General features: G+C 59.0%; 57 protein-coding genes and 1 tRNA gene (1 of these 58 only partly in view). 35 read left to right on the forward strand and 23 right to left on the reverse strand.

Going from position 1 to position 57,138, the window contains the following annotated elements:
* Positions 1-274: bifunctional 5,10-methylene-tetrahydrofolate dehydrogenase/5,10-methylene-tetrahydrofolate cyclohydrolase (locus NT137_01905; protein MCX6652092.1), on the reverse strand; the 274-nt coding region annotated here is incomplete at its 3' end.
* Positions 275-395: 121 nt separating this feature from the next.
* Between NT137_01905 and NT137_01910 the strand changes: the two genes are divergently transcribed.
* Positions 396-2,069: a formate--tetrahydrofolate ligase gene (locus NT137_01910; protein ID MCX6652093.1), complete on the forward strand. Its 1,674-nt coding sequence runs from the start codon at positions 396-398 to the stop codon at positions 2,067-2,069.
* Between the two features lie 5 nt (positions 2,070-2,074).
* On the opposite strand, the gene NT137_01915 is transcribed toward NT137_01910, so the two are convergent.
* Together NT137_01915 and NT137_01920 are read right to left on the reverse strand one after the other, a co-directional pair.
* On the reverse strand, positions 2,075-2,698 hold the full coding sequence (locus NT137_01915) for a DUF3786 domain-containing protein (GenBank protein ID MCX6652094.1): 624 nt from the start codon (positions 2,696-2,698) through the stop codon (positions 2,075-2,077).
* Positions 2,695-3,537 carry a polysaccharide deacetylase family protein gene (locus NT137_01920; GenBank protein MCX6652095.1) on the reverse strand — a complete coding sequence of 281 codons (843 nt, stop codon included), beginning with the start codon at positions 3,535-3,537 and terminating at the stop codon, positions 2,695-2,697. The genes NT137_01915 and NT137_01920 overlap by 4 nt, the downstream gene beginning before the upstream one ends.
* A 106-nt stretch (positions 3,538-3,643) precedes the next feature.
* Here NT137_01920 and NT137_01925 point away from each other — a divergent pair, with 106 nt between their 5' ends.
* The 9 genes from NT137_01925 to NT137_01965 all read left to right on the forward strand — a co-directional run bounded on the left by NT137_01925 (position 3,644) and on the right by NT137_01965 (position 10,944).
* The gene (locus NT137_01925; protein ID MCX6652096.1) at positions 3,644-4,717 is read left to right on the forward strand and encodes an FAD-dependent oxidoreductase; all 1,074 of its coding nucleotides are present in this window, start codon (positions 3,644-3,646) and stop codon (positions 4,715-4,717) included.
* A complete protein-coding gene (locus NT137_01930) occupies positions 4,714-6,291 on the forward strand; it encodes a 4Fe-4S binding protein (protein MCX6652097.1) in 1,578 nt (525 codons plus the stop codon). The genes NT137_01925 and NT137_01930 overlap by 4 nt, the downstream gene beginning before the upstream one ends.
* Positions 6,288-6,689, forward strand: a complete 402-nt coding sequence (locus NT137_01935; GenBank protein ID MCX6652098.1) for a hydrogenase iron-sulfur subunit — start codon at positions 6,288-6,290, stop codon at positions 6,687-6,689. Before NT137_01930 ends, NT137_01935 begins: the two co-directional genes overlap by 4 nt.
* The gene (locus NT137_01940; protein MCX6652099.1) at positions 6,686-7,381 is read left to right on the forward strand and encodes a methylenetetrahydrofolate reductase C-terminal domain-containing protein; all 696 of its coding nucleotides are present in this window, start codon (positions 6,686-6,688) and stop codon (positions 7,379-7,381) included. Before NT137_01935 ends, NT137_01940 begins: the two co-directional genes overlap by 4 nt.
* Positions 7,378-8,298, forward strand: a complete 921-nt coding sequence (locus tag NT137_01945) for a methylenetetrahydrofolate reductase (GenBank protein MCX6652100.1) — start codon at positions 7,378-7,380, stop codon at positions 8,296-8,298. The genes NT137_01940 and NT137_01945 overlap by 4 nt, the downstream gene beginning before the upstream one ends.
* Positions 8,299-8,463: 165 nt before the next feature.
* Positions 8,464-8,694: a sulfurtransferase TusA family protein gene (locus NT137_01950; GenBank protein MCX6652101.1), complete on the forward strand. Its 231-nt coding sequence runs from the start codon at positions 8,464-8,466 to the stop codon at positions 8,692-8,694.
* A gap of 4 nt (positions 8,695-8,698) precedes the next feature.
* Entirely contained in the window at positions 8,699-9,118 is a 420-nt protein-coding gene (locus NT137_01955; GenBank protein ID MCX6652102.1) for a DsrE/DsrF/DrsH-like family protein, read from the forward strand.
* A 10-nt stretch (positions 9,119-9,128) separates the two neighbouring features.
* A complete protein-coding gene (locus tag NT137_01960; GenBank protein MCX6652103.1) occupies positions 9,129-10,292 on the forward strand; it encodes a cysteine desulfurase family protein in 1,164 nt (387 codons plus the stop codon).
* Between the two features lie 13 nt (positions 10,293-10,305).
* Complete coding sequence (locus NT137_01965) at positions 10,306-10,944, forward strand: iron-sulfur cluster assembly scaffold protein (GenBank protein MCX6652104.1); 639 nt, start codon at positions 10,306-10,308, stop codon at positions 10,942-10,944.
* 15 nt (positions 10,945-10,959) lie between these two features.
* On the opposite strand, the gene NT137_01970 is transcribed toward NT137_01965, so the two are convergent.
* Together NT137_01970 and NT137_01975 are read right to left on the reverse strand one after the other, a co-directional pair.
* A complete protein-coding gene (locus NT137_01970; protein MCX6652105.1) occupies positions 10,960-12,147 on the reverse strand; it encodes an MFS transporter in 1,188 nt (395 codons plus the stop codon).
* A 162-nt stretch (positions 12,148-12,309) separates the two neighbouring features.
* On the reverse strand, positions 12,310-13,233 hold the full coding sequence (locus tag NT137_01975) for a dihydropteroate synthase (GenBank protein MCX6652106.1): 924 nt from the start codon (positions 13,231-13,233) through the stop codon (positions 12,310-12,312).
* 197 nt (positions 13,234-13,430) lie between these two features.
* Between NT137_01975 and purH the strand changes: the two genes are divergently transcribed.
* The 3 genes from purH to NT137_01990 all read left to right on the forward strand — a co-directional run bounded on the left by purH (position 13,431) and on the right by NT137_01990 (position 16,223).
* Positions 13,431-14,984: a bifunctional phosphoribosylaminoimidazolecarboxamide formyltransferase/IMP cyclohydrolase gene (gene purH / locus NT137_01980; protein MCX6652107.1), complete on the forward strand. Its 1,554-nt coding sequence runs from the start codon at positions 13,431-13,433 to the stop codon at positions 14,982-14,984.
* A gap of 65 nt (positions 14,985-15,049) precedes the next feature.
* Positions 15,050-15,499 carry a PH domain-containing protein gene (locus NT137_01985; protein MCX6652108.1) on the forward strand — a complete coding sequence of 150 codons (450 nt, stop codon included), beginning with the start codon at positions 15,050-15,052 and terminating at the stop codon, positions 15,497-15,499.
* Positions 15,500-15,650: 151 nt separating this feature from the next.
* On the forward strand, positions 15,651-16,223 hold the full coding sequence (locus tag NT137_01990) for a flavin reductase family protein (GenBank protein MCX6652109.1): 573 nt from the start codon (positions 15,651-15,653) through the stop codon (positions 16,221-16,223).
* Between the two features lie 15 nt (positions 16,224-16,238).
* Here NT137_01990 and NT137_01995 read toward each other — a convergent pair whose 3' ends face one another.
* Positions 16,239-17,180 carry a cation diffusion facilitator family transporter gene (locus tag NT137_01995; GenBank protein MCX6652110.1) on the reverse strand — a complete coding sequence of 314 codons (942 nt, stop codon included), beginning with the start codon at positions 17,178-17,180 and terminating at the stop codon, positions 16,239-16,241.
* A 113-nt stretch (positions 17,181-17,293) separates the two neighbouring features.
* Here NT137_01995 and NT137_02000 point away from each other — a divergent pair, with 113 nt between their 5' ends.
* The 4 genes from NT137_02000 to NT137_02015 all read left to right on the forward strand — a co-directional run bounded on the left by NT137_02000 (position 17,294) and on the right by NT137_02015 (position 21,426).
* On the forward strand, positions 17,294-19,159 hold the full coding sequence (locus NT137_02000) for an ASKHA domain-containing protein (protein ID MCX6652111.1): 1,866 nt from the start codon (positions 17,294-17,296) through the stop codon (positions 19,157-19,159).
* 89 nt (positions 19,160-19,248) lie between these two features.
* Positions 19,249-20,277, forward strand: a complete 1,029-nt coding sequence (locus NT137_02005) for a hypothetical protein (GenBank protein MCX6652112.1) — start codon at positions 19,249-19,251, stop codon at positions 20,275-20,277.
* Entirely contained in the window at positions 20,274-21,026 is a 753-nt protein-coding gene (locus NT137_02010; GenBank protein MCX6652113.1) for an AAA family ATPase, read from the forward strand. The genes NT137_02005 and NT137_02010 overlap by 4 nt, the downstream gene beginning before the upstream one ends.
* A 58-nt stretch (positions 21,027-21,084) precedes the next feature.
* Entirely contained in the window at positions 21,085-21,426 is a 342-nt protein-coding gene (locus tag NT137_02015) for a hypothetical protein (GenBank protein ID MCX6652114.1), read from the forward strand.
* A gap of 50 nt (positions 21,427-21,476) precedes the next feature.
* On the opposite strand, the gene acsC is transcribed toward NT137_02015, so the two are convergent.
* Genes acsC through acsB form a run of 3 tightly spaced genes read right to left on the reverse strand, consistent with a single transcriptional unit; the run spans position 21,477 to position 27,850 of the window.
* On the reverse strand, positions 21,477-22,802 hold the full coding sequence (gene acsC / locus NT137_02020) for an acetyl-CoA decarbonylase/synthase complex subunit gamma (GenBank protein MCX6652115.1): 1,326 nt from the start codon (positions 22,800-22,802) through the stop codon (positions 21,477-21,479).
* Positions 22,803-23,759 carry an acetyl-CoA decarbonylase/synthase complex subunit delta gene (locus tag NT137_02025; protein ID MCX6652116.1) on the reverse strand — a complete coding sequence of 319 codons (957 nt, stop codon included), beginning with the start codon at positions 23,757-23,759 and terminating at the stop codon, positions 22,803-22,805.
* Positions 23,760-23,773: 14 nt separating this feature from the next.
* Positions 23,774-27,850 carry an acetyl-CoA decarbonylase/synthase complex subunit alpha/beta gene (gene acsB / locus NT137_02030; protein ID MCX6652117.1) on the reverse strand — a complete coding sequence of 1,359 codons (4,077 nt, stop codon included), beginning with the start codon at positions 27,848-27,850 and terminating at the stop codon, positions 23,774-23,776.
* Positions 27,851-28,014: 164 nt separating this feature from the next.
* Here acsB and NT137_02035 point away from each other — a divergent pair, with 164 nt between their 5' ends.
* On the forward strand, positions 28,015-28,968 hold the full coding sequence (locus NT137_02035; protein MCX6652118.1) for a DUF1028 domain-containing protein: 954 nt from the start codon (positions 28,015-28,017) through the stop codon (positions 28,966-28,968).
* 69 nt (positions 28,969-29,037) lie between these two features.
* Here the strand turns inward: NT137_02035 and NT137_02040 are convergent, their stop codons facing one another.
* Genes NT137_02040 through NT137_02060 form a run of 5 tightly spaced genes read right to left on the reverse strand, consistent with a single transcriptional unit; the run spans position 29,038 to position 34,362 of the window.
* Positions 29,038-29,550 carry a hypothetical protein gene (locus NT137_02040; protein ID MCX6652119.1) on the reverse strand — a complete coding sequence of 171 codons (513 nt, stop codon included), beginning with the start codon at positions 29,548-29,550 and terminating at the stop codon, positions 29,038-29,040.
* Positions 29,538-31,025, reverse strand: coding sequence for a pyruvate/oxaloacetate carboxyltransferase (locus NT137_02045; GenBank protein ID MCX6652120.1), 1,488 nt, complete (start codon positions 31,023-31,025; stop codon positions 29,538-29,540). Before NT137_02045 ends, NT137_02040 begins: the two co-directional genes overlap by 13 nt.
* A 10-nt stretch (positions 31,026-31,035) precedes the next feature.
* Positions 31,036-32,604, reverse strand: coding sequence for an acyl-CoA carboxylase subunit beta (locus tag NT137_02050; protein ID MCX6652121.1), 1,569 nt, complete (start codon positions 32,602-32,604; stop codon positions 31,036-31,038).
* A gap of 55 nt (positions 32,605-32,659) precedes the next feature.
* Positions 32,660-33,418, reverse strand: coding sequence for a biotin--[acetyl-CoA-carboxylase] ligase (locus tag NT137_02055; protein ID MCX6652122.1), 759 nt, complete (start codon positions 33,416-33,418; stop codon positions 32,660-32,662).
* A gap of 11 nt (positions 33,419-33,429) precedes the next feature.
* Complete coding sequence (locus NT137_02060; protein ID MCX6652123.1) at positions 33,430-34,362, reverse strand: ACT domain-containing protein; 933 nt, start codon at positions 34,360-34,362, stop codon at positions 33,430-33,432.
* A gap of 186 nt (positions 34,363-34,548) precedes the next feature.
* On the opposite strand from NT137_02060, the gene NT137_02065 reads away from it, so the two are divergent.
* From NT137_02065 to NT137_02075, 3 genes are read left to right on the forward strand one after another with little or no spacing between them, the layout of a single operon-like run.
* On the forward strand, positions 34,549-35,115 hold the full coding sequence (locus NT137_02065; protein ID MCX6652124.1) for a PadR family transcriptional regulator: 567 nt from the start codon (positions 34,549-34,551) through the stop codon (positions 35,113-35,115).
* Positions 35,112-36,119: an ATP-binding cassette domain-containing protein gene (locus NT137_02070; GenBank protein MCX6652125.1), complete on the forward strand. Its 1,008-nt coding sequence runs from the start codon at positions 35,112-35,114 to the stop codon at positions 36,117-36,119. The genes NT137_02065 and NT137_02070 overlap by 4 nt, the downstream gene beginning before the upstream one ends.
* A gap of 1 nt (position 36,120) precedes the next feature.
* The gene (locus NT137_02075; protein ID MCX6652126.1) at positions 36,121-36,921 is read left to right on the forward strand and encodes an ABC transporter permease; all 801 of its coding nucleotides are present in this window, start codon (positions 36,121-36,123) and stop codon (positions 36,919-36,921) included.
* A gap of 91 nt (positions 36,922-37,012) precedes the next feature.
* On the opposite strand, the gene NT137_02080 is transcribed toward NT137_02075, so the two are convergent.
* The 3 genes from NT137_02080 to NT137_02090 form a co-directional block, all read right to left on the reverse strand.
* The gene (locus NT137_02080; protein MCX6652127.1) at positions 37,013-37,819 is read right to left on the reverse strand and encodes an AAA family ATPase; all 807 of its coding nucleotides are present in this window, start codon (positions 37,817-37,819) and stop codon (positions 37,013-37,015) included.
* Complete coding sequence (locus NT137_02085; GenBank protein ID MCX6652128.1) at positions 37,820-38,011, reverse strand: CooT family nickel-binding protein; 192 nt, start codon at positions 38,009-38,011, stop codon at positions 37,820-37,822.
* A 65-nt stretch (positions 38,012-38,076) separates the two neighbouring features.
* A complete protein-coding gene (locus NT137_02090; protein ID MCX6652129.1) occupies positions 38,077-38,517 on the reverse strand; it encodes a hypothetical protein in 441 nt (146 codons plus the stop codon).
* Between the two features lie 275 nt (positions 38,518-38,792).
* Here NT137_02090 and NT137_02095 point away from each other — a divergent pair, with 275 nt between their 5' ends.
* Positions 38,793-40,124, forward strand: coding sequence for a cyclic 2,3-diphosphoglycerate synthase (locus NT137_02095; protein MCX6652130.1), 1,332 nt, complete (start codon positions 38,793-38,795; stop codon positions 40,122-40,124).
* Between the two features lie 56 nt (positions 40,125-40,180).
* Positions 40,181-40,268: transfer RNA gene (locus tag NT137_02100), tRNA-Leu, on the forward strand.
* A 742-nt stretch (positions 40,269-41,010) separates the two neighbouring features.
* On the opposite strand, the gene NT137_02105 is transcribed toward NT137_02100, so the two are convergent.
* Positions 41,011-41,430, reverse strand: a complete 420-nt coding sequence (locus NT137_02105; GenBank protein MCX6652131.1) for a cupin domain-containing protein — start codon at positions 41,428-41,430, stop codon at positions 41,011-41,013.
* A 316-nt stretch (positions 41,431-41,746) separates the two neighbouring features.
* On the opposite strand from NT137_02105, the gene NT137_02110 reads away from it, so the two are divergent.
* Complete coding sequence (locus NT137_02110) at positions 41,747-42,727, forward strand: hypothetical protein (protein ID MCX6652132.1); 981 nt, start codon at positions 41,747-41,749, stop codon at positions 42,725-42,727.
* 211 nt (positions 42,728-42,938) lie between these two features.
* Here NT137_02110 and msrA read toward each other — a convergent pair whose 3' ends face one another.
* Positions 42,939-43,412, reverse strand: coding sequence for a peptide-methionine (S)-S-oxide reductase MsrA (msrA, locus tag NT137_02115; GenBank protein MCX6652133.1), 474 nt, complete (start codon positions 43,410-43,412; stop codon positions 42,939-42,941).
* Between the two features lie 342 nt (positions 43,413-43,754).
* Here msrA and NT137_02120 point away from each other — a divergent pair, with 342 nt between their 5' ends.
* Entirely contained in the window at positions 43,755-44,147 is a 393-nt protein-coding gene (locus NT137_02120) for a YkgJ family cysteine cluster protein (protein ID MCX6652134.1), read from the forward strand.
* Between the two features lie 37 nt (positions 44,148-44,184).
* On the opposite strand, the gene NT137_02125 is transcribed toward NT137_02120, so the two are convergent.
* Positions 44,185-45,600 carry a radical SAM protein gene (locus tag NT137_02125; GenBank protein ID MCX6652135.1) on the reverse strand — a complete coding sequence of 472 codons (1,416 nt, stop codon included), beginning with the start codon at positions 45,598-45,600 and terminating at the stop codon, positions 44,185-44,187.
* A 161-nt stretch (positions 45,601-45,761) separates the two neighbouring features.
* On the opposite strand from NT137_02125, the gene NT137_02130 reads away from it, so the two are divergent.
* From NT137_02130 to NT137_02165, 8 genes are all read left to right on the forward strand, one after another.
* Positions 45,762-45,944 carry a hypothetical protein gene (locus NT137_02130; protein MCX6652136.1) on the forward strand — a complete coding sequence of 61 codons (183 nt, stop codon included), beginning with the start codon at positions 45,762-45,764 and terminating at the stop codon, positions 45,942-45,944.
* Positions 45,945-45,958: 14 nt separating this feature from the next.
* Positions 45,959-47,128, forward strand: coding sequence for a rhodanese-like domain-containing protein (locus tag NT137_02135; GenBank protein MCX6652137.1), 1,170 nt, complete (start codon positions 45,959-45,961; stop codon positions 47,126-47,128).
* 182 nt (positions 47,129-47,310) lie between these two features.
* Positions 47,311-48,174 carry a zinc ABC transporter substrate-binding protein gene (locus NT137_02140; protein MCX6652138.1) on the forward strand — a complete coding sequence of 288 codons (864 nt, stop codon included), beginning with the start codon at positions 47,311-47,313 and terminating at the stop codon, positions 48,172-48,174.
* The gene (locus NT137_02145; GenBank protein MCX6652139.1) at positions 48,171-48,941 is read left to right on the forward strand and encodes an ABC transporter ATP-binding protein; all 771 of its coding nucleotides are present in this window, start codon (positions 48,171-48,173) and stop codon (positions 48,939-48,941) included. Before NT137_02140 ends, NT137_02145 begins: the two co-directional genes overlap by 4 nt.
* A gap of 1 nt (position 48,942) precedes the next feature.
* A complete protein-coding gene (locus NT137_02150) occupies positions 48,943-49,863 on the forward strand; it encodes a metal ABC transporter permease (GenBank protein MCX6652140.1) in 921 nt (306 codons plus the stop codon).
* Between the two features lie 255 nt (positions 49,864-50,118).
* Positions 50,119-51,237: a hypothetical protein gene (locus NT137_02155; GenBank protein MCX6652141.1), complete on the forward strand. Its 1,119-nt coding sequence runs from the start codon at positions 50,119-50,121 to the stop codon at positions 51,235-51,237.
* A gap of 10 nt (positions 51,238-51,247) precedes the next feature.
* Positions 51,248-51,709 carry a hypothetical protein gene (locus NT137_02160; GenBank protein MCX6652142.1) on the forward strand — a complete coding sequence of 154 codons (462 nt, stop codon included), beginning with the start codon at positions 51,248-51,250 and terminating at the stop codon, positions 51,707-51,709.
* A gap of 144 nt (positions 51,710-51,853) precedes the next feature.
* Positions 51,854-53,218 carry a radical SAM protein gene (locus NT137_02165; GenBank protein MCX6652143.1) on the forward strand — a complete coding sequence of 455 codons (1,365 nt, stop codon included), beginning with the start codon at positions 51,854-51,856 and terminating at the stop codon, positions 53,216-53,218.
* 15 nt (positions 53,219-53,233) lie between these two features.
* Here NT137_02165 and NT137_02170 read toward each other — a convergent pair whose 3' ends face one another.
* Both NT137_02170 and NT137_02175 read right to left on the reverse strand, forming a co-directional pair.
* Positions 53,234-53,539 (reverse strand): hypothetical protein, encoded by a 306-nt coding sequence (locus NT137_02170; protein MCX6652144.1) that lies wholly within the window; start codon positions 53,537-53,539, stop codon positions 53,234-53,236.
* A 73-nt stretch (positions 53,540-53,612) separates the two neighbouring features.
* Positions 53,613-54,386, reverse strand: coding sequence for a DUF169 domain-containing protein (locus NT137_02175; protein ID MCX6652145.1), 774 nt, complete (start codon positions 54,384-54,386; stop codon positions 53,613-53,615).
* Between the two features lie 127 nt (positions 54,387-54,513).
* Here NT137_02175 and NT137_02180 point away from each other — a divergent pair, with 127 nt between their 5' ends.
* Positions 54,514-55,965 (forward strand): AMP-binding protein, encoded by a 1,452-nt coding sequence (locus tag NT137_02180; GenBank protein MCX6652146.1) that lies wholly within the window; start codon positions 54,514-54,516, stop codon positions 55,963-55,965.
* A gap of 197 nt (positions 55,966-56,162) precedes the next feature.
* Positions 56,163-56,753 (forward strand): pyridoxal 5'-phosphate synthase glutaminase subunit PdxT, encoded by a 591-nt coding sequence (gene pdxT / locus NT137_02185; protein MCX6652147.1) that lies wholly within the window; start codon positions 56,163-56,165, stop codon positions 56,751-56,753.
* 35 nt (positions 56,754-56,788) lie between these two features.
* Here the strand turns inward: pdxT and NT137_02190 are convergent, their stop codons facing one another.
* Positions 56,789-57,138 carry the final stretch of a geranylgeranylglyceryl/heptaprenylglyceryl phosphate synthase gene (locus tag NT137_02190; protein ID MCX6652148.1) on the reverse strand. It continues 388 nt past the right edge of the window, so only the last 350 of its 738 coding nucleotides appear in the window; the start codon falls outside the window, past its right edge — the gene reads right to left on this strand; the stop codon is at positions 56,789-56,791.

Here is a 57,138-nt window from a genome sequence, read left to right on the forward strand (position 1 = left end):
GGTCGGCATGCAGATAGTCGATGTTCTTCAGCAGGTCCTCTTCGCTGACCGTTTCAGGCATGTTGACCGTGCGCGAATACATGCCTAGCTCCTCGCAGGCCTTGCCCTTCATGCGCACATAGACCTCGGAAGCGGGGTCGTTGCCCACCAGCACAACGGCCAGACCGGGGACCAGCCCCGTCGCCCTCAGGTTGGCGATCCTCGGCTTTAGCTCTTCCTTGATTCTGGAAGCGATGCCACTGCCATCGATGATCTGCGCTGCCACTGTCTCCACCGGATGAGAGAGGTGGATGAGCGCCTATGAATCTTGCCTTTGCGGCGCTCCATTGGCGCTGCAACCCGTTTTATATCAATTGCATCATAAGCGCCAACCGACGCAAAGAGGAGGAATGGCCATGAAGACGAACATCGAGATCGCCCAAGAAGCGAAATGCGCGCCGATTGAGAAGGTGGCGGAGAAGCTCTCCCTGACGAACGGTGACCTGCAGCTCTACGGCAAATACATGGCCAAGGTGCCTTTGGACGTGCTCAGGCGCTTCGAAGGACAAGAGGATGGCAAGCTCATCGTCATGACCGCCATCACGCCCACGCCCGCTGGAGAAGGGAAGACCGTCTCCACCATCGGTCTGGTGCAGGGCCTGGGCAGGCTCAAGCTCAGCGTCATGGGGTGCCTGCGTCAGCCCTCCCTCGGTCCGGTGTTCGGCGTGAAAGGCGGTGCCACCGGAGGCGGCAGGTCCCAGGTGTACCCCATGTGGGACATCGACCTTCATTTCACCGGGGACATCCACGCGGTGGCAGCGGCCCACAACCTTCTCTCCGCCATAATCGAGAATCACATCCAGAGGAAGAACGAGCTGAACATTGATCCGACCAGGATAATTTGGAAGAAGGCAATCGACATGAACTGCCGCGAGCTACGGCAGATCATCGTCGGGCTCGGGGGAAGAGGTGATGGAGGCGTCCCACATGAAAGCGGCTTCATCATCACCGCCGCCTCGGAGATATCGGCCATACTTGCTCTGGCAACGTCGATGGAAGATCTGAAGAAACGGCTGGCGAAGATCGTGGTCGCCAGGACCTACGACAAGAAGCCGGTCACCGCCGGTCAGCTGGGCTGCGTCGGGGCCATGGCATTGCTGTTGAAGGATGCCATGGAACCCAACCTGGTGCAGACGCTGGAAGGCGAGCCGATCTTCATCCACGGATTCCCTTTCGCGAACATCGCCCACGGCAACAATTCCATCCTAGCGACGAAATACGCTTTGAAGATGGTTGACTACGTGGTCACGGAGGCAGGATTCGCGACCGACTTGGGCATGGAGAAATGCTTCGACATCGTCTGCAGAGAGAGCGGCTTTCGTCCCGACTGTGTGGTAGTGGTAGCATCCATCAGAGCGTTGAAGATGCATGGCGGATGCCCGTTCGAGAAGTGCGACGTGAAGAACATCGACGCCTTGGGAAGAGGTCTCGTCAATCTAGACAAGCACGTCTCCAATGTGCGTAAGTTCGGCGTGCCCGTGGTCGTGGCGGTGAACCACTTCTCCACCGACACCGCGGAAGAGGTGGAGGCGGTCATGGCCCACTGCAAGGAGATCGGAGTGCGGGCGGCCGTCTCTTACGTCTTCGATCAGGGCGGGGATGGAGGGATCCTGCTTGCCAGGCAAGTGCTGGAAGCCATCGAAAATGATAACAATGACTTTCACTTCCTTTACGACGAGAAGCTGCCGGTGCGTGAGAAGATAGAGAGGATCGCCCGCGAGCTGTATGGGGCCAGAGCGGTCAAGTTCCATGCCGAGGCGGAGAAGGACATGAAGGAGATAGAGGCCATGGGCCTGGACAAGCTGCCGGTGTGCATAGCCAAGACCCAGCATTCGCTCTCCGATGATCCGAAGGTAAAAGGCGCGCCGACGGACTGGGTGTTGACCGTGCGCGATCTCAGCCCGTCCGCGGGAGCTGGTTTCATCGTGGTGGTCTGCGGCGACATCATGCTCATCCCTGGTCTGCCAGCAGAACCAAGCGCGTTCAACATGGACGTGAAGGACGACGGCACGATAATCGGCCTGAACTGAACGCTCTATTTCGAGGTCGATTGCAGCCGCTGCAGGACGTGCGAGCCGAGCACGGTCAGATCCTCCGTCGGAAGGATCGATGCTGCCAGCTCATCGAAGAGCATGCTTGCGTTGGCTGGAATCTCTTCATCTCCCTTCCAGACGATCGCGGTAACGGGCATCTTTGGAAAGACCAACAGTCTGATACCTGCGTCACCGAGCGGTACTCGTTCTCCGTGCAACACCTCTCCGGCCCGAAGCATTCTGCCTGGATCGCTCCCGTATTCCTCTGCCAGACGGTCGAGCACCCGTTTATTGAACGCCTCCAAATAGACTGGACCGCCGGGAGCTTGAGCGAAGGACATCGGTCGCCCGGTCAGCGGCCGTTCATCGCACCCCAACAGATAGTGGAGGGCCAGGACCTGCAGATGCGGTTGGACCTGTACTCCGTCCTCGAACATCGTCCTATCTGCTGGGCGCATCCTGAACGACGTGGATAGATGACGGAGATCCAGCTCATCCTCTTGGAGGTCGCAAAGGGACACTCTCGCGACATCTCCTAGGTCCAAATGGGACAAGGCGTCCCAGGCGAGATCGAGCGCATCGTCGTACTTTCCTCTTCCGTTCTTTGTCTCAGGCATCGGGTTCATGATCGATCCCTCACCATGATGTCCACGACCTCGTCAGCGGTGCGGAATTCGATGCCCAGTTCCGCTATGCCCTCAAGCAACTTACGCAGGTTCCGCAGATTCATCTCCACCTGCATCTCGTCCAGGAGGCCGTGGCCGTACGTCTCCACTATGTGCCAGCTGTGCGTGGCCAAGATCAAGCATCCCGCTTTCAGCGATTCGGCCATGGCGACATAGTCGGAAGGTGAGCGTTCCCCTTCATGCATGGGCCAGAGGTAGGAGACGATACGTTTTCGTTTGGCGTCCTTGCCTTCCGCCACCGGCAGTTCCCAAAGACCTTCATCCAATCTCCACGGGTCGATCCTGCCCTTTTCAATGCGCTTGACCTTGGAGGAATCGTAGCGGAATCCTTCCTTGGCCAGTATGGCGAGGGTTTCGCTGCTCGTGTGCAGGTAGGGAGCGCGGAACCCGGAAGGCCGGCGGCCAGAAATGTCCTCCACAATGGAAGCGCTCTCCCTCACGACCTCAGCGGTCTCCGGTCCCGTCAAGCAGATGCCTGTGGTCTCGCCAGTGAGATCCTCATGGCAGACGCCATGACAGGCGACCTCGTGCTTCGACAGCAACGATCGCACGTCCATGTGCTTGGCCAGAGCGCGCAGCGTATCCCCTTCGAGGAAGAATGTGGCATGGATCTCCAACTCGTCCAGGACGTTGACCAGTATTTCCAGCCCTCTTGCGGACGAGGTGTAGCGGGCCGCGGTCTCGCCTGTCTTGCCAGGAGAGGAAGCGGCGTCGTAGCGTCCCTCCTCGGCCACGTTCACATCTCTATCCACGTCCACGGTGAAGACCGCGTTGCGCACGTTCCTCCTATCCCCCTCCAAATATAATCCGCTTTCTGCGCTTCGATAGGACCAAGTCCGAAGCTGGCAACCTATAAGAATCCAGAAGGCGTGGCATCGCATGTAGATGAAAGAAACGATAAAACCAGTGAATGCCAGGTCACGGACTGTGGCCATCATCGGAGGGGGCGTCGCCGGGCTCTCGGCGGCGGTGCAGTTGGCGGAGAAGGGGATCAGGCCAGTCATATTGGAGAGCGAGCCCGAGCTTGGTGGCAAGGTCAAGGCATACGGCTGCAAGGGCGTGCGGGAGTGCGTTCATTGCGACGTGTGCCTCAGTGTCAACTTGATTAAGGAAGTGAAACGCCTGGGCGTGGAGCGGTTCAAGGGCGCCAAGGTCCTTTCTCTGAGCGGCAGGCCGGGCAGATACCGCCTGCGCCTCAGCGTCGGTGGGTCCTCTTCCACAAGAACGCTCAGCGTCGGGACGATCATAGTCGCAACGGGTGCCGAGCCGTTCGATCCCTCGGTCGAGAAGCGCCTCTCCCACGGGCGGATCAAGGACGTCATCTCGGCCGTGGAGGCGGAGCACCAGATCCGTGCCTCGGGCAAGCTGCTCGTCCCTTCCACCGGCATGGCGCCAAAGAGCGTGGCCTTCGTGCAGTGCGTCGGCTCCCGGGACCTGAGCAAAGGGTCGGGGGCATGTTCCAAGGCCTGCTGCAAGTACTCGTGGAAGATGGCGCAACTGCTGAAGCGCATAGACCCGGAGACATCGATACTCTACCTCTTCATGGACTGGCGTCCGGTGGATGCGCAGGACGACATCCGTTCTTGGGCGGCGGGGCAGAAGAACGTGAGGCTGATCCGCTCCCGGCCCTCCGAAGTTCTGCTCGGCGAAGATGGCAGGCCGGTAGTGAGATTCGCCACCGGCGACGATTCGATCATCGAGGAGGAGGCTGTGGACCTGGTCATCCTTTCCGTGGGAATGGTCCCTTCTGCAGGTTCGAAGGAGCTCAGCCATGCCCTGAGACTCGAGGAGGACGCCCAGGGCTTCATTCTCACCAGCGAGCTGGATAGGCATCAGACCTCAAGACCTGGTGTATACGCAGCCGGCAGCTGCACCGGGTCGAAGGACATCCGGGAGAGCGCCAAGGACGGAGAGAGGGCCGCTGGAGCGGCTGCGAGATCGCTGGAGGAGATGCAATGAGCGAGAAGCGTATCGGCGTCTTCATCTGCGAATCTGCGGGCGGAAGCGAGGGATCGCTGGACCTGCGCTCCCTGGGCAAGCACGTCTCATCCTTGCCAGAGGTCTCGTTCGTTCGCTTCATCGATCAGGTGTGCAAGGAGACTGGTCAGGCCCAGATGCTGCAGGCGTTGAATAAGGACGAGGTCGATCGTTTCGTCGTCGCCGCTTGTTCGCCTCTGAGCAAGGAGCGAATGCTGATGCGGTTGGCGGCCGAGGCCGGACTGAACCCTTTCATGTTCACCATCGCGAACGTCCGCGAGCAGAGCGCCTTCGTTCATTCGAAAGCAGGGGCCGACCTGAAAGCAAAGAGGTTGCTGAGGATGGCCGTGGAGAAGTGCCGCCTGCTCGCACCAGCGCCTTACGATGTCAGGATCCCTGATAGCAGGACGGTGCTCGTCGTCGGGGACGGCCTGAGGGCGGCCTTGGCGGCGGAGGATCTGCGAGCCCTCGACCTCGAGGTCATGATACTGGTGGAAGAAGGCATGCTGCGATTGCCTCGCTTTCTCGATCCCACGCTAGCCGAGGCGTTGAAGCGCAGCGAGGAGGGTTCTCCGATCATATCCGGGCACTTGGCATCACTGGATGGGGTTCCAGGAGCATTCGATGTGCTCACAGAAGGAAAGACCTCCGGAGCGGTCAGATGCGGTGCGGTGATCATAGCGTTCGATCCTTTGCCCGCGAAGCTCGAAGAAGGTATCATGGGCCCGATGCATTTCGAGGAGCTCATGGCCGGCGGAGCGCGGCTGCCTCTTTCCCTTGTGATCGTGGTCGACGATTGGAAATCGGAGTTCCACTCACCTCAGGCCATGGAATGGGCCATGCGAACGGCGGTAGCGGTGCGAACAAGGTCGCCCGAGTCCTCGGTGCGCATCCTTTGTAGGGACATCTCCTCGAGGGGCGAGCTGGAATCGGAACAGCTTCGAGCGCAACGCCATGGAACAATCTTCATGAGAACGGAACGAGCGCCCACTGTCACCCCCGGAGAAAGAGCGATCGTCAGAACGGTCGACCCCATCGTCGGAGAGCTGGCCCTGGATGCGGACGCAGTGATTCTGGTTGGTTCAGATCTGAACGCGGGAAGCGCGAGCACCTGTTTCGTTCTTGGGTTGGCGATGCGTCCCGACGGCATGCCTCGAGAATCGAAGGTAAGGCTGCGCGCTGGGGAGAGTCTGCGGGCCGGGATCTACGTCATCGATCCATGGAGCGAGTGGAGCAGTGGGGACGTCCGATTGGATTGTGCGGCCGTTGCGGCCAGAGCGGCCGCCCTCCTGCTTTCTCCGGGGATCGAAGAGGGCGGTGCGGTGGCCCAGGTCGAGGCAGGCAAGTGCTCGGCCTGCCTGAGCTGCGTGCGCATCTGTCCCTATGGTGCACCATACGTCACGGACGAGGGCAAGGCAGAGGTCAGATACGAGCTGTGCCAGGGCTGCGGGATGTGCGTGACCTCCTGCCCCGGCAAGGCCATCGACATGCATTGCTACTCCGACGCCCAGATAGCTGCGGAAGGGAAGGCGGCGCTCAAGGAGCCACGTCCATGAAGATCATCGGCTACGTCTGCTCACACGCCGGCTACGCAGCAGCGGACCTGGCCGGAGAAGAGCGACTGCAATATTCCCCGGACATAATTCTGATCCGACTGCCATGTGCCGGTCGGATCGACGTCGTACATTTGCTCAAGGCGTTCCGCGAAGGGGCCGACATGCTCTTCGTGGCGGGATGCCTGGAAGGAAACTGCCACCATCACTATGGCAATCACGAAGCCAGGAAGCGCGTCGATCAGGCCAAGAGCATCCTGGATGCATTGGGCATGGATGGACGGAGGATAGAGATGTTCTACCTTGCCTCCAACCAGGGCTGGAAGTTCAAGGAGATCGCGGATGAGATGATGAGAAGGGCGAGCGAGCTAGGGTCGAACCCACTGGAGGCGAAGGGATGATAATCGGAGAACAGAAGCCGCTCCAGGAGATCTGCGCCATGCTCGAGGGACATCAGCGCATCCTAGTGGCAGGCTGTCGTTCCTGCGTGGCCATTTGCCTCGCGGGCGGAGAGAAGGAGGTGGGCATCTTGGCGGAGAGCTTGCGCCTGCACTCCGACCTCCGAGGAAGGAATTGGGAGGTGACCGAGTTCACCACGGAGAGGCAATGCGAGAAAGAGTGGGTGCGTGAGCTCTCCGACCTGGTGGCCAAGAGCGACGCGGTCGTCTCCATCGCTTGCGGGGTTGGGGCGCAAACCATCCAGGCGCTTTTCCCGGAAGTGAGGGTCCTTCCCGGGCTTAACACTTCGAACATGGGTGCGCCCGAAGAACCGGGCGTTTTCATGGAGAAATGCGGGGGCTGCGGTGACTGCGTTCTGCATCTGACCGGAGGGATATGTCCCATCGTCCGCTGCGCCAAGAGCCTGCTCAACGGTCCCTGCGGAGGGAGCCAGAACGGCAAGTGCGAGATCGGTCACGATACGCCCTGTGCCTGGGAGGAGATCTACCACTCGCTCGAGCGCCTTGATCGATTGGACCTGCTGGAGGAGCTGATACCTCCGAAGAACTGGATGCCCAGCCGTAGCGGCGGACCGAGGAGGATCATCAGGCCGGAGGCGGTCCTGACCAGGGAAGAGAAGGAGATGAGAGGATGAAGGCGGGCAGCAACTTGGAGAAGGTGCTTTGCGATGGGAGGTTCGCCGTCACGGCGGAGATCGGGCCGCCCAAGTCCGCCAGCGCCGAGAGCGTCCGTCGACACGCGAAGGAGATGCGAGGTTGTGCGGACGCCTTCAATCTCACCGACAACCAGATCGCCATGGCCAGGATGTCGTCCATCGCCGCTGCGGTCGTTCTCATCGAGGAAGGCCTGGAACCGGTCATCCAGATGACCTGTCGGGACAGGAACCGGATCGCCATGCAATCCGATATCCTGGGGGCATCGGCGTTGGGCATTAAGAACGTGCTTTGCATCAGCGGCGACCATCAAACCTTCGGTAACCAGAAGGAAGCGAAGAACGTGTACGACGTCGACTCCATCCAGGAACTGATGATCCTGCGCAAGATGAGGGACGAAGGCCGAGTGTGGAGCGACGAGGAACTGGAAGTAGCTCCAAGACTTTTCCTGGGCGCGGCGGCCAATCCTTTTGCCGATCCATTCGAGTTCCGGGTCGCCAGGCTGGCAAAGAAGGTGAGGGCGGGAGCGGATTTCGTGCAGACGCAGAGCATCTTCGACATGGAACGCTTCGAAAGGTGGATGGAGCTCGTTCGGGTCAGGGGGCTGCATGAGGATGTGCATATACTGGCGGGCATCCTGCCGCTGAAATCGCACAGGGTGGCGCTCTACATGAAGAACAAGGTGTCAGGCATGATCGTTCCCGATGCCATAGTCGAGCGCATGAAGGCGGCCAAGGACCCGAAGGAGGAAGGCATCCGCATCTGCGTAGAGCAGATCGAGCATCTGCGGAGCATCGAAGGAGTGCATGGCGTGCACATCATGGCGCCCTTGTGGGAAGAGAAGGTGCCAGAGATCGTCCGCAGAGCGAGATTGCGTCCAGATGCTCGAATCGAGTGAGAGGTATGTGCACCGAGGCTTCAATGAAGACATGTTCTATCCTAGACGGTCTGGAATCATCACTGGTATACGGTCAGGGAGCGAGTCCTTCGAGGGGGGGCTCCTGGCGCATGAGAAAGTACTTATCTACCTGGAAACGAGGACATAGCAGGACAAGTGAGATCGATGTCGCAGGTCAACCTTGATTGCCGGGGACAGAACTGCCCCGTTCCTTTGGTGGAAGTGAGGAAGGCGCTGAAGAAAGCGGCCGTCGGGGATGTCATTGAGGTCGTCGGAACACATCCCTCATCAAAGAAAGAGATACCGATGGCAGTGGACGCGCTGGAGCAGCAGTTGCTGGAAGTGAAGGACAACGGTCCGGAGTGGATCATCCGCATCAAGAAGGTGAAGGGGTGATAGAGTGACCCAGAAGACGACCATAGTCGTGCACAGCGGCGACATGGACAAGGTGTTCAGCGCATTCATCATCGCCAACGGCTCCATGGCCATGGGCATGGAGGCTACGCTCTACTTCACTTTCTGGGGTCTCAATCGTCTCAAGAAGGGAGGATTGGACAAAGGCCCCCTCTCCCAGATGAACATGCTTGGCCTGGGAAGAAGGATGGTCAGGCAGCGGATGGAGAAGGCGAACGTGGCCAAGTTGGAGCAGATGGTCAAGGACTTCAAGGAGCTAGGGGGCAAGATCATCGCCTGTGAGATGACCATGGAGATCATGGGGATCAAGAAGGAGGACCTCCGGCTGGATTGGATCGATGAGTTCGGTGCCGTGGGCACATACGTGAACGAAGCGAGGAAATCGGACATCACGCTATTCATCTGAGGTGTTCTCATTGCCCGACAGGACGATCTACATGGACAACGCCGCCTCCACCAGGCTGGACGGGCGCGTGCTGGAGGCGATGAAGCCCTATTACTTCGATTCCTATGCGGTGGCGACATCGGAGTTCGGGCATTCCATGGGCATCGAGGCCAAGGAGACGCTGGAAGCAGCGCGAGTGAAGCTGGCCGAGGCGCTCAAAGCCTCTCCCGAGGAGGTGCTGCTCACTTCCGGGGATACGGAATCAAGCAACCTGGCCCTCAAAGGAGTGACCAATGCCCTTGCGGGCAAGAAGGGCAAGCACATCGTCGTATCGAAGATCGAGGACTTTCCTGTTCTGAACAGCGCCAAGGCGTTGGAGAGGTTGGGCTACAAGGTCACCTATCTGGGAGTGGACAAAGAGGGCTTCCTGGACCTGGCGGAGCTGGAGCGCTCCATAACCAAGGAAACCGTCCTGGTCTCGATCCAGCACGCCAACCAGGAGATCGGGACCGTGCAGGACATCGAGGCGATCGGGAAGATCTGCCATGATAGAGGGGCGCTATTCCATACGGACGCCACCCATACGCTCACCCGCATTCCATTGGACATGGGCCGAATGGCGGTGGACCTGGCCACGATAACCGCCCACACCATCCACGGTCCAAAAGGGATCGGGGCGCTCTACGTCCGCAAGGGCACTCCTCTGATGAAATGGATGGACGGCGGGTTCCAGGAGTTCAATCTGCGGGCGGGACTGGAGAACATCCCGGGAGCGATGGGATTCGCCAAAGCCATAGAACTGGTGACCGAAGAGGAGAACGAGCGCCTCCGCGCCATCCGCGACTCGCTCATAGACAGCTTGCTGAAGCAGGTGCCTCGGACGACCCTGAACGGCTCTCGGACCAGGAGGATCCCTCAGAACGCCAACATCACCTTCCACCGCGTGGAGGGCGAGTCGATAACCCTCCATTTGGACATGCGAGGCATCGAGGTCTCCACCGGCTCGGCCTGCTTCTCCCGGTCGTTGGAGGCCAGCCACGTGATCATGGGCATCGGTGGGGACCACGAGCGGGCGCACGGGTCCATACGATATTCACTGGGCCGATTCAACGACATTAGCGAGGTGCCAGAGGTCGTGAAGGCGATGACGGACATCATCGGAAGATTGCGGAGCATCAGCCCGCTGAAGGATTGAGGAGGTTCAGAGCATGAAGTTCCCGTACGGAGAGAAGGTTCTGGAGCATTTCAAGAACCCCAAGAACGTGGGCAAGATAGAGGACGCTGACGGAAAGGCCATCGTGGGAAGCCCGGCATGCGGAGACATGGTGGCGGTGTACCTGAAGATCGATCCGAACGAGAACCGGATCGTGGACGCGAAGTTCGAATCCTATGGATGCGCTTCGAACATAGCCACCGGCTCGATCATCACCGAGCTGGCCAAAGGGAAGACCATAGAAGAGGCCAAGAAGATAAGCTGGCAACAGGCCTCGGAGGCATTGGGCGGGCTGCCGAAGATAAAGGCGCACTGCTCAGTGCTGGCCGTGGAAGGCCTCCGCGAGGCCATCACCAATTACGAGGAGAAGCACGGTCTGATCAAGGAGCGAGAGCCGACCACGGCGGAGCTGGTGAAGCGCCGCCTCAAGAACGTGATGAATCCGCTCACTGGTCTGGACATCGTTCGCGGCAACCTCATCAAGGAAGTGAAGGTGGAGGAGGGGGTGGTCAAGATCTCGGTGGACCTGCCTGAGAGCCACATCTTCGCCAGCAACATCAAGGAAGAGGTCAACGAGCGCATCGAGACCCTGTGGGACGTGAAGAAGGTGGAGATCAGCTTCAATCCTGCTTAGGTCTGATGGTTTCTCTCAGGCTTTCGTTCTGATCGGTCCCCTCATCTCGAGCGCGAACACCGCCGCTCCTACTACGAGGAGGGCGGCCGCGAGACCGAACCCAGCTAGGAATGAGATCGCCCCCACCACCATGCCGGTGATCAAAGGACCGACGGAGTGTCCGATGTCCATCACCGAGCTGAGCACGCCGATGGCCGAGCCATGCGCGGACGAGCCGGCGATCTCCGTCACCAGGGCGGAGGTGGATGCGGTGACCATGGCCACTGTGAGGCCGAATGCTATGGATAGGATCGCCAGGAGCAAGATGTTCGATGTCAAGGGCATGAGGAACATGGCGACCGCGCCCAGGATCAGTCCGATGACGATCATCGGAACCCTGCCTTTCTGATCTGAGACCCGGCCCATCAGCGGCTTGAACAGAAGCATGCTCACCACCTGCACGCCCATGATAGCACCGATGTCCAAAGCATTGAATCCCAGGGACCTGGCGTAGAGGGGGAGGAAAGCCTCGAAAGCGCCCATGGCGAAGTACTGTACCCCTTCCATAGAGGAAGTGACCATGATCTTGCGCTCCTGCACCACCTCCTTCAGGGCGGAGAGCATGGAGCCGGAGAACTTCTTCGCTTTGGCGATGGTATCACTGTCATCCCAGGGAACCAGGAGCGAAAGGGCGAGCGCGACGATGGCGGTGATGCCACAGAGGAGATATAGGGAACCGAAGCTAGCGTAGAAGATCAGGGCTCCACCGAGGAACGGCGCGATGAAGCGCCCCGCCATGGTAAAGGAGGAATATGTCCCCAAAGCCTGACCGCGCAGGGACGAGGGGTATCGGTCCGCCACGGCGGCCATGGCCACGGGCATGAAGATGGCGGTGGCGAACCCGTGGTAGAATCTGACCGCGGCCAGCTGCCAGAGATCCGTCACGAACAGGTAGAAGAAAGGCGCTGAGGCGAAGATGAGCAGCGAGAGGGTGATGACCTTTGACCTCCCATTTCTATCGGAGTAGGCACCGGCGAAGCTGCTCACCAGAATGCCGGGTATGGGGCTGATGGCGGATATGAGGCCCACCTGCGCGTCGCTGGCGCCGATGCTCGCTGCCAGAAGCGGAAGGGCGGGGTTCTTGGACATGGTGGAGGTGAATATGGCCAGAGCTGCCACCACTCCGAGAATGATGAGGAAACGATGAGCCCTCGGATCGGACATACTGCGCGTCTAATCGTTCCGTTGGGATATGACGCTTTTTGTGTCTCGGTGGAATACGGCGCTATTTCGACGTCCTTCAAAAGATCAGGCCGTCGCAACACAAAACGGTTCGTTGGTCATGCAGCATGCGATGAAGCCATCGACATCGCAAGGGGCGGATGATCAAGCGCGCAGGAAATCGTCGCAATAGAGCTTCTGGTTCAGCAGCACTTGTCCGGCCTTGATGGTGCTCATGAGTTCCTGGTCCTCGGGGTCGCAGATGACGGCGCTCAGGCCTGCGCCCATCAGCATGGCCAGGTAGGTGCGGTTCACCAACGGCCGGTCCTTCGTTCCGTTGGAGACGTTGCTCAATCCGACCACCGTTCGAGGGGCAGGTTCGTTCAAGCTCTGGAACATGCGGAGGGCCTCGATGACCTTCAGTCCCTGGTCCTGGGCCGCTTTCGTCGGCAGGACCAGCGGATCGAGGTATAATCGATCCGGCATGATCTCGTGCTCCATGGCGGTGGTGATCATGAGCATGGCCATCTCCGCGCGCGAGGCAGCGTCATTGGGGACGCCGCGCTCGTCCATGGTCAAGCAAATGATGTCCGCGTTGTGCTCGCGGGCCAAGGGAAACAGCTTCTCCATCTTCGCTTTCTCCGCCGTAGTGGAGTTCATGATGGCCCGGTTCCGACAGGCCTTAAGTCCTGCCGTCATGGTCTTGATGCCCGGCGTGTCGATGCTCAGAGGAACGTCGGTCACTTCCTGCACGGTCCTTACGAGCCATTCCATCACCGCTGGCCCGTCCTCTCTGCCTGGACCGGTGTTGATGTCCAGTGCTTGCGCTCCCTTGGCGATCTGGTTCAGCGCATGCTCCTGGATCCATTTCGCGTCCCGCTGGTCGATGGCTTTGGAGACGGAAGAGAAAAGGCCATTGATCCTCTCGCTGATGACGTACATGCTCTTTCCGAGGAAGGTAACGAGCAGCGGACTAAAACGATTGTCCCTCACAAAAGCGCGAGAACAGGAGGAGAAGGCCAAGGGCAAAGGCGCCCTAGGACCGCGGAAGAACGTTGATTCGAGAACGTCCGAGAGAAGTCTGGCCATGCCTTACTTCTTCTTCGTCGCTTTCTTTTTCTTCGCGCCCGCCACCGACTTACCTCCATGGAATATACGCGCGAGCCAGCACTTAAACATATCACTCCGATTGCGAAGCGAACGCTTAGAATGGTTTATGTTCAGACGCGCAATATCCTTCCGGCATACTGTTCTCAAGTATGCCTCATGATGCGGAGGCGTTTCGTTTGGCCAGGATCGAAAGGGCGCTGATCAGCGTTTCTGACAAGACCGGATTGGTGGAGTTCGCTCGCGGCTTGAAGGACATGGGTGTGGAGATCATTTCCACGGGCGGGACAGCGGCCCTGTTGGACCGGAGCGGCATTCGCACCATCGGCATCTCCGAGATCACTGGCTGGCCCGAGATGTTGGATGGCCGCGTGAAGACCCTGCATCCCATCGTGCACGCGGGCATCCTCGCCCGGAGGGATTCCCCGGAGCACATGCTGCAGTTGGAGAAGTTGAAGATCAAGCGCATCGACATGGTCGTCGCGAACCTCTATCCTTTCAAGGAGACGGTGCTAAAGGGCGCTTCCTTGGACGAGATCATCGAGAACATTGACATCGGTGGGCCGAGCATGATCCGGGCCGCGGCCAAGAACTACCAGGGCGTAGCGGTCGTCACCAACCCCTCCAAGTACCAACCGCTGCTGGAGGAGATGCGCGCCAACGATCGCACGCTGAAGGAGGAGACGCATGAGGCGCTCATGCTCGAGGCCCTGAGGACCACGGCGGTCTACGATTCCATGATCTCCACCTACTTGGCCAAGGTCTTTCCATCGGAGCTTTTTCCTTCCACTTACACGCTGGGAATGGAGCGGTCCTACGATCTACGCTACGGCGAGAACCCGCAGCAGGAGGCGGCCTTCTACGTCGATCCTTTCTCCATTGGCGTCAGCGTGGGCAGGAGCGAGAAGCTCCATGGGAAGGAGATATCGTACAACAACATCCTGGACCTGGAGTCGGCTCTTGAACTGCTGCGGGAGTTCCCTGACAGACCCACGGCGGTGGTGATCAAGCACACCAACCCTTGCGGCATCGCCTCCGCGGATTCTCTGGCGGATGCGTTCATCACCGCTTACAATGTCGACTCGTTGGCGGCGTTCGGGTGCGTCATCGGGCTGAATCGGGAAGTGGACGTCGCCACGGCCGAGCAGATCGCATCGCACTTCGTGGACTGCGTCATCGCACCCGAGTACTCGCCGGAGGCGCTCGTCATCCTCACCAAGAAGAAGAACATCCGCCTGCTGCGCACCGGAGCGGCCATAGTTCATGATGAAAGGCCGGAGCTGAAGATGAAGAAGGTGAAGGGCGGGCTGCTAGTACAGACCGCTGCCACGAAGCCTCTTGACCCAGGCACGCTGCGCGTGGTCACCAAGCGCTCCCCCACTGATGAGGAAACGCGGTCCATGCTCTTCGCCTGGAAGGTGTGCAAGCACGTTTGGTCCAACTCCATCATCCTAGCCAAAGGCGAGCGAGTGGTGGGCATCGGGGCGGGACAGATGAGCCGGGTGGATTCTGCCATGATCGCTGCTTACAAGGCCAAGGAGGGTGCCAGAGGGGCGGCCATGGCCTCGGACGCCTTCTTCCCCTTCAGGGATGGGATCGACGAGGCGGCCAAGGCTGGCGTCACCGCCGTCATCCAGCCTGGTGGTTCCATCCGGGATGAAGAGGTCATCAAGGCGGCGGACGAGCACGACATGGCAATGGTTTTCACAGGTGTGAGGATCTTCAGACATTGAGCGCTCCGCCCGCGCTCGACGAAAAAAACAATACCCCGAGCAGGAATGCTTTCTCAGGGATTCAAATGGTGGGACCACAAGAGAACGAGGTCATTGAGCAATCATTGGAGAATGTGGACGCAGCGAAGGGCATGGCGGGCTTGCAGCGCAAGTACGACGTATTTTTCACCAACAACGGGATCGCGATGCTGGTGGTGGAAGGGGCGGCCAAGGTGGGAGTGAGTGCAGGCCCAGCAACGCATTTCATAAACAAGGCCATTTCCCAGAAGCGGGCGGAGAACACACGAGTTGGATACCAAGGGATGTCTCTGAAGGAGATGCTGGCAAAGAACGACAAGAGCGTCTACTTCCCGTACTCGGACGTGAAAAGCATCAGCTTAAAGAAGAGCTTGATGGGAGCCGCGCTCACATTCGAGGTCCCGGACAGCAAGTACAACTGCCGCTTCTCGAAAGAGCAGATGGGCTCGGCAGAGCGGGCGATCGCCGATCGCCTGGCCGCAAAGGTCGTGCAGTGATCTGAGGGCGCTTGGTAACTGAGGATCGAGGTGAGCTTCAGAGCAAGCCAGTGTCCTCCGGAAGAAGGTCTCAGACCCAGATGGGCGCGGGGTCGCTCATCGGGCTCAGCGTTATCTATTCCTCCAGGCAATCCGGGGGCGAGGTGAGCGGATGAAGAAGTCCCTAGGCGCACGCACCCTTCTATATCCAACGCCAGTGCTAGTGATCGGAACCTATGATAAGCAGGTAAAACCCAACGCCATGACCGCAGCCTGGGGCGGCATCTGTTGCTCCGACCCTCCTTGCGTTTCGATCTCGTTGCGCAAGGCCACTTACTCCTATGGCAATATCATGGAGCAGGGCGCGTTCTCTGTGAACGTTCCATCCGAGCAGTACGTTGCGGAGGTTGACTACTTCGGCACCGTCAGCGGTCGGGACGAGGATAAGTTCGCCGCCACCAGGCTCACCCCAGTGCGCTCGCAGCTCGTCAACGCCCCCTACATCGAGGAGTTCCCCCTGGTGCTGGAGTGCGAGATGCTGCACGCCAATGAGATAGGATTGCACACGCAATTCGTCGGCGAGATAAAGGACGTTAAGGTGCAGGAGGAGCTGGCAGAGAAGAAGGGCGATGGGCTGATCAAGATGATCCGTCCTCTCATATACGCTCCGGACGACCGCAGCTACTATGCGGTGGGAGCGCAGCTCGCAAAGGCGTTCCAGGAAGGCAACAGGTTTAAGAAATGAGACGAGAGAGCGCGTTCAGTGCTCGTGCTCTTCCTCGTTTGCTCCAACGGGTCGGCGGAACACGCAGACCTCGTCCTGGCAAGCTTCGTACTCAAGTTGCAGTGTGGTGTGCGAAATCCTGAACTTCTCCATCAGAAGGCGTTCGCAGTCCTTGACGATGCAAGAGCACGCGCTCACCGGCTGGTCGTTCACCTGAAGGTGCGCGCTCATGGCGTAGACGCCCGAACCCAACGTCCAAGCATGAATGTCATGCACGTCCACCACTCCGGGCACCATCTTCATCTCCTTCCTGAGCTCAGCCAGGTCCAGGTTTCCGGGCGTGAACTCCAATAGGATGTACGCGGACTGCATGACTATCCTCACAGACCCGTACAGGATGACCACGCCGATGACCAGGCTGATGGCCGGATCGGCGATCCTCAGCCCGAAGAAGTAGATGAGCAGCGCGCTGACGATGACGCCCACGGAAGAGAGCATGTCGCCCAGCACATGCAGGAACGCGCCCTTCACATTGAGGTTTTCCCTCGCCCCTCGACGGAGCAGGAGAGCTGCGGCCACGTTGGCCGCCAGACCGGCCACCGCCACCAGGAGCATTAGCTGGGACTCGATCTCCACCGGGTTCTGGATGCGCGCGATCGCCTCGTACATGATGATGATGGAGACGACCCCAAGCCCCACTCCGTTGATCAGGGCCACCAGGATCTCAGCTCGCAAATAACCGAACGTCTGCTTCTCGTTGGCCATGCGCATGGCCACAACCCCCGCCCAAAGGCTGAGGGCCAGAGCGAGGACGTCCGTGAACATGTGGCCGGAATCGGAGATGAGGGCCAGGCTTCCGCTCAGGAAGCCTCCGAAGAGCTCGACCACCGCGAACGTGAGGGTGATGGCGAGGGCGATGAGCAAGGGACGGGTGGAACGTCCGTTCCCCCTCAGTCCATCGTCGAGATGGCCATGCATCGGAAGAAATAACACATCGCCGAGCATAAGAGCTATTGTACTCTTGAGCCTCGTTCAACTTCCTGGCCGCTGACAAGAGCATTAAGTAATGGCAGAAAAATGCTCTTCATCAAATGAAGTTCAAGGTATGCTTCCTTCCCGATCACGTGGTGGCCGAGTTCGTTCGCGGCACCACCGTTCTCGACGCCGCCTCCAAGGCGGGAGTGGAGATCCAGTCCACCTGCGGCGGAAAGGGGGAGTGCCGCAAGTGCAAGGTGATCGTGGAAGGCGAGGCGGAGATGGCCGCCGACACCAAGCTGGACAAGGAGCTCATTGAAAAGGGCTATAGGCTCGCTTGTCAGACCTACGTCACCGGGGATATCACCGTTCATGTACCAGAGGAAGCCAGGGTGAAAGAGGGCCAGATACTGACCACTCATTCTTCCTTCCGGCCAAAGAAGCTCGAGCCCATGACCCGCGCGCTCGAGTTGCATCTGCCCCACCCGGGCCAAAAAGACAACCTTGGCGACCTGGAACGGCTGGCCAGAGCACTAGGCAAGGAAGCGGGTCAACTCCGACCGCCGGTCGATCTGCTGCGTCTTCTCCCCCGCAGGCTAAGAGATCTGGACTGGAAGGTGAACGCGCTGCTGGCGGCGGATGATTTGGGCGGGGAGCTGTTGGACATCCTACCCGAAGGAAGCTGCCATCTGGGCGCCGCCCTGGACATCGGCACGACCACTGTGGTACTTTCTCTGGTGGACCTGGAGAAAGGGGACATCATCTCCACTGCTTCGGACTACAACAAGCAGATGCGCCTGGGTGACGACGTGATCACGCGCATCTCCTACGCCGAGGAGGGAGGGTTGGAGGAGCTGCGGGAGCAGGTGCTGCAGACGATCAATCAGCTCGTGCTCTCCGCCAGAGCGAATGCGCCCAAGCTCGTGGCCGACTGCGACATCTCCGCTCTTTCGGTGGCAGGCAATACTACCATGATACATCTGTTCCTGGGCCTGGAACCGAAGCATATCCGATATGATCCCTACGTCCCGACGACCAACGTGCCTCCCCTGCTCAGAGGGAAGGACACGGGCCTGGTCATGCACCCAGAGGGTCTGGTGTACTGCATTCCGGGCAGAGCTAGCTTCGTAGGCGGGGATGTCACGGCGGACGTCATCGCCTCGGGAATGCATGGACGCTCGGAACTCGCCCTGCTCATCGACGTCGGCACCAACGGCGAGGTCGTGCTCGGCAACCAGGAGTTCTTGGTGGGTTGCTCTACCTCCGCCGGACCGGCGTTCGAAGGCGGCGAGGTGGCCTGCGGCATGCGAGCCATGAGCGGAGCCATCGAGAAGGTCTGCATAGATGAGGAGCTGGAGACGCAGCTGAGCGTCATCGGGGACGCACAGCCCTTAGGCGTGTGCGGCTCCGGTCTGATAGACCTCCTGGCGCAGATGTTCCGCTGCGGGCTGGTGGACCGCAAGGGACGCATCCAGGGTGGCAAGTGGCCCCGCGTCAGGCAGACCGAGATAGGCCCGGAATACGTGGTGGCCTTCGCCGAGCAGGGCAAGGCCAAGAAACGGGAGATTGTCATCCATGAGGACGACATCGCCAACCTCATCCGCACCAAGGCGGCGCTGTACGCAGGATGCAGCGTGCTGCTCAAGAGCGTGGACAAGGAGTTCTCGCAGCTCGACCGCGTGTACATAGCCGGCGGCTTCGGCAACTACATCGGGATCGAGAACGCCATCCTCATCGGACTGCTGCCAGATCTGCCCCGGGACAGATTCGAGTTCATCGGCAACGGAGCATTGGCGGGCGCGGTGCAGACGCTCCTCTCAGCGGAGAAGAGACTGGAGGCTAGGCAGGTCTATGATGACATGACCTACATCGAGCTGAGCAACTCCCAGCTCTTCTTCAACGAGTTCTCCTCCGCTTCCTTCTTGCCGCATACGGACCTGGAACGCTTTCCTTCCGTGGCGAGACAGCTAGGGAAGAAGTGATCGGTTGCGAGGTCCTAGGAGGGCTTCGCGGTCCACGTCAGGCAAAATGGCAAAGGCTTTATCAAATGCGAGCGGAATGTGCGGGAAGCATGTCCTGGAACTGCCTGCCGTTGTGCATCGGCTCATTGCCACATGACGATCCAGCGAAGGCGGTGGACCTGGTCCTCCGGCATCTCAAGCGCATTCCGTACTGGCCGCAGCTTCCTGCCTTGGGGTTCAGGGAGAACATGTACGCTCAGTATTCGATCAAGCTGCCCGGCGCCCGCATCGACGAGGAAGGCAAGCGCATCATCGTCGACCTCGCCAACTACGATCCTCATGAGTTCTACGAGGCGGTGATCTCGGAGGACCTGGAGCATTTCGCTCTTCCCCGGGAGAGCTTCCACGGACTGCATGAACTGCTATCTCGCCTTATGCCGGAGGAGGCCGTGGCAATCAAAGGCCAGGTGACCGGACCGGTGAGCCTGGGGCTGCAGGTCTTCGACTTCACGGGCAAATCGGTCATCTATGACGACGCCTACGGCGAGATCGTGCGCAAGAACCTCAACCTCATGTTGCGCTGGCAAGAGTCCAAGCTCCGGGAGAAATGCCCCCGGACCATCATGTTCCTGGATGAGCCGTCGCTTTCGCTGGTCGGCACGCCGTTCGCAGCCATATCCCCCTCTCAGGTCAAGGCCTGGATCGACGAGGTGTTCGAGGGGGCCAAAGGCTGCAAGGGACTGCATTGCTGCGGCAATACCGATTGGCCGACGGTCCTGGACACGAAGATCGACATCCTGTCTTTCGACGCCTACAGCTACGGTCACACCATCTCCCTCTATCCGGGAGAAGTGACTTCGTTCCTCGATCGCGGGGGCACCATCGCCTGGGGAATGGTGCCGAACAGCGAGGAGACGTTGAACGCAGAGACGATGGGCTCGTTGCTGGAGAGATTCGATTCATCCATCGAAAGACTGGTGGCCAAGGGCATCCCCCGGAGTAAGATCGTGGAGAACTCGCTCGTGACCCCTCAGTGCGGCCTAGGCGGGCTGAGCGAAGAGCTGAGCGAGACGACCGTACGGACGCTGGTCTCCCTTTCGGAGGAGTTCCGCAAGCGCAACGAGCTGGAGGAGGCATGAGCTTCCGCATCGCCGTGGCGGGGAAAGGAGGAGTGGGAAAATCCACCTTGGCCGCGCTGCTGGTGCGCGCACTCCATGACCGATCAAAGAAAATCATCATGGCCGTGGACGCCGATCCGAACTCCAACCTGGGAGAGAAGCTCGGGGTCAAGGTGGAGAAGACCATCGGCGACCTGCGAGAGGAGCTGCTGAAAAAAGCGGACGAACTTCCTGCTGGTCAAAGCAAGCAAGAGTATGTGCGTTATCAGATGCAGCTTGCCCTGATGGAAGGGGAGGGGTTCGATCTGCTCACCATGGGGCGGCCGGAAGGGCAGGGATGCTACTGCTACATCAACAACATCCTGCGCACCTTCCTGGACATGGCCATGGACGATTACGAGTACGTGGTCATAGACAACGAGGCGGGCATGGAGCACCTCTCCCGCCGAACGACCAAGAGCATGGACGTTCTGCTGCTCGTGTCCGATCCGACCAAGGTCGGATTGGAGACGGCGAGGAGGTTGCTGGATCTGTCGAAGGCCATGGAGATCAAGGTCGGCACCTCGCTTCTTATCGTGAATCGAGCAAAGAAGCCGTTGGACCCAGGGCTGGATGAGCTGATATGCTCTGCGGGATTCGACCGCGTGGAATTGGTGCCTCAGGACCCAGAAGTGGAACGAGCGGCTTCGATGGGCCAGTCCCTGATCGGCATCGCCCCGGAGAACGCGGTGCTCAAGCGAGTGGGCGAGATTGCGTGGCTGCTCGTTTGATATCAGGGCGCACGAAATAACTATTATCCAGCTCGGGGCTCTTCATTCGGGATCTGATTTGACAGAAGCGAAGTCGGATGCGTCCGTCAGTTTCCGCAAAGGGCTGATCGTCTTCGCAGCGGCTGCGCTCCTTTACGTCATCTTGTTGGCAGGGGAGCTCGTCTTTTCGGTCTTTCGGGTCTCTGGTGTGATCATCATCTTTTTCTTCGATATGTTGTTGTGGATAGTGGCAACGATATTTATCCTGGGCGCGGTGGCCGATGCCATGCGGGCGCGCGGTCAGAAGATAGAAGGTCAGAAAGCATCTTCGCCGTTGGCCGCTTGGTCGCTCCTTGCATTGGATCTCGTCAGCTTCGTTCTGGTCATGGTCTTCACCTTCACGCCCCGAAGTCTCACATAATCATCCAGACGTTGCCAGGCCTGAAGTATGATTGGGCTGCCGAAGTTGTCCTAGAGCGACTTCAGGAATCTCGGCAACCCGCTCGATTCCTTAGGCCCTACGATGATCTTGAGCCCGGTCACATCCTGCAGCTTGCCGCTCATGCGCGTGACCATGCCCGGAATGACCAGTTCTCCTCTCTTCGTCTTCTGCTTCGCGCCGGATGCTTCCAGCGCCTTGGCCATGCTCTCAGGGGTCAGCTTCCCCGCAGCGAAGGCGGTCATCACGCTCAGCCCTTCCGTGTCCACGACCAGCAGCCAGGCTGGCACCTTGCTCTTCTCGATGTCCGCCAGCACGGTGAAATATGTGAGCGAGAAATTGGTGGTGAAGAGGATGGGCGAGCTCTCGTTAGCATTGTTGACCGGATACACTCCCGGCTTCACCTGGATGGGCACCTGCGGATCGGTGTAGATGTTCTGTCGAAGCACGAACAGGGGTAAGGCCTGCGCCTCCGTCAGCTCATCGAAGAGCACGATGCTGCCATACTTCATGGTCGCCACCATGCCCATGAGCGTTCCATGCTGTCCTTCTCCCGCCTGGACCAGTATCGGGTAGCCGAGCCCGCGGAACAGCCGTTTCACGGACACCTTCCTGATGATGGACGACCTTTCCAGCAGCGTCTTCATGTCCCGGGCGCCGAAATCCAGCACCAGCTCCTCCACGCCGGTAGCCTTGACCTTGGCCACCAGGTCGGCGAGTTCGTTGAGACCTTTCTCTTCGCGTACCACCAGGGGGCACTTGAGCTCCTTGGCCACGGCGCTCATGGCCTCATAGTTCTTAATTTCCGCGCCGTGCAGTAGAGGCTTCCTGTCAGCGATCTTCGATGCTGCCGCCCTCATCGCTTCTGCGGAGGAAGTGATGAGAACCAGGGGTTCCTCGGTCCTCGAAGCCACCAACTCCGACGCCCGGACGAACTTCTCCCGGTCACTGGAATCATTGCGCACCGCCAGAGCGTCCAAGCACAGTACCTGGCCCACGCGCTCGAAGCTCATCTTCCTGGCCTTCTCGAGCTTCTGAGCGATCTCTTCCTGGGAGAGTGAATCGGAGATCACCAGGGCGAACGCCACCGGATGGAAGAACTTCTTCTCGTGGCGATAGAGTTCGGTCTCATCGCCCATCTCGATTGTCTTCTTGCCAGTCCCGAACTTGATCATGCGGATGGGCGGCGCGGCGCTGGCGGCGAACTGCGCCTTCGCCTCGTCCGAAAGGAATGGACAATCCTCCAACTTCGCTTTGGAGTTGGCGATCTGCATGGCGAACGCCAAGCACGTGGGGTAGTTGCATTTGCCACAGTTCTTCTTGGGCAGGAACTTGAAGACCTCGATGGCGGTGGGCATTCACTTCCCTCCGCTCAGCTCGTTGATCGAGTCCTTGAGGATGCGTGCCGCCGCCGGGCTTCGGACGATGAGGATGTCCGCTCCGGCAAGCAGAGCGGCCAGCCCGGTGGTCGCCTCCCATAGTACGGCTCTATCCCTCAGGCCGTCATGGCCCTCGATCTCCTCTATCGCCTCTTTGGATTTCCAGGCGACGGAGGTGTCGCAGACCAAGGGCACTTGCAGCATGCCATCGCCCATCAGAGCGGCGATGCGGATCCGTTCCATGACGGAATAGGTGTACTCCAGCCCCATGCCCAGCGATGCCATGAGCGGGTCGGTGATGATCTGGTCCTTGCGCACGCCGAAGTCGGTGAGCAAGATGTTGATCTGCTTGGCCAGATTGATATCTAGATTCGAAAACGAAATGATGTCGTGGTCGTTGGCCATGGCCACGGCGGAAAGGGATTTGTATGCCGATTCCTCGGCGTGTCCGAGCAGTATTCGCTCCTTGGCGGCCAAGTTCCCGACCGCTTCCATGACCTTGGCGTCCTTCTCCTCGTGACCGCAGCCGTAGACGATAAGGGGGACGTCCACGGCCTCGAGCACCGCTTTCACGATGTTCGCCGCTTCTTCGGGCGTACGATTCTCTTCCTCCGGACTGGTGGAGTGCAATTTCAGGCACACCAGATCGACGCCGCTGTTCTGCACCCACTTGCGCGCCCAGGCGGCCGGATCTTGAACTACGTCCCCGAGTTCATTCGCAACCTGGAGCGGCAGTTCGCCCGGCCGGTCGAGCACTTCGCCTGCGATGAGAGGCCGGTTGGGCATCTGCGCCTCGTAGGAGAGGAAGGGCATGCCCGCTTCGCCTCCGACTTGGAGAGGGAGTGAGCGCGTTCCGCCCTGCTCCTTGCTCTTGCCCAGGGCGACCGTGCCTATCCTTCCGCTCCATTTCTCCTTGGGGACCGGAACCTCGACCATGTTGACATCTCCAATCACTGCAGCAGCGGAGGCATGCTTAGCGCCGGATGGTGCACCTTCACCATCCACTCCACGAGCCCTTCGGCTTCGGTGGTGATCGTCTCATCGGCGATCTTGTCCACGAAGTCCGGCACGCCCAGCTCCTCCGCTCTCTTCTTCAAAGCGTCCATTATCTGCGTCTTCAGCTCCTTGGGCATCCAGGCGATGCGCAGGAACCCTCCGTCCGCGGGGATGAACTTCTTGCTCAGGATGTATTTGCGGCCCACGCCGATGAAACCTGGTGTCTGCTTGCCACCGCCTATGCTTCCGGCCAGGGTGGAGAACTTCATGCCCACCGGGGTCATGCCCGGGAACTCTCGGTTCACCAGGACGACCGCCTGGGCATCGGCGGTCATGGCCACGATGACCTCGAAGCAGCCGCAGCTGGTCATCGGGTCCTCCATCATGGTGTAGGCGTTGAATCGCTCCAGCTTGTGATGCGAAAGCTCGAAGACGGCCTGGTTGACGCCTTTCCATTGCCCCTTGACGGCATCGATCACCTCGCCCTTCTCAATGGGCTGATTGGGGCCGGTCGGCGAGATCTCTTTGGCTGCCTTGGCGTCGAGCCAGTTGATTGCTCCGCACAATCCAAGGCGTTCCGGGGTGATGATGCAGATATGGTCTGGGGCAAATGACTGGCATAAAGAGCAACTGAACGCTACGTCCACCGCCTCGTCCGTCAGCCCGGCCAGACGCTCGTCCCTGGTCTTGTGCTTGGAGAGTGCCTCGGGAAGAAGGGCATCGATCCTCGCTTGGTCGGTGATGATGGTCACCTGCACCCGGGAGATGATGTTACCGAACTCAGCCTTGAGCTTGGTGACAAGGATGTCGCCGAAATGCTGGAAGCGAAGGCCAGCGTGAACGGAGTTCTTGCTGAGACGGACCCAGATGGTGTTCCGCTGCCCGGTATGCCACGCCCCCTCGGCGAAGTTGATGAACTGATGGATGCGCCGCTCCAGGACGGACTCGAAGTCCTCCTGCATCTTCTTGCCGTAGACGTCGACGATGATCGCCAGGGGCGTCTTGCCGCCTTCCGGCATCTCATCCACATCCTTTCCGATGAGGGTGATCTTGCCGTCCTCCACCTGCTCCTCGGGCAGCATGCGCAGCAGCTCGAAGGCGGTGGTCTTGGCCGCTCCTCTCGCTTCTATGTAGGTGTCCGGCCTGCGTACGGTCTCGCCTTCGAACGCCGGGCCGTAGGCCACCGGTATCTGGACGGGAGCGAGCTTCACCCGGATGTTGCGCAGCTCGATGGCCGTCTGCACCATCTTGTCGTATTCGGGCTGGGACACGAGCTTGTCTGGGACAGCTTCCACGTCCTGATCGGTTATGATCGGGGAGCCGTTGAGAAGCACCGCAAACCCCACCGCGGCTTTGATGGCGTCTATCGGTCCCAGCTGCAGCACGAAGACCTTAGGCCTTTTTGCCAGGTACTTCTGCAGACGCTCGCGGTCCCCACGCTGCACGTTGCCGAAGGTCAGGGCCGCCCTTATGGCGAAATTCAGACCGTGTATGACTTGGGTGAACTCTCCCACGGGACAGAGCATGACGTCCAGTCCTACCTTGACGCCCTCATCCTGAAGCTGGCGGATGGTGTCGAAGGAGGCGACGATGAGCATGCCCTTGCTCTGGCAGTCGCGCACGATGCGCACCAGCTTCTTGGGGTCTTCCGCCGTCCCCACCAGAACGGCGCAGCCAGGGATGGTGTCGTCCACGAAGGCGATGCCCAATCCCCGCAAGACCTTGTCAGGGATGAATCCGCAATACGGCGTGCCCTCGTATGGACGCTCGTTGCGCGAGTACTTCAGCGCCTCGATGATCTCCGCGGCCACCATGGTCGCTTCCCCGGCCAAGAGCGCGTTCTCTATCGTAGGTTCGTGCTTGATGATGCCCCTGGCCTTGCTCAGAACTGAGGGCATATCGCCCAGGCGATGCACTTCCTTGCCTTCCCAAGCAAGGATGGCCGGGAGAGCGTACCCGGTCTCGGGGAACTCCACCTTCTGATCGTAGCCGAAGCGCTCGATCGCCCGAGAGAGCAGCAGGTTCGCGTAGCCGGTGGCGATGATCGCTCCATCGATGGCCATCTGGCAGAGTCGATCCTTCTCGAGCCTAGGTCCGGATTGTACCTCATAAGAGTTGGACCACTTCATTTTCCAGCGACGCCGCTCCATCTCGTTGAGCAGCTTCTTTCCTGCCTCGGTCGGATCGGGCTCGTAGATGAACTTCCCACCGAAGACGTCGCCAGCGGTGTTCGTCAGCACCTCCACCACTAGGGGCGACCCGCAAATGTAGTTGACCATGCCGACATGCACTCCCAGACCGAATGCCACGCACCACGTGCCTAAGGAGACGGCCCTCTCGTGATTCGCTTCCGGGACCGAAACCACGAAAGGAATGCTGTCCACGTCCACCCTCAGGTGATTGGCTATCTCCGTAGCCAGGTTCATGGCCCGGGTGTTGTCCATGCAAGAGCCCATGTGCCAGACCGGAGGCAGGGGAACGCCGTTCGCATTCTCCAGGTCGCGGATGAACTTCTTCAGCCCCGGTCCAGCATGCTTCTCCGTTGCCTCGCTAGATAGGAATCCGTTCTCAGCGAAAGCGCCTGCCGAGCAGCCGGTGGTCAGGACCAGAACATCATTTCTCAGTAGCTCTTTGGCGATGGTGATGTGGCTCGGATCCTGCTCCGTTCTCTGGTTGTTGCACCCGGACATGAGGGCGATGCCTCTGATCTGCCCTTTCTGCAGGGCATCGATGAGGCACATCATCGGGTCCTCGGGCACGATGCGCGCGAGGAGCGCCTCGATCTGCTCCAGGCTGAAACCGGTGATTACCTCTGACTTGACGTTTGGAATGTGAACCTTGGAAGGGTCGCGGCGCTTGTAGGCCTCGATGGCCATTCCGACGATGGCCTGGGCGGATTCCTCCGCATCCTCTTCGCGGAATTGGACGTGGGTGTCGTGGGGGATGTGCACGTTGATCATGGTGGTGACCACGTCGGTGTGCACGCACTGGCATATCTCCGCCAGGGAAGGCATGATGCACTGGTGGTCTGCGACCAGAAGATCGACCGCTCCCGTGGCCAGGGCCAGCTCCTGGGAAGCGAAGTTGGCGGCCATGCTCACCCCCTTCCTCATGAGCCTCTCATTGCCTGTGCAACCAATGCCGACGATGTTGATGCCCTTGGCCCCTGCCTCTCTGGCCTCTTCCTCCATCTTGAGGGCCACGTCCACCATCACCTCGCTCAGGACGGGATTGTGGTCGTGGATGGCGATGTTCACCTCGTCCGCCTTAGGAGTGCCCAGATCGGCGAAGGTGCGTACCAGATGCGGGGTGCCGAAGAGTATGTCCGAGAGATCAGTAGAGATCTGCATGCCGTCGTAGTCGGCGATGGCGCATGCCACTCCGGCGAAGATGAGCGAGACGGGATTGGCATCGCAGCCGAGCGAAGTGCGGTGCATGACGTCCGAGATGGCGTGGTCGATGTTGTTCGGCAATAGGCCATGCTCCTCCAGTAGCCTGCGACGGCGGGCAGTGATGGTGGAAGTGGTGAACTTGAGCGGCTCGGCGCCGAAACGTGCATAGTCGGAGATCGCTTCCTCGGTGACCAGGCGCGCCAGCTCATCCTTCCCCTTGCCTGATGGATCGATGCTCAATCGCTTGGCCAACCGTTCAAGCTTGGTCTGGTCATTGACCGAGTAAGAGGGAACGCTTCCCTGGATGACCTTGAGCAGAGTCTCGGCGATGTGCCTGCCATGGCCGGAGTGCACCGCCGCTCCCCCAGCGATATGGCGGACGAGGTTCCACGCGACGATGGTGTAGTCCCTGGCTCCGCAGATTCCCTGATTGGGCCTTCCCTGGAAGGCACTGATGCGGCACGGCCCCTGGAGGCAATTGTTGCAGCACACGCCCAGCTCGCCGAAGCCACATTGCGGCTGCATGGCCTCGTAGCGGTCCCGGACGGTGGCAATGTGTTGCTGGGAAGCGATTTCGATGCCCTGCTTGGCGCCGGGATCGCTCGTCTTTTCCTTATTGACCTTGCCGTTGGGTTCCATCTCTGCCTTCTCCAGAAACTAGAGCTGAACGAAGCAGGAAATCGAAGCGCTTACCTTTATAAAAAGCCCTTGCCTAGTCATCCCCTCACCTGGCGCGCCACGCCTAGGTGAGACAATTCATTTCTAATCCGAGGGCGCTCCTACGTGTGGATGAGGAAGGAGCCATGACAACGAATGATGTAAGTCCCAAATCCACGGCAACAGGTCCACGACCGGTCCATACCTACTCCATCGTGGCGATCGACAATGAGACGGGGGACATGGGTGTGGCGGTGCAATCGCATTGGTTCTCCGTGGGCAGCGTGGTCGCCTGGGGTGAAGCCGGGGTGGGGGTGGTGGCGACCCAGGCCTTCGTCAATCCGGCCTTTGGACCGAAGGGGCTCGATCTCATGCGAAGCGGGCTCAGTCCCGCGGAGGCGGTGGACATGCTCCTTCCCTCAGATGAAGGAAGGGAATCCAGACAGCTTGCTCTCCTGGACACCAAGGGGCGAGTGGCTGCCCACACGGGCAAGGCCTGCATCGCGGAGGCAGGGCACATTATCGGCAATGGCTATTCCGTGCAGGCGAACATGATGCTCCGGAGAACGGTCTGGCCTTCCATGGCCCGGGCGTTCGAGAAGGCGCGAGGTCCCTTGGCAGAGAGAACGTTAGGCGCCTTGGAAGCGGCTGAGAAGGCTGGAGGGGACATCAGAGGAAGACAGTCCGCCGCTCTGTTGGTGGTCCGAGGACGCTCGACCGGCAGGCCCTGGACAGACCGTCTCGTCGATCTTCGGGTAGATGATTCTCCTGAACCGCTGCTTGAGCTCAAACGCCTCCTCAAAATGCACCGCGCCTACGAATCGATGAACCAGGGGGACGAAGAGCTGGAGAAAGGGCACATGCGGGCGGCCATGCGCTGTTATTCCGCCGCCGAGGAGATGTTCCCTGAGAACCTGGAGATGCGCTTTTGGCATGGGGTGACACTGGCGAACTGCGGCCGACTGGAAGAGGCGGTCCCTATCCTGAGGCAGGTGTTCGAGGAGGACGATCACTGGCGAGTGCTTCTGAAGCGCTTGCCAAAGGCTGGAGTGCTGAAAGCAGATGCGAAGTCCCTGCTCGCCATGATCGATGCTAAGTGATCATTGGTCCAGAATGTCGCCTCTGGGAATCTGACGGTATGATCGCTCACATCTGTTGCTGAAGCACGGTCATTCGATGACCACTAAGACCTTCCCGCCTTCCACCGCCTCTGCCGGCTTCACCTTGATCTCCTTGATGGTGCCGTTCACTCCCGCCAATATCTCGTTCTCCATTTTCATCGCTTCCAATATGAGAACGAGGGTGTTGGGGTGCACTTTGTCCCCCACCTTCACCTTGATGCTGACCACCTTTCCAGGCATAGGGGCGGTGATAGCACCCGCTGCCTCTTTGTGTGCTGCTCCCTCCTCCTCTTCCTTGTAGCCTTCGGCCCTCTCCAGTTCGATGATCGGTTCGATGCGCACCTTCATCTTCCTCTGGCCCAAGGTGACCTCCGCGCCCTCATCTAGTTCACCGTCGAATTGGATGGGAAGGAACTCGCCGTTGACGTTCATTCCCCCCTCCTTGGGCATGCATTTGAACGACGAGTCGCCGATGACCACCTTGTAATCGCCGGCGTTCTTCTCCACCAGGACCTCGTGCTGCTTGTCGTTGAGGGTGATGCGGAGCTTCAGAGCGGCCACCCCCCACCTTGGATGGACTCTCTTCTGGCTGCTAGCTTCCACAGGTCCATCTCCTCGCCCCCGGTGTGCTTGGATTTGGTCTTTCTTTCAGCCAGCTGCACGAACAAAGCGGCCAGGGCCGCCAGGTCCCTGCCGTTCGCGCCCTGCTCTGCGAGCACTCGTTCCTTGAAGAAATCGATGGCCACCTGCGGGAAGAGAGCATAGGAGAGCACGTCCTCCTCGCTGCGCGCATACATCTTGATCTCCTTCTCCAGCCTGTCGAATTCGGGGGGCAAGAGATCCGCCGGACGAACGGTTATCGGTTTCTCATCGCCGATGATCTTCTTGCGAATCTCCGCTGAGATCGGCGCTGGCGTCTTGCCGTACATCCCCCGGACGAGGTTCCTCGTCTCGTTGGTCGTGCGTTTGTAGCGCTCCCCGGAGATGACGTTGAGCGTAGCCTGAGTGCCAACGATCTGGCTGGTGGGCGTGACCAAAGGCACATACCCCAGATCGGCGCGCACCTTGGGCACCTCTTCCAGCACTTCGTGGATCTTGTGCTCCTGCTTGGCCTCTTTCAGTTGCGTGGCAAGGTTGCTCATCATGCCGCCCGGGATCTGAAAGATGAGCACGTCGGTGTCGATGGCCGTGTGCACTGATTCGAAATCTCCGTACTTTTTGCGTACCGTCATGAAGTAGGCGGCGATCTCGGCTAGCTTCTTGAGGTCCAGACCAGTGTCGTATTCGGTCCCGTCCAGCATGGCCACCATGGTCTCGGTGGGGGGCTGGGACGTGCCCATGCTGAGCGATGAGATCGCCGTATCAACGATATCCGCCCCGGCCTCGATGGCCTTGAGATATGAGCTTTGAGCCATGCCCGAGGTCATGTGCGAGTGTACGTGGATGGGCAAGGACGTTTCCTCTTTCAGACCTTTGACCAGATCGTAGGCGTCGTGCGGAGAGATGAGCCCAGCCATGTCCTTGACGCAGATGGTGTTTGCGCCCATCTCTTCCAGCTTCTTGCCCATCTCCACGAATCCCCGGATGGAGTGCACCGGACTTATGGTGTAGGAGATGGAGGCTTCCACCACCGCTCCCACCTTCTTGGCCGCGCGCATGCCGGTCTCCATGTTGCGCGGGTCGTTCAGGGCGTCGAAGATGCGGAAGATGTCGATCCCTCGGGCGTGAGCCCTTTTCACGAACTTCTCTACGATGTCGTCGGAGTAATGGCGATAGCCCACGACGTTCTGTCCTCGCAGCAGCATCTGGAAGTGCGTGTTCGGCATGGCCTTTCGTAGCTTGGTGATCCTCTCCCAGGGGTCCTCGCGTAGAAAGCGCAGGCAGGTATCGAAGGTCGCCCCGCCCCACATCTCCACGCTCCAGTAGCCGATCTCGTCCATGAGCGGAGCGATAGGTAGCATGTCCTCGGTGCGCATGCGCGTGGCCAGGAGCGACTGATGCGCGTCGCGCAGTACCGTATCGGTGATCTTTACCATCCTTCGTACCTCACAGGGGCATGTTGCCGTGCTTCTTTGCCGGTCTGGTCTCCCTTTTCCTTTCTAGGGTGTGCAGGGCGTTAATCAGCTTCGCCCGCGTTTCCCTCGGTTCGATGACGTCGTCGATGTATCCCTTCTCCGCTGCGGTGTAGGGATTCGCCTGGGTGCGACGATACTCTTGGGCAAGCTCTTCACGCTTCGATTGGGGATCGTCCGCCAGTATGAGCTCCTTCTTGTACACGATGTCTATGGCCTGCTCCGGTGCCATTATGGCGATCTCCGCCGAAGGCCAGGCTAGGTTGATGTCCGCCCGGATGTGCTTGGAACCCATGACGCAATATGCCCCGCCGAACGCCTTTCGCAGCACCAGGGTGATCTTGGGCACCGTCGCCTCGCAGTAGGCGTACATGAGCTTGGCCGAGTTGCGGACCATGCCCAGCGTCTCCTGCTCCACGTTCGGCAGGTAGCCAGGTACGTCCACCAGCGTTACTATGGGAAGGTTGAAGGCGTCGCAGAAGCGGACGAATCGGGCCGCTTTGATGGATGCGTGCGAGTCGATGGTGCCCGCCAGGACCGAAGGGTGATTGGCCACGATGCCCACCGGCATGCCGTCCAGGCGAGCGAAGCCCACGATGATGTTCCTGGCGTAGTCCTCCTGGACCTCCAAGAACTCGCCTTCGTCCACCACCTTCTCGATCACTTCATGCATGTTCAATGGCTTGATGGGGTCCTCAGGGATGGCGTCGTTGAGGGCGTCCTCCGTCCGGTCGGGGGGATCCTTGGTCGGCACGCGGAGCCCTCCTTCCAGGTTGTTGGATGGTAAGTAGGATAGCAGCTTCTTGGCCTTGCGCAGGCACGCGGCCTCGTCCTCGGTGACGAAGTGCGCGCTTCCAGATTTCGAGGTGTGCACCTCCGCTCCTCCTAGCTCTTCGATGGAGATGTCGATGTTCTGCACCGCCTTGATGACGTCCGGCGCGACCACGAACATCTGGCTGGTGCCTTTGACCATGAATGTGAAGTCGCTCAGACCGGGGAAGAAGACCGCCGGGCCGGCGCATGGACCTAGCACCAGGGAAATGACCGGCACCACTCCCGAGGCAAGAGAGATGCGGAAGAATATCTCGGCGTAGCCGGCGAGCGAATCGATGCCTTCCTGCACCCTCGCTCCGCCCGAATCATACATACCGATGACCGGACAGCCGGTCTTGGCCGCCAGGTCGATGGCCTTGCAGATCTTGGAGGCGTGCATCTTGCCCACCGAGCCAGCGAACACGGTGAAGTCCTGCGCGAACACGTACACTTGCTTTCCGTCCACGGTCCCGTGGCCGATGACCACCCCATCGCCGAGGATCTTGTTCTTGTCCATCCCGAAGGCGTTGCTCTGGTGGGTGAGGAAGGCGTCCAGCTCCACGAAGCTGCCTGGGTCAAGGATGGCCTCGATGCGCTCTCTGGCCGTCATCTTGCCTTGCTTGTGCTGCTTCTCGATTCTCTCGCTACCCCCACCAGCCTTGGTCCTCCGCCTCAGCTCCCTGAGCTCGCGGATCTCCTTCCTCTCCCTGTTCGCCTCCTCACTCGGCATCACGCGCACGCTCCAGCCACTCGAAATGAATTCACCATTCTATAATAATGCTTTGTCATTGGAGGCTCGCCTCCTCGGTCTCGAGCAATCTCAGGGTGGTCTCGCTCACCCAGCTGAGCTTCACCAGCGGACCTTCATCGCTCCGCACCACCAATCCGCCGTCCTTCAGGACCCGTAAGGCCTTCCCTCGAACGACCTTTCCGCCAAGGTTCGCCTCCACCTTCCGGCCGAGCACGGAGGAGCGGCGCTTGTACTCGGCCTCGTCCACCTCGCCCTTCTTGAGCCGAGAATAGAAGCGGTCTAGGTGCTGTAGGATGCTGGCTAGCAGCTGCTCCTGGTCTACCTCGTGGCACGAGGCCGCTCTCAGGGAGACTGCCCTCTCCACCTGATCCGTTGCCGGCTCGGCATTCACATTGATGCCGATGCCCAGCACCACGAAGTCCATCCGGTTCAGCTTGCTCACCCCCTCCACGAGGATGCCGCCCAGCTTCCTTCCCTCCAGCTCCAGGTCGTTGGGCCATTTGACCTGAACCCGGAGGCCGGTGACCTCCTCGATGGCCTGGGCCACCGGCACGCACGAATACACAGTCATGCGCAGCAGCTCCTTGGTGGTGAGCTGCGGTCTGAGGAGTAACGACAGATACAGACCCCCTGGGGGCGAGGACCACGTTCTGCCCAACCTTCCCTTGCCAGCGCTCTGACTTTCGGCCACGATCACCAATCCCTCAGCTGCCCCCGCTTTTCCTCTGGCCTTGGCCTCGTCGTTGGTGGACGCGACCTCTCCCTGGTGGACGATGCGGTGCACGATTGTCATCCTCATCCCGTCTAGAATTCTATGGGCTGGAAACTCACCAGCTGGAACTTCCCTTTGAGCCGGGAGATGTACTCCTCGGTCTTCGCTTTCAGAGTGCCTAGGTCCCCTGCGTAGCCGCTCGCGTCCGCCACGATGCTCAAGGACATGCGGTCGTAGTAGACCAGCACCTTGGTCGACACGGAAAGCAGGTTGATACCTTGATCGGCCATGGCCCTGGCGATCTCGAATATCGCTCCTGGCTTGTCAGGGATGATGAAGTCCATGGCCGCCAGCTTGGCCTTCAGGTCCATCGGGGTCACGGAGAGCACCCAAGAATCCTGGTCTGCGACCATGACCAGCGGGTCGCCGTCCTTCACTCCCTCCAGCGCGCGCATGTACTCCTCCGGAATGGTGAACTCACCGTTCTGAATCATGCTCGGGGTCTTCTGCAATCGCTTGATGACACGCACCTTGACGGTAGAGCCAGGAGCTACCACCCCTTTGACATAGCGGTCACTGATGTTCGCCGCTTCTACTACCATGGCGTCCGCCTTGTCCAAGGTGGCGGAGCGCTGCTTCTTGAGATTGTCGAACTCCTCCCTGAGGACGGTCGAGTCGCCATAGTAGGAGAGATCGACCATCATCTTCCACACCATGCATACGTTGGAGATCATGCTCAAGGAGACCGAGTTCAGGATGTCGATGTTCCTCTCTCCCAGGAACTTCGCCACCTGAGCGCAGGCTCCGGGAACATCCAGCATGTGGAAGGTGACGGTGCATATCTCGCGATAGTTCTCAGGGCCGATGGTGGAGAGGACGATCTCGTAGCTCGTCTTTCCATCGTGCTCGTACTTGAACATAGTGCTGAAGACCTGGCTTCCGTCCACCAGACCCAGGGGAGCGCCGATGCGCTCGCCAATCCTCACCTTCGAGCCATGCAGCCGACCGAAATCGTGTATGCGCATTATCCGACCGGGCGCTGAATCCGTTCTGCCTTGATAAACGTTGTCATGCTCTCTTTCCTTGCATCTGGATGCGCTCGAGTCTGAGGGTTCGAGCACGCGACGTTGGTCGGAGCAAGATACATATAGGGGCCGCTCATTAGGTGGCGACAAACTAGGTAGATATCTACTTAGAAACCAAGTGATCGGATGACAGCGAAAGCGAAGGGACATCAACCCAAGGCGGGACGCGTGAGCCCACTCCAGTCCATCATGCTCATACTCCTGCGGCACAAGCCGATGTACGGCTATGAACTGCTCAAGGTGCTCAGAGAGGAGTTCGAGGACATCTGGGTTCCGCAGACCGGCACGGTCTATCCCGCCTTGAAGCGGCTGGAGGAGCGCGGCCTGGTGCTCACCAAGAAGAGGGACGGAACGGAGTACTACCAACTCACCAAGGAAGGCGTGGAAACGATGGAGGACATCGTCGGGCATGTCCCCGGAGACATCCACTTCATGATCCGCTACTTTGGGATCCTGGACCGGGCGGCCAAGGAGATCCGTGGAACGAGCCCATTATCCAAGATGTCCCCCTCTGGCTTTGAGGAGAAGGGGTTCTCAGCCATGTTCGAGGTGGACCGGATGTCCCCTGAGGAGAAGCTGAGCTTCCTGCGCAAGGTGAGGGAGCGGCATCTCAACAAACTGGCATCCATGCAAGGCGAGCTAGAGGAATTGGAGAGGAAACTGGAAGGCAAGAAAGGAGCGCAGAAGGAATGAGTGCGATAATCGAAGTGAAAGAGCTGTCCAAACGGTTCAGTCCGGAGGTTCTGGCCGTCGATAATATCTCCTTCTCGGTCGAGGAGGGCGAGATATTCGGCTTCCTCGGTCCGAACGGGGCGGGAAAGACGACGACCATCTCCATTCTCACCACGCTGCTTAAGCCGACAGGCGGGGTGGCGATGGTCGCGGGCTACGACGTTATGAAGAACGCTACCAAGGTCCGCAGCATCATCGGGCTGGTACCTCAGGACCTGACGGTGGACGACGATCTGACTGGCCGGGAGAACATGACGCTTCAGGCCGATCTTTATAACGTCCCCCGGCAGGACGCCAAGGAGAGGATCGATAACCTGCTGGGATTGGTGAAGCTGGAAGATGCGGCGGACCGTATGGTCAAAACATACTCCGGCGGAATGAGGAAGAGATTGGAGCTGGCCGAAGGTCTGATCCACCGACCGAAGGTCCTGTTCCTGGACGAGCCGACACTAGGGTTGGACGTCCAGACCAGGACGACGATGTGGGAGCACATCCGCGAACTGAAGCAAAAGCATAACATGACGGTTTTCATGACCACGCACTATCTGGATGAGGCGGACTCGTTGTGCGACCGCATCGGGATCATCGACCACGGTCGGATCATGGCCCTTGACACCCCCGAGACCTTGAAGAGGTCGCTCGGCGGGGACGTCATCGAGATGACGATCGATGACGAGAAGGATTTCACTCCAGCGCTCAAGGCGATGGAAGGCGTGCTCGAGGCGAAGAAGGAGGGCAGCGAGTACCGCGTGAAGGTGCTCAAAGGAGAGCGGGAGATGCCTCAGGTTCTCAAAGCCATCAGCGACGGCGGCGGTACGGTTACGAGCGTCAGCCTGCATCGTCCCAACCTGGACCAGGTCTTCCTGGAGTACACTGGCCGTTCGCTTAGGGACGCGGAGCAGGCTGGATCCATGAACAAGACCCAGGCCAGGATGCAAGCGATTCAGAACCAGAGGAGGCGTTAGGGTGCTCCATGAGACTTATGCGCTCACCATCAGGGAGCTGAAGCACTGGTATCGGGTGAGGGTGCAGATCCTAATGACCCTCATACAGCCAGTGGTTTGGCTCGGCCTGTTCGGTCAGGCCTTCCAATTGCCCATTCCGCCCAGCGCACTAGGAGGAGCGCCCAACTACTTCTCCTACATGGCTATCGGTATGCTTGCCGTCACCACGCTGTTCACCTGCATGTTCGGCGGCTTCTCTCTGGTCTGGGACCGCAGGTTCGGTTTCTTGACAAAGCTCAAGGTGGCCCCGATACCGAGAGGAGCGGTCCCACTGTCGAGGATCACAGCAACCATGGTGCGCGCGATGGTCCAGGCCATCATCGTGTTCCTCATAGCATTGGCCTTCACGCTGATCCCCGGTCTAGTTGGATTGAGCCTCAGCCCGCAGTTCAATGTAGTCGACCTGCTGGGATTGTTCTTCGTGCTGGCCTTGCTGGCCTTGGCCTTCGCGGCAGTGTTCATATCCATCGCGCTAACGATCGAGAACCAGGAGACGCTGATGGCGGTCGTCAACCTGCTCAACCTGCCGATAATGTTCGCCTCGGCGGCGCTGTTCCCGATGACCTTCATGCCTCAATGGCTGCAGACTGTCGCGAACTGCAACCCGCTCACATGGGCGGTCGATGCGGCGAGGACGTTCGTCTTCCACAGCGCGAGCCCGATCAACCCACTGTGGCTGGACATCACCGCGCTCGCCGTCTTCTGCTCCATCTTGGTGGCGGTGAGCTTCTATGTCGCGAAGAAGCAGCTGAGCGCGAAGTGAAACCCTTTTCCGTATCTATGGGCGGTTCACCGCCCCTTTCTTTCAATTATCCCAGCTTGACGATCAAGGCTTGATTGCATCTTACTAGCATCTACGTGCGTGCGTCCTCATCCAGCCAGACTCTCAAGTTCTGTACCGCCAGGACGAAATCCTCCGCTCCCGGCGCATCGAATACGGGCGCTCCCTCCAGGTCTGCTTCCACCAAGGCCTTGGAATATGGAAGCGTGCTCACAGGTTCCAGACCGAAGTTGTTCCGCAACCCCGCCTTCATCATCCGTCCTTCCTCCTCAGAGGAGATCTTGTTCATGACCACCGCCACCCTTCCGATGCCCAATTCGGCGGCCATCTGCCCTATCTTCCTCGCTATCTCCATGGACCTCTGCCCAGGTTCGATGACCACAAGCATGATATCAACCGAGCGTGCGGTGGACCTCCCCAAATGCTCCAGACCCTCTTCCATGTCCATGATCACAATCTCGTCCTCCTCCAGCAGAAGGTGGTCCATGACCCTCTTCAGCAAGGTGGACTCGGGAGAGAAGCAGCCCTCGCCCGCGGTGTTGATCGCGCCCAGCAGCAAGACCTCTACCTTGTCCGGGCCTTCCACCGAATAGTTCTCCATCAGGTCATTCACCCTTGGATTGAGCTTGAACATGCCGCCATGGCCTTGTCCGGGACGGGCGCCGGGCTTCTCCTCGATGAGATCGTACATCGAGGCCAGGGGCTTGGCCTTCTCCCTCTCTTTCGGGGGGATGCCGACGGCGGCCATCAGCGAGGCCGAGGGGTCCGCGTCCACGGCGAGCACTTTCCGACCCTCTCGCGCATACAGCCTGGAGAGCACCGCCGCCACGGTGGTCTTGCCCACCCCTCTCTTGCCCGATATGGCGATCTTGAGGGGCATTCAATCCCTCATGAAGACGATGCCGTGGCTGAGCAGGTTTGCTTCTTTGAACCTCACGCCCTGCAGCACCATCCTCTCGCCGATAAGGCTGACGCACACCGCGTCCTTGCCATCCATGGCGATGCGCGCGACATCGTCCATGACCTTGCGGGCCTCGCCCTCCTCCTCCAAGAACACCGCTGACTCGCACATGTTCGCAAACAAAGCGGGCTGTCGTATTTAATCGTTGTTCGGCTTGTTCCGCCTCCCCACGACCTTCATGCCAGGGGGGTGACGTTCGCTCCAGGCTCGAGCTGCGAAGGCTTGACGCCCTCGCCGTAGAAGATGTACCGGGTCGGCACTCGCCGGTAGAGCCCGGTCCAGTAGCGACAGGAGCGACATTTGTAGCCCACCGTCACAGAACCACCGAAGATGGTCTCGTTCTGGATGCGCTTGGTCTTGGAGCCGCACACCGGGCACCTTCCATGGCGGGACTTCTCTTCCGCCTCCCGGGTCTCGATCTGCACCTTGGCCAGTTTCTTGACCAGCGTCACCTTGCGGATGCGTACCTCCGAGGCGGTGTAATCGAGGTCCACCCGCTTCAGGCTGGCATTGACCAGCTCCGTGAAGCGGTTCTGAGAGAAGACCGTGCTCTGTTCCCGAAGGGCCTCCTTGATCGCCTCGGCCAAAACGTCCGCCTTGGGGATCTTGTAGGGCATCGTTCAGCTAAACACCTTGAAAATAGAATATACTTTCTTGTCCGGCTCGATGCCTCTTTCCTATGCGTAGGGCAAAGAAACGGAGGATGTCGTGAAGCCTGGCCCGTGCGACACATTGGCGATCCTCGTCAATCAGTATTCTATTCGTTCATAGAAGGCCCCGATAGGTCTCGTCGTCTTGCTTGCCATAATAAGGCCGAGCCGGTGCCAAGCGATGGCAGGGCACGCACAATGCACATATATGCCCCCCTCCCATGGTTCGGCTGGTGTCGAGAATGAAGCGCTGCAGGGTCATCATCATGGGGGCGGCCGGTCGGGATTTCCACAACTTCAACACCTTCTTCCGGAACAACGAGCGCTACGAGGTGGTGGCGTTCACCGCCGCTCAGATCCCTAACATCGATGAAAGGAGGTACCCTCCAGAGCTGGCGGGCAAGCTCTACCCCGATGGCATACCGATACACTCGGAGAGCGAGCTCACGGCGCTGATGAAGCAGTTCGGCGTGGAGCAAGTGGTGTTCGCCTACAGCGACATCTCTCATCTGGACGTCATGCACTATGCTTCGATCGTGCTCGCCAACGGAGCGGATTTCCGCCTCATGGGCAATTCGAGCATCGTCCTCAAGTCCAAGGTGCCGGTCATCGCCGTCTGTGCGGTGCGCACTGGCTCGGGGAAAAGCCAAACGACACGCAAGATCTGCCGGGTGCTGAAGTCGAAGGGGTTAAGGGTCGTGGCGGTACGGCATCCCATGCCCTACGGCGACCTGGTCAAGCAGACGGTGCAGCGCTTCGCCAACTACGAGGACATGGACCGGTACGAGTGCACCATCGAAGAAAGGGAGGAGTACGAACCTCTCATCGACAACGGCATCGTGGTCTACGCAGGCGTCGATTACGAAAAGATACTGCGGGAGGCGGAGAAGGAGGCGGACGTGATCGTCTGGGACGGAGGCAACAACGACACCTCGTTCTACGCTGCCGACCTCTACATAGTGGTGGCGGACCCTCACAGACCAGGGCACGAGATGATGTACCATCCCGGGGAGACCAACGTCCGAAGGGCGGACGTGGTCATCGTCAACAAGGTGCAGACCGCCGACCGGCATGATATCCTCACGGTGAAGGACAACATCGCCAAGCTGAACCCGGGGGCGCTCATCATCGAGGCCGCATCACCTATAGTTGTCGATGACCCGGCGCTGATCAAAGGGAAGAGAGTGCTGGTGGTGGAGGACGGTCCCACCGTGACTCATGGAGGGATGACCTACGGGGCCGGGACCATAGCCGCTGAGGATTACGGCGCAGCGGAGATCATCGATCCCAAGCCCCATGCGGTAGGCAGCATCGCGGAAATATATGCCAAGTACAAGCACCTGGGCGCCATACTACCGGCTATGGGTTATGGCAAGGAGCAGGTTCGGGAGCTAGAGGAGACCATCAACCGCTCCGGCTGCGATGTCGTGGTCTCCGGCACACCGGTGGACCTGCGCCGGGTGGTCAAGGTCAACATGCCGATCGTGCGCGTGCGCTACGAACTGGACGAGATCGGGCATCCCACTTTAGACGAGTTGATTGAAGCGAGATTGGGCAAGAAGCTGAAGAAGTGAGCTGGGCTGTCTCAACTGAAAAGGATGATATACGCCGCGGGCATCTTCTTGCCCAGGCGGGGGTAGCCAAGCCTGGCCAACGGCGCAGGACTTAAGATTCTGTCCCGAAGGGGTCCGAGGGTTCAAATCCCTCCCCCCGCACCACTAAGCATAGCCAGGTTCCCAACATTTTTTGTCAATCAGAGGATTTTTGACATCTGGCATCGAGCCAGTCAGGATCTCTGATTAGAATCGTAAGATATGGCTGTCTTTCTGGGATATTAAAAGGATTAATAGAGTACTCGCTTAATTCACTTATGGATGGTGGCGTTATATGGAATCTGGGACGCAAAAAAGCATTATGCTTTGGAGGTTAATGAGTTCTGGCGATGCAAGAAACCACTGTATTGCGATGTTCATTGCTTGCTTTGCAGTTCTAGGCCTGGGCTTTGTAATCGCCCAATTTTTCAACCGTGAACTCGACTCGATTTTCTACTTCACGGGCGGAATCTTTCTAGGAGTCTCTGAGGTCCTGTATTGGGTATACAAGGGATTGAAATCATGATGCATGTCTATCCAGATTCCGGTCCCTATGCCTGGTACAAGAGCACTCTGCTCAACATCGTGAGCCTTCAGCTGGAGATGATCGACCGACAACTAGGGTCGTAGAAGAAAAAGAAGAAAATGGAAGGGATTCATGTCAATCCCCCTCAGTCTGACAATCGTTAATGGCAAACCGGCTACCCATGGTGCGAGGGCTTCCCCCGCACCATTTTCCTAGTTGTAGTATATTGGATAGAAGAATGGGCAGAGGAAAATGGCACCGGCAGGAAGGAGCGGAAGACCCCTCTTCCCTGCGAGTAAGGACGCCAGGATCGAGGGAGTATTGGCCTTGCGCTCCGCGTCCTCATTCTGTCGTCTTGCCGTCAAAATGCTCTTCCTTGGCGGTCGCATCGGCCTTGGTGCGCCTCACAGTTCCGTCCTGATGCTCAGGCGGCGAATAGATCGTGTAGAGCCTAAGGTCGTTCTTCTTCGAGGTATTGATGATATTATGCCTTGCTCCCGCTGGCACAACGACCGCGTATCCGTCCTTGACGACGTTCTCGACCCCGTCTATGACGACCATTCCCTTGCCCTCCTCGAACCGGAAGAACTGGTCGACGTCATCGTGGGTCTCCTCACCGATGTCCTCGCCCGGACTCAGGCTCATGAGAACAAGCTGGCTGTATTTGCCAGTGTATAGTACGTGGCGGAAATCCTTATTCTTCTTTGTATCTTTCTCGATCTTGCCGACAAATCCTTTCTTGGTCTTGGCCGTCGTGTTCAACACCTCCGTTCGAATGCTAGCGCATCATGATAGGCCGAAATGCCTTATATATTCGCAGTCAGGTGCCCTCATCGGCGTTTCTGGGTTTCATTTGGTTTGGCGCATTGGCTGTTGCACTACCATTCGTCCGCGGTTCAGAAAGGAACGATCTTAGCGCTAGCATGTGGATGAGAATGTTGTGTGTCTACCAGTAGATTCCAAATGAGCGTCCCTCCCCGGCACCTGTGACCTTCAATCTGCATGACTGATATGGCGAGGTTTGCAGACGGCGAACGCAGATAAACGCAACTGAGAAATCAAAATACTTGGCATCTCAATGGGGGCGGTCGTGGGCGGTCTAACCTACGAGCGGTTATTGAATAGGACACTGGAATTGTACAGACTGGGGGATTACTCAGGAGCATACGACTTCATTACGCGCAATTCCGAGAAGGTGAACGGCAACGTCGCCCAGGTCTACAATTTCCGATACTCTCTGGCAAGTCAAGCCAAGCGATATGATCTGGCACTGGGGCTGATGAGAGAGGCCATCATCGATAGAGGCTTCTGGTATTCCTACGACTACCTGATCGAAGACGACGATCTGAGGCCTCTGGGCGGAGATGAGAGGTTCCGTCAGCTGGTCAGCATATGCAAGGAAAGGGAGGACGAAGCCAAACGGAACACCAGGCCGGATCTGAAGCTCGTCAACCCAATCGAGGGGCATGGGGACAAGAGACCCCGTCTGTTCATCGCCCTGCATGGGAATCAGCAGAACATGCGGCTGGCGGAAGAGAACTGGAGCTCATCTGTCCTGGCCGATTGCATCTTGGCGCTTCCCCAATCATCCCAGATCGATTTTTCAGACGCCTTCGTGTGGAACGATCTGGAGAAGGGTGCCAGGGAACTGAAAGAGCACGTTGAGAGGATCCTGAGCACATATGACGTAGATCCAGAGAGCACGATCATCGGCGGATTCTCGGCCGGGGCAAGGCTGGCGTTGTACTCGATCCTCCACGACGTCGTCGACGTCAAAGGCTTCCTCTTCGTCGGGCCATGGTTGCCAGAGATCGACGTCTGGGAACCTTTGCTGGTCAAACTGAGAAACAAGGGCATCAGAGGTCATGTGATCTGCGGAGACAAGGACGCCGACTGTTTTGAGAGTTCGAACAGGTTCGCCAAGATGCTTGACCGCGCCGGAGTCGTGAGTCGCTACGACATCGCGAAGGGGATGGACCACGATTTCCCTGATGATTTCAAACAGAACTTGCCACGATTCATCAATGATCTCAAGGAATCGCAGGGTCTCGTTGGGTGATAATCGTTTTCAAATGGCTATGCACTCTCCACTCGGCCTATCGGGAGCATCGGGGAGAGTGGGCCCTGATCGTTAGTATCCCCGGTGTGGTTCTACCAGCAGTCGGGACAATCGTACACGCCACGGTCCTGGGTAGACGGCATCAAGTCGCGGGAGGGCAGGGACGATTCCAGAAGATGTTTCACATCACCTCCTTCCTGATCTCATATTGTCACTGAACATGACAGCTTCCTCCGCCGTGTTTCTCGAAGTACTTCTGGTGGTATTCCTCGGCGATCCAGAACCATTTCGCCGGCTCGACCAGCGTGACGATGGGCTTGTGGAACTTGCCAGACCGAGACATTCTCTCTTTGGAAGCACGTGCCAGCTCTTCTTGCCCCTCATCGTGGTAGAAGATGACCGAACGGTATTGCGAGCCTCGGTCCGGTCCCTGCCGGTCCAAGGTGGTCGGGTCATGGATGCTCCAGAAAATGTCAAGCAGTCTCTCGTATGTCACCTTGTCAGGGTCGAAGACCACCTCCGTCACCTCGGCATGCCCGGTCTTGTGGGAGCAGACGTCTTTGTAGGTGGGGCTGTCATAGTCACCTCCCATATAGCCGACGGCTGTGGACAATACACCAGGAACCTTTTGGAAAGCAGCCTCCACTCCCCAGAAGCATCCTGCGCCGAAAGTGGCCTTCTGCAATTTCTCTTTATCGAACGATGTTATTGGAACACCGCGTTTGCATCATTGCTCCAGGTACTTAGAGGATTCCAAAACGGCAAGGTTCTGGGCGATAGGATGGTCGCCCGAGGTTCTATTAGCCAGCACGCGAGCGGCTTGGTTCAAGGGGAGAAGAGCGTGGAGATAACCTGGGTCTCGGAAGGTACCTCCTGGTTTTGGATAAGGGCGGGAGGCAAGGTCGTGCACATCGATCCCGCATACCGCCGAGGGGATCAAGCGCGCGGCCCTGAGCTCGCGGAAAAGGCGGTCCGTTCGGTTCCGAGATAGGTTGATGAACGTGCATTCTCTGCCCTTCTGCATATCATGAAATGCTCCCGTTGCGTCCGCTGCTGCCTGGAAACAAGGATGGAACTCTCAATGGAGGACATCCAACGGCTGGAGGCTCGAGGCTTCTCCAGAAAGGAATTCGCCGAGGAAGGTGAGGATGGGATCATCCGTTTGCGGAACGTCAATGGAGCCTGCTTCTTTCTCGTGAAGGTGGAGAAACGGTGCCGAACATACTCGTTCCGGCCCCGGGGCTGTGCCATCTACCCGGTCAACATCACCGAGGACGGGGAGATCGTGGTCGATGATGAATGTCCCCGCGCTTCCACCATCACTGACGCAGAGCTGAAGCGAAAGGGGGAGGAGCTGCGCCGACTGATATCCAGGATAGATGCGGAAGCGGATTCTAGGCGTTTCCCTAGTGAAGGTTGAGACGCCGATGAGCCGGTCAGCGCTTCTCTGCTAGCTTCTACTGTTTGCTTCTGTACGCGCTCATGCCCTCGGAGAACCGCTTGCGCACTTCCGGGTTCAGGAGGTTGGTGAATATGATGCGTCTCGCCGTCTGGTTGGACCGGATGATCTTCAGCAGGTCGCCCATTCCTTCCCGGCTCCACCATCCCTTGAGCCATTGAGCGTAGCCCTCGTTCGCCAGAGCTTCCAGCTCCTCTTTGCTCAGACCGTCTCCGAAGTATTCATAGATGCGGTGGTTGGTCTGCCAGTCGTCCTCCTTGATCATTCCCTGCTGCACCAAGTCAGTCCAAATGGCTGTTCCGATGAGGCAGTCGAGGATGTTCACCTGCACCGCATGTGGCCTGGTCTCGCGGATGAAACGAATGGTCTTCTGGATGTCCTCCTTCGTCTCTATGGGCGCGCCTATGATATAGCCAGTGATGACCAGCATTCCTGCCTTCTTGGCATTGTCGATGGCCTGACGCGTCTTCTCCACCGTGATATGCTTCTTATAGAATTCCAGCGTCCTCTCGCAGGCGCTCTCCGCTCCGAAGTAGATGACATTGAAGCCCGCCTTCTTCATCGTGCGCAGCAGCTCCGGCTTGGCCGAATCCACCCTGCCCTCGCAGTAGAACTGCATATGAATGCCCTTCTCGCGGATTAGCTGGCAGATGCGCTCCGCCCGTTTGGGATTGTGCGTGAAGTTGTCGTCCACGATGACGCAGTTCTTGAATCCCTGGTCGTGCAGCATCTCCATCTCCTGGACCACGTTCTCCGCGCTGCGGGGTCTCCATTTCCTCAAGGAGAAGGCAGCGCAGGAGCAGTAGGTGCACATGAACGGGCAACCTCTCGACGTGGAGATGGTGGTGAACTTGCCGAAGGTCAGAGGGATGCCCTCGTGAGAGTATCCGTACCGCACATTGGACAACAGAGAACGGTCCGGGAACGGCAGCGCGTCCAGGTCTTCCACCAATGAGATGGGGTTTCTGTGGACCCGCCCCTCTTTCCGGTAGCTTATTCCCTCCACGTCGTCCAGCGATTCCTCTCTCTCAAAATGACCTAACAGCTTGACGATGGCATGCTCCGCTTCTCCCTTGACGATGCAATGGACGAAGGGATAGTCGCGCAGTATCATGTCCGAGGCGAAGGTGGCGTGGTAGCCGCCGAGCACGATCTTGCTTCGCGGTAGTGCCTGGCTCACCTGCTTGAGCGTACCGATGGCCTCCAGGAAGGTGTGGGTGGAGCAATTCATGCCCACGACATCCGGGGCCTCCTGGACCATCCGTCCGACAAGCTCCTCCCTGGACAATCCCTCGCAGAAAGCGTCCATCACGGCCACTTCGTCTTTCCGGGCGGCCTTCAAGCTGGAGGCGATGTACAAGAGACCTAGCGGAGGCCACTTCTCCGTCGTCTTTCCCGGGGGTGTGGACAGCAACAGCTTGATGGGCTTACTCTCCTAGCTGCGATTTTCCGACAATGCATACGGTTCGCTTTCTTGAATCTTTGCCACGTATCGCATATCTTAGTTCATCCGGCAACATCCTTTTAGCGGTGAAGCTGCCATCTTTCACATCTGTCGCTAGCTGGAGATAGAGCATGTTCCTGGAGAGGATCGTTTCCGAGGGTTTGGCCCATTTCTCTTACCTGGCGGGATCGGGGGCGAAGGCATTCGTCGTCGATCCGCGGCGTGATTGCCAGGTGTATGTGGACCTGGCGAATAGAGAAGGGATGCGGATCACGCACATCTTCGAGACCCCCGCAACGAGGACTACGCCGTAGGTTCCCTGGATCTGGTGCAGCTCACAGGGGCCAAGGTGCTTCACGGCCCTGGCCTGGATTGGGAATACGGCGAGGTGCTGTCCGACGGCCAGAGACAGGGCTTCGGGGATCTGGAGCTGGAAGCAGTTCATACCCCTGGCCATACCTACGAGAGCATGTCTTACGTGCTTCGAGACATTGGCGCGGGAAGCGAACCGGTCTTCGCTTTCACCGGGGACACCTTGTTCGTGGGCGATGTGGGAAGGACGGACCTGCTCGGTCCGGAGCACAGGCGCAAGCTCTCGGAGATGCTCTATGACAGCTTGCACAAGCGCCTTCTCATTCTGGGGGATGGTTGCATCATCGCCCCCGCCCACGGAGCGGGCTCGGTCTGCGGTGGTGACATTGCTGATAGGGCAACGAGCACCATCGGCCTGGAGCGAACTCAGAATCCGCTTGTCCGGCTGTCGAAGGAGGCTTTCGTGGAACGGAAGATGAAAGAGATACTAGAACGGCCTCCCTATTTCAGCCAAATGGAGATCATGAACCAGCGCAGGCATCTTCCGCTATCCGGACTGCCGGTACCCCAGCCCCTGGTGCCCGGGGAATTCGCAGAGGCCATTAGCAGCGGGGCGGTGGTGGTGGACACGCGCCTGCCGCACAGCTATGCGGGCGCGCACATCAAAGGGTCATCGAGCATCTGGATCGACGGCCTGCCGGCCTACGCTTGCTGGCTGCTGCCCTATGATCGATCGCTTCTACTGGTGGTCGAGGACCAGCAACAGGTGGAGAGAGCGGTGCGAATGCTGGTGCGCATCGGCTACGACAACATCCAGGGCTATCTCCAAGGGGGCATGGTGCAGTGGTATCGCGAAGGCCTCCCCTACGAATCCACCAAGACCATGGACGTCCACGAGCTGAAGGCTCTGATGTCCAGGGAGGATGTGTTCGTGCTCGACCCCCGTCCTCACCACGAATGGGCGGAACTGCATCTCGAAGATGCTAAGCATATCTTCGTAGGAGATCTGGAGAAGCATCTGGGGGAGATACCGAAGGACCGACCGGTCGCCTCGATGTGCAGTGTAGGATTCCAGGGAAGCATGGCGGCCGCGCTGCTACGAGAGAAAGGCTATGACAACGTTGCCGTAGTCATCGGAGGCGTGAACGCCTGGAAGGCGGCGGGATATCCAGTGGTAGAACAATAGTCCTTCGACCGGGAGAAACCAGCGGCCGGGTAGGGCTCTTTGTTATTATCCGGTTTATATCTGGACCGCATTTGTTTAATAACAAATCATATAAATGTTATTAACTGTTGGCCTCATCAGAGATGAGGAACCGAAGAAGCAGTAAGGACCTATCATTAGCGGTGGCGCTATCGGCCTTGATCGTGATAGGGGGCGCCCTGGGCTTCTCTTTGGTGGGGTCTCCCCAAACGGCCTCGGGAAAGCTCCAGGTCATGACCTCCTTCTATCCTCTCCATTTCTTCGCCAGCCAGATCGGTGGAGATAAGGCGCAGGTGGGGCAGCTCATCCCCGACAACACCGAGCCACACGCCTGGGACCCTCGACCATCCGACATCATCCGCACAGACCGTTCCTCTATCTTCATCTACAACGGCGCGGGCTTCGAACCCTGGGCGGAAAGCTTCATCTCCTCCCTCGTCACCAGGCACATCATTGTGGACACCAGTGTCGGCCTGGTCTCTCCGTCCGGTCCTTCCCAGACGAGAATGGACCCCCATTTCTGGCTCGATCCTCTGAGCGCCGAGGTGCAGGTGGACAACATATTGAGAGGGTTCTTGGAGGCCGACCCTGCGAACGCCGCCTATTTCCAAGCGAACGCGGACCTCTTGAAGTCCAGGTTGGATCAGCTGAACGTCGCCTTCCTTGACGGTCTGCAGAACCGTACCAAGAACGATATCATCACCACTCATGAGGGCTTCGATTACTTGGCCAACCGCTACGGCTTCCAGGCGCATGCCGCCGTGGGGATAAGCGGCGATCAGCAACCAAGCCCTGCGGACCTCGCGGCCTTGGCCGACCTGGTGAGGAACCTCAACCTGCACTACGTCTTCTCGGAGCCGATATTCTCGGACGCGGTCATGCTCACCATCGCGTCGGAGACGGGAGCGCAGGTGCTGGTGCTCGACGGCGTTCACGGCAGGACGGGTGTGCATGCTGGCATGGACTATTTCCAGATTATGTATGAGAACTTGAAGAACCTGAGGACCGGACTGGAGGTCAGCCCTTGAGTGAGAAGGTGGTGGAGATCAAGGACCTACAGGTGCGCTTTGGCGGTCTGACCGTGCTAGAAGGGGTGAGCCTGGATGTGGAGCAGGGGGATGTGGTAGGCATCGTCGGCCCCAACGGCGGCGGCAAGACCACGCTCCTGAACGCCCTTCTGGGCAACGTACCGATCACCTCGGGGAGCGTCAGGCTGTTCGGGCAGGACCTGAACGGATTCCGCGATTTCCAGAAGATCGGGTACGTGGCGCAGAACGCCATCCAGTTCGATCCGATATTCCCTGCGACCGTGAGGGAGATAGTGGCCCTGGGCTGCGTTCGGAGGTCCAACCTGGGACGACTGCTCAAGGACTCGGATTGGGAGGACGTGCAGAGCGCCATCGATCTCGTTGACCTAACGAAGCTGGCCGAACGCAAGATCAGCGAACTCTCGGGCGGACAGAAGCAACGCATCTTCATCGCTAGGGCATTGGTGCGCAAGCCCAGGCTCCTTATCCTGGACGAGGCGGCCGCCGGCCTGGACATCTGCATCCAAGACCAGTTCGTCAAGATCCTGCGAAACCTCAGAAGCCAGGAGGACATGACCATCCTCACGGTCTCGCATGATCTCTCCGGCGTCATGTGCCAGGCGAACAAGCTGGCGGTCGTCAACCGCAAGGTCTACGTGACCGACATCAACTCGTCAACCGACCCCACGCCCATTCTCCGAGAGGCCTACGGCCACCACTTCACCTTCATCTTCCATCACGACCAAAGCACCTGCGAGGGGGAGTGACATGGCCGGTTTGGAGGGCCTGTTCTGGGTGTTCCAGTACGATTTCTTCCTTCGCGCGTATCTCAGCGGAATCTTCGCCGCCCTGCTGTGCTCCATCCTGGGCGTGTTCATCGTGCTGCGGCGCTCCTCGCTCATCGGAGAGGGTATCTCTCACCTTTCCTTCGGAGGCATCGCCCTCGGCCTCTTCCTGGCCATCTACCCTCTCTTCACCGCACTTCTCCTTTCCCTCGCGGGCACGTTCGTCATCTACTTCCTGAACAAGCGCAAGATCGTCTACTCGGAGACGGCCATCGGCCTAATCTTCTCCTTCGGTCTCGCTCTGGGAGCGGTCTTGGCCAGCCTAGCTGGCGGTTTCAACGTCGACCTGTTCGCTTACCTTTTCGGTTCCATCCTCACCGTCTCCGTTCAGGACCTGACCTTCATCGCTGCGTTGACCGTAGCGGTGCTGGTGTTCGTGGTGGTATTCTACAAGGAGCTCATGTTCCTGACCTTCGACGAGCAGGGTGCGAGATTATCTGGCATCCCGGTGTTGAAGTTCGAGCTCGCTTTCAACATACTGGTGGCCTTGACGGTGGTCGTTTCCATCAAGATCGTCGGTTCATTGCTCGTTTCCGCCCTTCTCATCACTCCCGCGGCCTCGGCCATGCAGTTCTCCCGCTCCTTCCGGAGCACGTTGCTCTCTGCCATGGTCCTCGGGCTTCTGGCGGTCGTGCTCGGCCTCATCGTCTCCTTCGCGGCTGATGTGGCAAGCGGGGGGGCGATCGTCCTCATCAGCATGGTCATCTTCGTGGTTTGTGTGGCCCTCAAGAAACTGAAAAGGTCAAGGCCGATTAGCACGGAAGTGCCGAATTGTGAATTCGCAGATGATGACCTTTTACTGGGCTCTGATGAAACGAAGAGGGAGATGGCATCGAAGAAGTGATGTGCGCCCTCGAGAGAATTTGAGGGCGGGAAGACCTAGCAACTTAACACCCTACACCCAGAGATGAAAACTCTTGCTTGCATTTTCTGTGCAACGTAGTTGACAGTAAATTGCAACAAAATGTGAAGAACGAAGCACATTATGAGAGGAAGTATCACATTAACGCCCCTTTATGCATATCAGTGAAACGATGTTGCAAGAGCGCCACAACAAGGGTTATATATCAACAAGTACACTCCCTGACGGGGATTCTAAATGGGCTACGAAGAGCTGTTTCCAGCAATGGACTTGAAGTGGCATGGAAATGCCACCAAGCGGTTCGCAAGCCCCTTCGTGGATAACCCGCATGACAGGATCGACGTGGACCCGATCATTTTGTCCCACGCCGCCGTGGCATGTGGATATACCATAAGGGACTTCTACGAGAAGCCTGAGTTGGGAATACACTGCGTCGGCTATATTTCGCAGTTGTATGACCTACTGCCAGTGACGCACTGGTTCTACTCCATGCCATGGACGCGGGAGCTAGGGCTGAAACTGCAGTACAAAGAAACGTTGCCACCGATTTCCACGGGGCCGATCCTGAAGGAGCCGGGCGACGTTGACAAGCTCAGGGTGATGGACAAGGAAGAGCTGAAGAAGAACTTCACTCAGATGGAGTTCTATCGGATCTACGAGTATGTGCAGAAGAACCTGCCCATGACGCTCGTTCCGATCTCCTATGGTTTCGACCTGGTCGGCGCGGCCGCCGAGCTGGTCGGAGTGGAGAACTTCATCATGTGGACCTTCACGGAGCCAGAGGCGGCCAAGAAGCTGGTCAAGATCTACACCGACACCTCTGTCAACGGTGCGGCAGGCTTGGCCGATAAGTACGGCATGGCGATGCTCATCGTCGGGTCCGTGCTGGCCAACAACGATATCTTCTCCGATGAGACGGTTGAGGAGTTCTCCGCCAAGATGATGAGATACTACGTCGACCAGTGCTTCAGAAAGGGCGCTGGGCCGCAGGTCTTCTATCACTTGTGCGGAAACCACGAGACGGACTACAAGGTGTTCAAGGAAAACCTGATTTGGTCTCCGTTCACCGTGTTCCACGTCGGCTACAAGGGCAAGAACGTCTTCCCGTCCTCCCTGCTCAAGTCGGAGTTCGGACCGATGGCAACCGTCATGGGCACGGTCGACACCAAGCTCATGATCAACCCCAACCCGATGGCGGTTTACAACCAGGCCAAGGAGCAGCTCCTGGCCGGCCGCGATTCGCCCAAGGGCTACATCCTGGGTAACGCGTGCGAATGCCCACCGTACACACTGCCAGGCAACATGCTGGCAATGGTCAAGGCGGCGAGGGACTTCGGTACCTACGGGACGTGGTGAGGTGAGCTAGATGGACGTCAAGACAGATGCAGTCAAGGAAATGCTCGGCAAGAGGGGCCTCAAGGAGGCGGACGTAGAGGACGTCGTCAAGAGCGCCGAATCCGCAAACAAGAAGGTCATCAACAAAGCCACCAACAGATCACTTGCCAAGAAGGTGGTCAACAACGTGACCATCTACGCGGACTACGGCATCGAGAAGGGCATCCTCAAGTCCCACGCCAACGTGACGTCGGCTTACTCGCACCGCATGAAGCTCGGCAAGATCGTCAACTCGGGAGTGAAGACCGAGTGGACCTGCGCGGGCTGCGGGCAGCTCACCGGCTCCGGAACCGTGGAGATGACGTACATGAACGTCACCAGGAACGGTCCCGCCATCGTTTGCACGAAGTGCAACGACGCCTGGGTGGAGGAATATCTCGCCACCAAGACGCTGGCCGCTGCCGAAGGGCTCTTCGAGAAGAAGAAGGCATAAACACTTCCAAGGCCGCTCACGCGGCCTTCTATCCTACTTTTCATTTTTTCTTTCTCGAGCGTAGCATTTCCATTCTTCCGCTTCGCTACGCGAAAGGTTGAATAGAATCGAGGTCGTTCGGAGTGTATTCCCAGGTGGCCTAGCATGAGCGAAAAGATAGGGGAGACCAACAGCCTTTGTCCACAGTGCCTCAAGACCATACCCGCCGTCAAGATCGCGGAGGACGACAAGATCTACCTGGTCAAGACCTGTCCTGAGCACGGCGAATTCAAGGTGCTCATTTGGACGGGCGTCGAGGACTACAAGGACCTGTTGCGCTACAAGGCGGAGTTCTCTCGGCCGGCCAAGTACGCGGTCAAGGAGAGCGGGGAATGTCCCCAGATCTGCGGCCTTTGCCCGGATCACCGGCAGCACACCTGCATCGTCGTGCTCGAAGTGACGAACTCCTGCAATCTTAAGTGCCCCATCTGCTTCGCCAGCGCCAACGAGAGATACCGCTTCCACCCCAGCCTGGAAGAAATCAAGAAAATGTACGAGACCATCGTTTCTGATGTGCCTCACCCTATATGCATCCAGATATCGGGAGGGGAACCGACCATCCGCGACGACCTGCCGGAGATCGTGCGCATGGGAAAGAAGATGGGGGTCGATTATATCGAGGTCAACACCAACGGCGTGCGCCTCGGTCAGGACATCGAGTATCTGAGATCCATCAAAGAGGCGGGCGTGGACTCGCTCTACTTCTCCTTCGATGGGCTGCATTCGGACATCTACATGAAGACCTGTGGCAAGGACCTGCTCGAACCAAAGCTCAGGGCCATCGAGAACTGCGCCAAGGTGGGCATGGGCATCACCCTGGTGACGGTAGTCTCGCCGAACATCAACCAGGACAAGGTGGGGGAGGTGATCCAGTTCGCGAAGAAGTGGATCCCCACCGTCAAAGGCATTCATTTCCAGCCAATGAGCTACTTCGGCCGCTATCCCATCGACCCGGACAACAAGGACCGCATCACCATTCCTGACCTCTTGCGGGAGATAGAGAAGCAGACCAAGGGCGAACTGCGAGCGGACAACTTCATCCCCACCTCCTGCTCGAACGTGCACTGCGACGCCAAGTCCATGTCCGTGCTGATGGAGGATGGTTCGCTGTTCCCGTTGACGCACAGGGCCATGGGACCGCCCAAGGACACCAAGGAGATCGCCACCAAGACAAGGAAGGAGGTGTCCGATCTCTGGCGGTTCATCGACGAGCAGATGGGCGAACCGGAAACGGAAGAGAACACTTGGGGCAGTTTCATCGAGCGGGCCAAGACCAGCTATCTGACCGTGAGCACTATGGCCTTCCAGGATGCTTGGACCGTGGAAACGGAAAGGCTGTGCAACTGCTGCATTCACACCGTGACGCCGGATGGCAGACTGATTCCATTCTGCCTCTTCAACATCAACTCCAAGGACGGGCGCACGCTCTACCGGCACGAGATCTGGTCCAAGTACGGGAAGAAGGATTGAGGGACAAACAATACATCAGCGCGAGGGCTTCTTGCCCACGCTCTTGTAGTACTTGTCGATGATGCTGTTCATGTAGTTGGAGACGTTGCGCTGACCCAGCTCCGTAGGGACGATGGGTCCGTGCAGAGGGAACTCCAGGTCGCAGCGTAGGCAGCGGGCCTTCTCGCAGCTGAACGCCGCCGCCTTGCAGCCAACGCAAGCGATCGCCCGGGACTGGAACAACGAGAACTCGAGGCCGCAGCGCGGGCATTTGATCTTCTGCGTGGTCTTCATCAACTTCGGCGTTACGCCCATCTGCCTCATGTGCTCGGTCAGTGGCATGCTTACCCTTGGCGTTGAACGATTTGCTCGTACTTAAATGCTCTCCGGAGCTTCCTGGATGGGTAAGAAACGATCACTCTAGCTCCGTTCGGCGGGGCTCCATGTCCGGAGCGAAGATCACCGGCCAACGCAGGAACGGTCTGAAAGGATGGGAGGAGAAATCCTCCGTCTCTCGAAGCCCTTCCACGATCTGCTCCAATCGCGATTCGTGGAAGGCCACGAGCATCTCCTGCTCTTGCACCAGACCAAAGGTGCGGTCGCCCACGCAGGGCAGATCGACGAACAGGTTCTTCTCCTGAAAGGCGTGCGCGATCGAGGAGCAGAGCGAGGATTGACCGGTGATCACACTGCGCACCTCCTCCCCCGCCCAGAAGGCGTAGGCGACGATCAGCCTGAGCGCCTGTGCCGGCGTCACATACATCACCACCACTTCCGGGTCCACTGGCGTCAGTTCCAGAGGGGCCATCACCAGGGCATCGAAGCGCTTGCCCTCCGCACCGATGACGCCCATCATGTCCTGGATGTGCTTTCCCGCTTCAGCATCCTTGGCGTACCGCCATGCCACCTCGCCTTCGCTCAGACGACTGGGTGACTTGATTAGGCCGGTGCAAGCGGAGCCCCAAACGCATTTCACGCCTTCTGCAGAGGCGCCGACCACCCCCTCCTCCCTATAGTATCGCGCCCAAGCGGCCATTTGGCAGGGGGCGGTGTTCTGCAGCTGCCTCAGTCCCTTGATTCCGCTGAGCTCGCCCGCGCTCGCCAGCAGCTTGACCGCCACCGGTGAAGTGGGCAGGTTGGTGTACTTCTTCAGCTCCGATGAGGCCTTCTTCCAGTCCCTGCCAGCCATGAGGCGGTAATTCACGGGCAGGCTATTTACCGTTTCTCGAAGTCACGGGAAGAGGACGTTCGTTGCCGTTCCTAGCGAAGCTTCAGGCAAGAGAAGCCTTAAGTCGCGCCCTTCCGTTTTCCGAGCAGTGAATCCGTTCAAGCGGCTGACCATCGCCCTGGCGCGCACCCGACTATCTTCCACGAAGATAGACAAGGGATCGCGGCATCCCCTGGAGGATTGGATATTGTCCCGGGTGGCGGCCGAGGCGCGAGCGTCCAAGGGCCTCCGGCAGGTCATCGGTACTCCCAGACCAGAGGAGGTCGACCGCCAGATGCTCCGCGAGTACCAGCTGCACATGTTCCGCAAGCAGATGCGCTACACCGGAGAGAACAGCCCTTTCTACCAGCGTCGGTGGAAGGAGACAGGATTGAGGCCAGAGGACATCCGCAGCTACGACGACCTATGCAAGGTTCCGGTGACCGAACCGAAGGACCTAGCCGAATCCCCGTTCGAGTTCCTGTGCGTTTCGCAGACCAAGGTCATGCGGGCCTTCACGACCTCGGGAACGAGCGGAATGCGCAAGCGAATGTTCTACACCCGCAATGACATCTTGAACACCATCGACCCCATCGCGGCGGCGCTGAAGAACGTGGGCATGCGCCAGAACGACACCCTCCAGATCATGTTCCCTACGGTGGCGGCCTGGGATCCGGGGCTGATGCTCGAAGGGGCGTGCAAGGTAGCCGGCCTGAAGGCGGTCAACTGCAGCAGCATCAACGTGGAAGAGCAGCTGCGATTGATGAGGGAGAATCGCACCACCATGATGATCGGCCTCACGTCCTTCATCCACCGCCTGACGCTACTCGCTCGGGAGAAGCACGATCTGCGCTCCTTTGGCATCAAGGCGCTCATATTATCTGCGGAACCGTTGCCGCAGGTCATGCGCCGCGAGCTGGAAGAGGCTTGGGGCTGCAAGGCCCTTAGCCAGTACGGCATGACGGAGATGGGGCTGGCGACCACCATCGAATGCCAGGCCCAGGACGGGCTGCACATCAACGAGGCAGGCTTCCTGGCCGAGGTCATCGACCCGGCCACCGGAGAGCACGTCGGCAACCGCAAGGAAGGTGAACTGGTGTGGACCAGCCTGATGTTCGAAGGCTCGCCCTTGTTGCGCTATCGCGCCAACGACATCACCTCACCCATCGAACCGCCCTGCGGATGCGGCTTCCAGGCGGTGGGCAAGATCGGGGCCATCCGCGGCCGGACGGACATGCAGACCAAGGTGGGTTTCGGGGAGAAGGTCTTCCCTCTGCTTTTCGACGAGGCTGTTCTGGGAGTAAGGGGAGTGCTCGGCTACCACCTGATCATCGAGAAGGAGGGGTACAAGGACCGGCTGCGCTTCCAGGTCGAGTACATAGGTGACGCGAACGAGGGCAGGCGTTCGATCGAGGATGCGCTCCATTCCCTGGACGAGATCAAGTCCGGGTTCGAGAACGACCTACTCGCTCCCGTCGAAGTGGAGATCCAGCCCCCCGATCAGGAAGGATGGGTGCCCAAGACCCGGACCATCGTCGACAACCGAAAGCAGTACGGATAGGGAGAGCACGAGGCCGCTTGTTGAGCCAAAAAGCCTCAATGGCGACGAGACCGCGCCCCGGTCCACGCCAGATGAGTCCAGAGATCATTGATTGATCAGAACAATGGTTTGGTTCTTGCTGCGATCGGACGATGATAGCGGGTCGATCGGCATCCCTGCGAAAGCCTCTTTTAGCTGTTGGAGGGTGATGGAGACCGATGAAGGTCGGGGTGATATCGGTCCAGGGGGCATTCCCCGAGCACCTGGCCGCGACGAAGCAGGCCATGCTTTCTCTGGGTCTGAGGGGAAGGGCCGTGGCGGTGAGGCGCAAGAACGACCTGGACGGTTCAGATGCCATCATCATCCCCGGTGGCGAGAGCACGGCCATCTCCCGGCTGCTGGTGCGGTTCGGACTGCATGAACGAATCGTGGACATGGCCAAGGCCGGAACGCCCATCATGGGAACGTGCGCCGGCCTGGTGCTCCTGGCCAAGGAAGGCGATGAAGAAGTGGAGAGGACCGGCACCGCCCTCCTGGGCCTGATGGACATGGCCGTGGACCGGAACGCCTTCGGCCGGCAACGCGAATCGTTCGAGGCACCGTTGGACATCAAAGGTCTCGATTCACCTTTTCCAGGAGTGTTCATTCGTGCCCCCATGATACGGAAGGTCTGGGGCGAATGCGAGGAGATGTGCCGCTACAATGGAGGGGTGGTCATGGCCAGGCAGGGGAAGATCATCGCCTTGTCCTTCCATCCCGAGCTCTCGCATGACCTGCGCATGCACCAGATGTTGCTGGAGATGGCGTGAGCCGCTGATTGGATATGACAGTGCGCGTTCGGGCATTATGACTTGACGGCTCTGATGATCGCTTCCAGCTTCCCGCCGAACTGGCCGTCCTCGACGACGGTGCCCGTGACGATGATGTCCGCTCCCGCCTTCTTCAGGGCCGCCGCCTGTTCCGGGCTTCTGATGCCCCCACCCACGATGACCGGTATCTTCAGCTTTGACTTGACAGCCGCCACCATCTCCGATGGGACTGGCTCTGGTGCTCCGCTGCCCGCTTCATAGTAGACCAGCTCCATGCCCATGAACTGCGCCGCCAGGCCATAGGCCACCGCGGCCTGCAGGTCGTTGCGCTTGATGACGTCCGCCTCCCCCACCTCGCCGACCTTCATCCCTGGCTCGACGACCA

This window comes from Methanomassiliicoccales archaeon (assembly GCA_026394375.1).
In the GTDB taxonomy this organism is placed as follows: domain Archaea; phylum Thermoplasmatota; class Thermoplasmata; order Methanomassiliicoccales; family UBA472; genus JAJRAL01.

Bases quoted from the DNA above. Each gene is read 5' to 3' on its own strand.
- NT137_01910 (MCX6652093.1), top strand. From the start codon at position 396: ATGAAGACGAACATCGAGATCGCCCAAGAAGCGAAATGCGCGCCGATT.
- NT137_01915 (MCX6652094.1), bottom strand. From the start codon at position 2,698: ATGAACCCGATGCCTGAGACAAAGAACGGAAGAGGAAAGTACGACGAT.
- NT137_01925 (MCX6652096.1), top strand. From the start codon at position 3,644: ATGAAAGAAACGATAAAACCAGTGAATGCCAGGTCACGGACTGTGGCC.
- NT137_01930 (MCX6652097.1), top strand. From the start codon at position 4,714: ATGAGCGAGAAGCGTATCGGCGTCTTCATCTGCGAATCTGCGGGCGGA.
- NT137_01935 (MCX6652098.1), top strand. From the start codon at position 6,288: ATGAAGATCATCGGCTACGTCTGCTCACACGCCGGCTACGCAGCAGCG.
- NT137_01940 (MCX6652099.1), top strand. From the start codon at position 6,686: ATGATAATCGGAGAACAGAAGCCGCTCCAGGAGATCTGCGCCATGCTC.
- NT137_01945 (MCX6652100.1), top strand. From the start codon at position 7,378: ATGAAGGCGGGCAGCAACTTGGAGAAGGTGCTTTGCGATGGGAGGTTC.
- NT137_01950 (MCX6652101.1), top strand. From the start codon at position 8,464: ATGTCGCAGGTCAACCTTGATTGCCGGGGACAGAACTGCCCCGTTCCT.
- NT137_01965 (MCX6652104.1), top strand. From the start codon at position 10,306: ATGAAGTTCCCGTACGGAGAGAAGGTTCTGGAGCATTTCAAGAACCCC.
- NT137_01970 (MCX6652105.1), bottom strand. From the start codon at position 12,147: ATGTCCGATCCGAGGGCTCATCGTTTCCTCATCATTCTCGGAGTGGTG.
- NT137_01975 (MCX6652106.1), bottom strand. From the start codon at position 13,233: ATGGCCAGACTTCTCTCGGACGTTCTCGAATCAACGTTCTTCCGCGGT.
- NT137_01985 (MCX6652108.1), top strand. From the start codon at position 15,050: ATGGTGGGACCACAAGAGAACGAGGTCATTGAGCAATCATTGGAGAAT.
- NT137_01990 (MCX6652109.1), top strand. From the start codon at position 15,651: ATGAAGAAGTCCCTAGGCGCACGCACCCTTCTATATCCAACGCCAGTG.
- NT137_01995 (MCX6652110.1), bottom strand. From the start codon at position 17,180: ATGCATGGCCATCTCGACGATGGACTGAGGGGGAACGGACGTTCCACC.
- NT137_02000 (MCX6652111.1), top strand. From the start codon at position 17,294: ATGAAGTTCAAGGTATGCTTCCTTCCCGATCACGTGGTGGCCGAGTTC.
- NT137_02005 (MCX6652112.1), top strand. From the start codon at position 19,249: ATGTCCTGGAACTGCCTGCCGTTGTGCATCGGCTCATTGCCACATGAC.
- NT137_02010 (MCX6652113.1), top strand. From the start codon at position 20,274: ATGAGCTTCCGCATCGCCGTGGCGGGGAAAGGAGGAGTGGGAAAATCC.
- acsC (MCX6652115.1), bottom strand. From the start codon at position 22,802: ATGCCCACCGCCATCGAGGTCTTCAAGTTCCTGCCCAAGAAGAACTGT.
- NT137_02025 (MCX6652116.1), bottom strand. From the start codon at position 23,759: ATGGTCGAGGTTCCGGTCCCCAAGGAGAAATGGAGCGGAAGGATAGGC.
- acsB (MCX6652117.1), bottom strand. From the start codon at position 27,850: ATGGAACCCAACGGCAAGGTCAATAAGGAAAAGACGAGCGATCCCGGC.
- NT137_02035 (MCX6652118.1), top strand. From the start codon at position 28,015: ATGACAACGAATGATGTAAGTCCCAAATCCACGGCAACAGGTCCACGA.
- NT137_02045 (MCX6652120.1), bottom strand. From the start codon at position 31,025: ATGGTAAAGATCACCGATACGGTACTGCGCGACGCGCATCAGTCGCTC.
- NT137_02050 (MCX6652121.1), bottom strand. From the start codon at position 32,604: ATGCCGAGTGAGGAGGCGAACAGGGAGAGGAAGGAGATCCGCGAGCTC.
- NT137_02055 (MCX6652122.1), bottom strand. From the start codon at position 33,418: ATGACAATCGTGCACCGCATCGTCCACCAGGGAGAGGTCGCGTCCACC.
- NT137_02060 (MCX6652123.1), bottom strand. From the start codon at position 34,362: ATGCGCATACACGATTTCGGTCGGCTGCATGGCTCGAAGGTGAGGATT.
- NT137_02065 (MCX6652124.1), top strand. From the start codon at position 34,549: ATGACAGCGAAAGCGAAGGGACATCAACCCAAGGCGGGACGCGTGAGC.
- NT137_02070 (MCX6652125.1), top strand. From the start codon at position 35,112: ATGAGTGCGATAATCGAAGTGAAAGAGCTGTCCAAACGGTTCAGTCCG.
- NT137_02080 (MCX6652127.1), bottom strand. From the start codon at position 37,819: ATGCCCCTCAAGATCGCCATATCGGGCAAGAGAGGGGTGGGCAAGACC.
- NT137_02085 (MCX6652128.1), bottom strand. From the start codon at position 38,011: ATGTGCGAGTCAGCGGTGTTCTTGGAGGAGGAGGGCGAGGCCCGCAAG.
- NT137_02090 (MCX6652129.1), bottom strand. From the start codon at position 38,517: ATGCCCTACAAGATCCCCAAGGCGGACGTTTTGGCCGAGGCGATCAAG.
- NT137_02095 (MCX6652130.1), top strand. From the start codon at position 38,793: ATGAAGCGCTGCAGGGTCATCATCATGGGGGCGGCCGGTCGGGATTTC.
- NT137_02110 (MCX6652132.1), top strand. From the start codon at position 41,747: ATGGGGGCGGTCGTGGGCGGTCTAACCTACGAGCGGTTATTGAATAGG.
- NT137_02120 (MCX6652134.1), top strand. From the start codon at position 43,755: ATGAAATGCTCCCGTTGCGTCCGCTGCTGCCTGGAAACAAGGATGGAA.
- NT137_02130 (MCX6652136.1), top strand. From the start codon at position 45,762: ATGTTCCTGGAGAGGATCGTTTCCGAGGGTTTGGCCCATTTCTCTTAC.
- NT137_02150 (MCX6652140.1), top strand. From the start codon at position 48,943: ATGGCCGGTTTGGAGGGCCTGTTCTGGGTGTTCCAGTACGATTTCTTC.
- NT137_02155 (MCX6652141.1), top strand. From the start codon at position 50,119: ATGGGCTACGAAGAGCTGTTTCCAGCAATGGACTTGAAGTGGCATGGA.
- NT137_02160 (MCX6652142.1), top strand. From the start codon at position 51,248: ATGGACGTCAAGACAGATGCAGTCAAGGAAATGCTCGGCAAGAGGGGC.
- NT137_02165 (MCX6652143.1), top strand. From the start codon at position 51,854: ATGAGCGAAAAGATAGGGGAGACCAACAGCCTTTGTCCACAGTGCCTC.
- NT137_02170 (MCX6652144.1), bottom strand. From the start codon at position 53,539: ATGCCACTGACCGAGCACATGAGGCAGATGGGCGTAACGCCGAAGTTG.
- NT137_02175 (MCX6652145.1), bottom strand. From the start codon at position 54,386: ATGGCTGGCAGGGACTGGAAGAAGGCCTCATCGGAGCTGAAGAAGTAC.
- pdxT (MCX6652147.1), top strand. From the start codon at position 56,163: ATGAAGGTCGGGGTGATATCGGTCCAGGGGGCATTCCCCGAGCACCTG.